Below are 57,671 nucleotides of genomic sequence, written 5' to 3'. Positions count from 1 at the left end.
CTTCTCTCTGCATCTTGAGGTGGGAGTCTTACTGCCCGTTAATGCGGGATAAAGTTTCTAACCCTATAAATGGTGAATTTATCGGACTTGGACATTTAATACGAAATGAAAAACAAAACAAAGAAGATGAAATTGGCTATATGATATTACCTACATTCTGGGGGAAAGGATATGGGAGTGCAATTGCTAAACAATTAATTGAATTAGCTAAGCAAACAAACGTGAATGTATTGAAAGCAATTATTGACCCGCAAACCTCCCTTCTAGGAAGATTTTAATCAAATACGGATTTTCATCAGAGAAAATTTGTGAGATTGAAGGGTTGCCTGGAGAGATTTTAAGTAGATGTTTAGAATAAAAAATAACAAATACTAAAACTTTAATCAAGGAGATAACTATGAATAAGCTATTTGATACTTTGAAAAATGCTTTCTTAGATTTATTCTCAATGGGTAAAGGCTTTATATATGAATTTATAATGGCTAGTTTATTTATTGTAATTGGTAGTGCTTTATTATTTGGCATTCTGTTGTTTACAAGCTTAATCTTTTAAACAATTATTACTACGATAGAACAAAAAAAGATCGGTAAGCAAATCATGTTTCTGCTTACCTATCCTTTTTCATTTTAAGTCAATTTTATTTCATGATTATAATGAAATCACTCTACCCGTTCTACTACTTTCCATTGCAGATTCAATTATTCGAATGACTTCCAAACCATCTTCAGCTGTTACAGGTGGATGTTCACCATGTATAATACTATCTCGTATTCCTTTGTAATATTGCTCGTAGCACCCAACTTCTGTTCGAATTCTTTCTGTCTTCTCTTCTGTTTCTAAAATGGCACACTGATTTTCTTGATCTTCTCCATATCCAATATCGCCTGGTTTCATACCAGATTTTAATTGTTTTTCTTGTGAATCCATGCCATATTTCACAATTGAGCCTTTGTCACCATGAACAATGAAATGCGGCCCGGCATGTTTCACATAACTGCTGCTATGTAAACTAATTCGCTTTACTCCATAGTGAAGTACAAGATGGAAATAATCATCAATTTCTGCACCAGGTCGCTGTGTAATGACATCAGCATAAATACGATCTGGCTTACCAAATAATAATAAGGCTTGGTCAATTAAATGCGATCCTAAGTCATATAAAATGCCCGATCCTGGTAAATTTTTTTCTCGCCAGCGATCGCGTACATTGGGACGAAAACGATCAAAATGCGCTTCATATGCATATATATTTCCAATGCGTTTTTCCTCTATTAACTTCTTTATCGTTAAAAAGTCATTATCAAAACGACGATTATGATACACACTAAGAATGACATGATGCTTCTTTGCTAAAGAAATGAGTTCTTCTCCTTCTTCTACTGACACAACAAAAGGTTTTTCTACCACAACATGTTTTCCATGTCGTATTGCCTCTTTCACAAATGGAAAATGTGTTGTATTTGGTGATGTAACGACAACAAGATCGACATCATCTCGTTTAACCAATCCCCCAATTGTAGATTCTACTTGTACATTCGGTAACGCTTCTTTTACGACTTCTTCTTTTGAAGAAACAATCGCTCGAATATCATATTCTTCAATTGTTTGTAGTAATGGGATATGAAATGTTGTACTAGAAAATCCAAATCCTACAATCCCTACACCTATTTTTTTCATTTTGTTCCTCCATCCATGAGAACGATTTCATTTTTAAATTATAGCAAGGTTACTGTTATATGCCTAATACTTTGCTTCATAGTCAAAAAATCCTTGCTATATGGAAACTAGCAAGGATTTTTCCTATTTATTCAGTTCGTTTTTGCGTCCACGTTTCAACCACTTCGCCTGTCTCACTCACATCTAACACAAGACTTCCATTACTGTAGCGGTCTTTATTACGGAAAGCTTTTGGATCAATTTCTTCGACAATTTGTTTTTCTGTTTTCATATATACTAATTCATCATCTCGAATAACTTCAATGCCAACAATACGGTACGGATTCCGTTTTAGTTCTTTAAAAATTACAAGGCCTCGTTTCGCCCTCGTTGATTTTTCAATTTCAGAAGCTTTTAATCGTTTCACTGCACCGCGCTGTGTAACAAGTATTAATTGATCTTTCTCACCATTTAATGGTTTACCAGCAGCCACATAATCATTTTCTTTTAAATTAATTGCCTTAACACCAGCTGCCCTTACGCCAACCGGACTCACTTCTTCCTCATCAAAAATAAGTGCATATGCACCATGTGTCGCAAGAACAATATCACTTGTTCCATCTGTCGCAAAGATATCAACAACTTCATCATCTTTTTTCAAGTTTATCGCTACAAATGCTCGAGAGTAGCGCTGGACTTTATATTGGTTCAGTTCCGTTTTCTTAATCATACCATTTCGTGTAACAAATACGACAAATCGTTTTTCTTCCTCAAAATTCGGTACAACCGTAGCCCATATTAACGTTTCATCGCGATCCAGTGAAACAATATTTGCAACGTGCTGTCCTAAATCTTTCCAACGAATATCCGGCATTTCATATACAGGTAAATAAATGTAATTTCCTTTATTCGTAAATAAGAGAACCGTTTCTGTCGTATTTGTATCAAATCGTTCGAGTAAGACGTCGCCCTCTTTCATACCGAAGTCTTTCCCATTTGATGCATTATGCGAACGCCAGCCAGTTCGCTTCACATACCCTTCTTTCGTTACTGTCACGATAACATCTTCTTGTGGAATCATCACTTCTACATCAATTTTTATTTCTTCAATTTCTTCTTCAATTATAGAACGGCGTTCGTCGCTATATGTTTTCTTCACTCGTTTTAAATCCGCTTTTATGACTTGAAGAAGTTTCTTTTCACTGTTTAAAATGGCTTGTAACGTTGTGATTTTTTGATTCAATTCTTCCGCTTCATTCTCTAGCGCTGTAATATCTGTATTTGTTAAACGATATAATTGCAAGGAAACAATTGCTTCTGCCTGCGCTTCTGTAAAGCTAAATTTGGCAATTAAATTATCTTTCGCATTTCGTTTATCTTTAGATGCTCGAATGGTTTCAATTACTTGATCTAAAATTGATAATGCCTTCATTAAACCTTCTACAATATGTTGACGATTTTCTGCTTTTCTTAATTCATACTGCGAACGTCTTGTCACAACTTCTTTTTGATGTCCAATATAGGCATCTAAAATCTTCGGCAGTGTCATAAGCGTTGGACGACGATTATTAATCGCTACCATATTAAAGTTGTATGTGACTTGTAAATCTGTATTTTTATATAAGTAATTTAAAATTCCTTCCGCATTTGCTTCTTTTTTCAACTCTATAACGATACGAAGGCCTGTACGATCCGTTTCATCACGAACTTCTGCAATTCCATCTAATTTTTTATCAAGACGTAGTTCATCCATTTTTTTTACGAGATTCGCCTTGTTTACTTCGTAAGGAATTTCGGTAATAACGATTTGTTGTTTCCCACCACGAATCGTTTCTACTTCTGCTTTTCCGCGAATAATTATTTTTCCTTTTCCAGTTTCATATGCTTTTTTAATTCCATCAATTCCTTGAATAATACCACCCGTTGGAAAATCCGGACCTTTCATAATTGTTAGTAAATCATCTACCGTACAATTCGGCTTATCAATGCGCATCACTGTCGCATCGATTACTTCACCAAGATGATGCGGAGGAATTTCTGTTGCATATCCAGCCGAAATCCCTGTTGATCCATTTACTAATAAGTTTGGAAACATCGCAGGTAAGACAACCGGTTCTTCACTTGTATCATCAAAGTTCGGAACAAATTCCACTGTTTCTTTATCAATATCACGAAGAAGTTCAGAGGCGATTGGCGATAAGCGCGCTTCTGTATAACGCATAGCCGCTGCTGGGTCGCCGTCTACACTACCATTATTCCCGTGCATTTCAACTAAAACATTTCGAACTTTCCAATCTTGACTTAAACGCACCATCGCTTCATATACAGAAGAATCACCGTGCGGATGATAATTACCAATAACATTACCAACTGTTTTAGCTGATTTACGAAATGGCTTATCATTCACATTTCCTTCTACATACATGGAATATAAAATACGTCTTTGTACTGGTTTTAAACCGTCACGCGCATCTGGAAGCGCGCGATCTTGAATAATATATTTACTGTAACGTGCAAAGCGATCGCCTAGCACATCTTCAAGCGGGAGGTCATGAAACTTCTCTGCTTGCATGTTATTCCACCTCCGTCTCCATAATCATTTCATTTTCTAAAATATTGCCTTCTTCTTGCATACCGAACTGTACATTGCGCTCAATCCATTTACGACGAGGTTCTACTTTATCTCCCATCAACGTTGTAACGCGGCGCTCTGCTCTTGCTGCATCATCAATTTTCACACGAATTAATGTACGCGTCTCTGGATTCATCGTTGTTTCCCATAATTGATCGGCGTTCATTTCACCAAGTCCTTTATAACGCTGCAAGATATAGCCTTTCCCAACTTTTTTCGTTACGCTAGCCAGCTCTTCATCTGACCATGCATATTCAATCACTTCGTTTTTTCCTTTCCCTTTACTTACTTTATATAAAGGTGGAAGTGCGATAAATACTTTGCCAGCTTCAATTAATGGCTTCATATAGCGATAGAAAAATGTAAGTAACAGCACTTGAATATGAGCTCCATCTGTATCCGCATCGGTCATGATAACCACTTTATCATAGTTGATATCTTCAATAGAAAACTCATTGCCAACACCGCCACCAATTGCATAAATGATTGTATTAATCTCTTCATTTTTGAAAATATCAGCAAGTTTTGCCTTTTCCGTATTGATTACTTTACCACGAAGAGGTAATACTGCTTGGAAACGACGATCACGCCCTTGTTTCGCAGATCCACCAGCAGAGTCACCCTCTACTAAATACAATTCATTTTTCTGTGGGTTACGTGATTGTGCAGGTGTTAACTTTCCACTTAAAGTCCCTTCTGAACGCTTTTTCTTCTTGCCAGTACGCGCTTCTTCTCTCGCTTTACGAGCAGCTTCTCGCGCCTGTGCTGCTTTAATCGCTTTTTTCACAAGAAGTGTAGCTACATCAGGAGTTTCTTCTAAAAAGTAAGCTAAGTGCTCCGATACAATCGCATCAATAGAAGAACGAGCCTCACTTGTGCCAAGTTTCCCTTTCGTTTGCCCTTCAAATTGAAGTAACTCTTCTGGTACACGAACAGAAACAATCGCTGCTAATCCTTCCCGAATATCCGTACCTTCTAAATTTTTATCTTTTTCTTTTAATAAAGAAACTTTACGAGCATATTCATTGAAGACACGAGTCATTGCTGTTTTAAATCCAGCTTCATGCGTCCCGCCATCTTTCGTACGTACATTATTTACAAATGAAAGAATGTTTTCTGAATAGCCATCGTTAAACTGAAATGCTAACTCCGCTTCAATTCCATTTTGTTCCCCGGAGAAATAGACAACGGGATGAAGCGTATCTTTCTCCTCATTTAAATATGAAACGAAAGCCTCAATACCTGTTTCATAATGGAAAACATCTTCTAAATCATTTCGCTCATCTTTGATTGAAATTTTCATCCCTTTTAATAAGAATGCCGATTCACGTAATCTTTCACACAATGTTTCATAATTATAATTTGTTGTACTAAAAATAGATGAATCTGGTTTAAAATGCATCGTTGTACCAGATTCTTTCGTTTTTCCAATTTTCTCTAACGTTGTTACAGGAACGCCACCATTTTCAAAGCGTTGCTCATAAATGTTTCCATCGCGCTTAATTGTTACCACTAGCCATTCCGATAGTGCATTTACAACCGATGCCCCAACACCGTGTAAACCGCCGCTCGTTTTATAGCCACCTTGTCCAAACTTACCACCTGCATGTAGTATAGTTAAAATAACTTCAGGCGTTGGTTTCCCAAGTTTATGCATTCCCGTAGGCATTCCTCGCCCTTTATCAATAACACTAATACTATTATCTTTATGTATGATGACAGAAATTTCATCGCCAAACCCTGCTAATGCTTCATCAACAGAGTTATCTACTATTTCGTATACTAAATGATGCAACCCACGGCTGTCCGTGCTCCCGATATACATACCCGGGCGTTTTCGAACGGCTTCAAGGCCTTCCAACACTTGAATTGCATCTTCATTATATTGAAATTGATGCTTTGCCAAACTCCTTGCCCCTTTCCTAGTCAAAATCAGAACATATGTTTTTATTATAGAATAACGCCTTAACCATGTTTTTGGCAAGGTATGTTATGTCTTTTATATACCATTTTCAAAAGAAAAATCCTTGTTTTTGTACAAGGATTCCTCTAGGCTACTATTTCAGAAAAATAATCGTTTGTCAACGAGAAATGGATATGTATTCCAAAACTACACATTCCACCATTTTATCATTACCCAAATGATAAAGATCCAAAACGGGATAACGAGTACCAATCCCCAAAAACAGCCTTTAAAAAATCTCATGATGAACACCTCGTCCATCTACTCAGTCTCTAAATAGAGAACAAAAGTGAAAACCTCTCTTTCATTCTGAGAGCCAATGCTACTTTGTCATTGCATGTTCTACTTTAATACAGCGATCCATAATGACCGTATGGCCCTTTTCTGTGAGAAACTGATAAGTATCTTCATCTTGTACTCCTAATTGTGCCCAAAAAACATCCGCATCAACCTCGACAAATTCTTTGGCAACATCCATTAAAAATTCGGAGCGGCGAAATACGTTCACAATGTCAATATGTTCTTTTATCTCTTTTAAAGAAGAAACTGCTTTTTCTCCTAGCACTTCCGTAATCGCTGGGTTAACTGGAATAATGTGATATCCAGCATCTTGCATTGCTTTTGAAACCATATAGGATGTACGTTCCGGTTTATCAGACAAGCCGACAACCGCGATTGTTTTACTATTTTTTAACATTTCACCAATTTCCGGACGAGTTGGATTTTTAATTGTCATATTAAATCCCTCCTATTCTTTTAGTATAGCCGATAAAGAAAGTCTCTTTCAATATGAAAGAGACTTTCTTTATTAATTCTTAGCCGAAGTGTTATCCGTTAAAGTAGCAGTTTTCGTCATTTTTTCACCATTGCGATAAAATGTCACTTCAATTTTATCTCCTACTTTTTTCTTTTCGTATAAATATTTACGGAATTGCAATGCATTCTCCACTTTTTGATTATCTAATGCAACAACAACGTCATATTGCTCTAGTCCAGCTTTTTCTGCTGGTGAAATTGGATACACTTTTCCTAACACAACTCCACTTGTTATATCTTTTGGTAATTTCAATTGTGAAGCATATCTTTGAACATCTTCTAATGAAACAACTCCAACACCAAGAGCTGGTCGCTTCACTGTTCCATCTTTTTCAAGTGATTCAATCACAGGTTTTGCAATATTAATCGGAATGGCGAACCCGATTCCTTCTACTTCTTGCTGTGCAATTTTACTAGAGTTAATCCCAATTACTTCGCCATTTTGGTTAAATAAAGCACCGCCGCTATTTCCTGGGTTAATCGCTGCATCTGTTTGAATCACTTGCGCATTCCAATCGGGACGTTTATCACCATCGATATCAACTGGAATTTCACGTTCTTTACTACTGATAATTCCTTCTGTTACACTGCCATCAAAGCCTAGTGGATTCCCGATTGCGATGGCTGGTTCGCCTGCACGAATTTTGCTAGAATCCCCTAGCGTAGCAACTTTATTAATATTGGAACCATCGATTTCGACAACAGCTAAATCTAACCAAGGATCTTTCCCAACTAATTTTGCGTCAACCTCTTTACCACTGCTTAATTTAACAGCAAGTTTATTGGCTCCATCCACTACGTGATTATTTGTAACAACATATGCTTTATTCCCAGCTTTTTTATAAATAACGCCCGATCCTGATCCAGCTTCTTGCTCTTGACCGATCGGCTGCATAGCAAATGGATCGATTGTTTTTTGCATATTGATGACACCGACAACAACTTCTTTTGCCCCTTCAATCATGCCAGGTAAATCTGTTTCATTTTTCGATTTATTCACAACTGGGACAACCGTACCTTCTACTTTTGAATTAGAAGATACAGATGAAACAGCTACATCGTTATTTTGTGCCCATGGCATATAAGGTGCTGCAAAACTAATAGAAACTGCTCCGACAACAGCTCCAACTAAACCGGTAAAGAAATATCCTTTTTTGCTACCAGCTTTTCTCATTTCTCTTGTTTCATCATATTCTCCGTTCATATTTGGTCCGTCATAATATCCCATGTTAACTTCCCCTCTCTGCTGAATTCGTATTTTCAGTATAGTCACATTTTGTGTCCTTCTTGTGAACTCATCGTGAAATCCAATTCAAAAAATGCTCTTATTCATTATTCTAGACAAAAAAATGAGAATTTGTACATTCATTTGCAAAAGAAAGTGTCATTTTGTTATATTTTCAAGTTGAGTTACATAGGTTAAAAAGATTACTCTTCAAATTTATACCCAACTCGGATAACGGTTCCAATATGCTTTGCTTTATCACCTAGTTTATTACGTAATTTTTTAATATGCGTATCTACTGTTCGATCATCACCATAATAATCGTATCCCCACAGCTGATCTAATAAATGTTGACGTGATAATACAATTCCTTTGTTTTCCATTAAATACACAAGAAGTTCAAATTCCTTATGCGTTAATATAATTTCCTCTCCATTTACAAAGACTGTTCGCGACAGTCGATTGATATCAATTCCAGCTACAGATAGCATATTGTCTTCAGCAACACCTACCGCCCCATCTGCTCGTTTTAATAATGTTTTCGCACGCGCTACTAACACTTTCGGACTGAATGGTTTTGTTACATACTCATCTGCCCCTAACTCAAATCCTAACAATGTATCATCTTCATCAGAGCGCGCTGTTAGCATAATAATCGGTACCGCTGATTCTTTACGAATACGACGACAAACAGACCATCCATCAATTTCTGGCAACATAATATCTAACATAATTAAATCAATTGTATGTTCAGCAAATAATTCTAACGCTTGTTTCCCGTCCTCTGCTTCGATTACTTCAAAGCCTTCATTGCGAAAATAATCGCTCACAATTTCGCGTAATCTTCTTTCATCTTCAACAAGTAATACCGTTTTATTCATCTGACCTATCCCGCCTTTTTACTCTTTCAATCGAATAATACGTTGATTGGAGCTTCCGCGAAATGGAAGTGTTAAATCCCTTTTATCGAGTTCAAACCTTCCATCGACCAGAACATCCCCATACTGTAACAATTCTATCATATCATTATTTTGAGAGTTCTGTATCTCTTCTAACGTATAACCTGTGTAAATCCATAAATTTTTTCTTAAATCCTTTACCCCTTTTGCTACTTTTTTTACTTCTGCAGCTTGAAGGAATGGATCTCCACCTGAAAATGTTACATCAGTAAGCGGATTTTTGGCAATCTCTTTTATAATTTCTTCTGCGGTCATTTCTGTCCCATTACAAGTATTCCAAGACTGTGGATTATGACAGCCGAAACAACGATGCGGACAGCCCGCAAAAAACACGACTGTCCGCAATCCTTCTCCATCTACTACACTATCATGAATCATATTCATTACTCTCATTTATGCTTCACCCGATCCGCTTCTTCCCTACGTTTTGCGCTATTCCACTTCGACATATCTCCTACTAAATACCCAGTAATACGACGAATCCTTTCGATTTCATGCTCATTTTCGTTCTCACAACTTGGGCACTCATTTTCAATTACACCATGATAACCACAGCACTTACAACGGTCCACAGGATGATTGATTGATCCGTATCCTACTCCATACTGCGACATCGCTTGTACAATTTGTTTTAATGCTTTTATATTATGAACGGCAGCACCATCTAATTCAATGTACGTAATATGTCCCCCGTTGCATAGCGCATGAAAAGGACCTTCTAATCGAATTTTCTTCACAGCTTGAATAGGATAATACACCGGAATATGAAATGAATTTGTATAGTAATTACGATTTGTCACCCCATTTATACGTCCAAATTCTTCTCGATCCTTTTTCACGAATTTTCCAGAAAGTCCTTCGGCTGGCGTTGCAATGAGAGAAAAATTCAAATTGTGTTTCTCTGTTGCCTCGTCCATTTTCTGTCTCATAAACCGAACAATTTCATACCCAAGTTGCCAAGTACCTTCATCTTCTCCATGATGTTTACCAGTTAAAGCAACTAAACATTCCGCAAGGCCAATAAAACCGATGCTAAGCGTACCTTGTTTTAAAATTTCAGCTACAGAATCTTCAGGTTGTAACTTCTCTCCACCACGCCATACTCCTTGTGAATATAAAAACTGAAAATCCCTTGCCTTTTTTGTACATTGGTAAGCGAATCTTTCTAACAGTTGACGAACACCAAGATCTATATAATAATGTAATGCCTCAAAAAATGCTTCTTTTGATCCACTAATCAATGCTAATTTCACTAAATTGATAGATGTAAAAGATAGATTTCCTCTTCCAATTGCATTTTCCTCCCCATGAATGTTAGCCATAACACGAGTTCTACACCCCATATAACATACTTCACTTTCATGACTTCCATCATAATAAGCAGCATTAAACGGTGCATCTAAAAATGAAAAATTCGGGAATAATCGCTCTGCTGTCGTTTCTAATGCTAATTCAAATAAATCATAGTTCGGATCACTCTCTTCAAAATTCACACCTTTTTTCAATTTAAAAATTTGAATAGGAAAAATCGGTGTTTCTCCTGCTCCTAAGCCGGCTTGCGTTGTCCGTAACAATTGTTTAATTAATAGTCTTCCTTCTTTTGATGTTTCTGTTCCGTAATTAATAGAAATAAACGGTACTTGCCCACCACCACGACTATGCATACTATTGGAATTATGAATAAAAGCTTCACATGCTTGGTACGTATCATTTTCTGTTTCTTTCCATGCAAACTCTTCTATTTGTTCCTCTTGTAATGGATATTTCTCTAATCGTTTTTTATTTCTCTCAAATGTTTTTTTTACATACGGCGCTAAATCAACATCAAATAACGCAAACGATTGTCCACCATGCTGCATATTTTGATTAGCCTGAAAAATAATAGAAGCAAGCGCCAATGCACTTTTTATGTCTTGCGGTTCTCTCATATGACCGTGTCCTGTATGAAATCCATTCTTCAACATTTGTGCTAATGGGATTTGTGAACAGGTTGTCGTACCTGTCACATAAAAATCTAAATCATGTGGATATAATATATTTTGCTGAATCGCTTTTCTCACTTGATCCGATAATAATGTTTCTACTGTATAATATTTTGCACTTTCTGAAGCCAATGTTCCCATCATTCCCATTGGAGATCGTCCATCAACATTTGCATTTTCTTGCATTAAATCTTGTTCATGACCGTGGACAATTGTCTCAAAAACCTTCATAAGTTCTTCCTCACGTCTACTTTTTGTCATCATTATTACACCCTCCAACTACATCTTGTTACTCATATAACAAAATGATACAACATATAGTCGTAATGATACTGTGAGAAATGTAACATTCCTGTGAAAGTTTTTTTAAGAAACATTGACTGATCCTTTTATAAAAAAGAAATGTGATCTTTACAAATGTATGGTACAATATACGGGAAAAACTCTTTTTACCCTTTATCAACACATTTGAATAAAGGAGACTGAACTTATGTTTATTACATACCTTTTATTGATCGTTGCCTACTTGCTTGGCTCGATTCCATTTGCACTTGTAGTCGGGAAGATTGGTTATGGAATCGACATTCGCGAACATGGTAGCGGAAATTTAGGAGGAACGAATACATTTCGTACATTGGGGAAAAAAGCCGGCTTTCTCGTTACAATTGCCGACATTTTAAAAGGAACATTAGCAACAGGCTTGCCGCTTATTTTTAGCTTAGATATCCATCCGCTTTGGTTTGGATTAGCCGCAGTTCTCGGGCACGTATATCCGATCTTCGCAAGATTTCGCGGTGGAAAAGCAGTTGCCACTTCTGCTGGGGTACTATTATGTTATGCACCCATTATTTTTGCAATATTAGCTGTTGTCTTTTTCACCCTTCTATTTACCACGAGATATGTATCTCTTTCTTCTATGGTAACAGCAATCGTAGCTGTTATCGCATCAATTGTGAATGGGGATAAGATCTTTATTGTTGCAATGTGTTTATTAGCTGGTATGGTAATTTATAGACATCGTGCAAATATTGGACGAATTATAAATAAAACTGAACCAAAGGCAAATTTTACGAAGAAACAAAAGTAAGATAATGACCCACATAACGCAAAAAGAAAACGCAAAGCATATTAATAGCGTCTTTTTGCGTTATTTTTTATACTAATATAAAAGCCATATTATTTGGAGGAACTATACATGAATCTTTCTGTAACAAAAGAAGCTGCAACTTGGTACAAAGAAGAATTAAACTTACAATCTGGCGATACAATTCGCTTTTTCGTACAATACGGTGGTTGTAGTACAGTACAAAAAGGATTTTCTTTAGGTATGCGTAAAGATGAGCCGGCACAACCTGCTGCTAAAACCCAAGAAGAAGGAATTACATTCTTTATTGAAAGTGATGATGAATGGTACTTTGATGGTCATAATTTATCCGTTACTTTTAACAAAGGCGATGACTTTCCACAATTTAATTACGAGAAATAAAGTGAAACTTTAACCAGTAGGGGTTTTCTTCATCCCCCACTGATTATGAGCCCTCACCAATCGGGCTGTCCTAAAATAGCTGGATAAAAAAAGCGTGGCAAATGCCACGTTTTTTTATTTCTTAATTTCTTCATATTTTGCATACCACTCTGGATATAGTTTCTTAAGGGATACTGGGCGAAAGCCCTCTTTCTTAGCACAAATATTTGTTGTTGTTGCTGTAATGCAAAGATCCCCATCACCATTATAAATTTCATACCCATATATAACACGGAGCGGACTTACAGAATCAACCCATGTTTTTACAATTGCTTTTTCTCCATAACGCATTGCTTTACGATATGAAATTTGTAAATCTAAGACAGGAGAAATAATCCCGTCTTTCTCCATTTCAACATACGAGAATCCTAAATCTTGTATTAATTTCGTACGCCCTAACTCCAGCCATACTAAATAGTTAGAATGATACACAACACCCATTTGATCAGTTTCCGCATAGCGGATCTCAATTTCTTGTTCAGCTACAAACATATCTCTATCTCCTTCTCACTTCTGTTTCCTCACATACATTTAATCATAATACAGGAAAATCAAAAATAAAATAGAAACGATGGATCTTTCACCGAAAGGAGTACGCATATGATTCAAATTGTAACCGTTCGTAGCGGCGATAGCGTATATAGCTTAGCCATGAAATATGGCGCTACACCTGAAGAAATTGTAAAAGATAACGGATTGAATCCTGCCGAAACACTCGTTGTCGGCCAGGCACTTATTGTAAATACGAAAGGAAATAATTATTATGTCCAGCCAGGAGACAGCCTTTATAGAATTTCACAAACGTATAATGTTCCTCTCGCTAGCTTAGCAAAGGTAAATAATCTATCATTAAAATCTATTTTGCATGTCGGACAACAACTCTATGTACCGAAAGGCTCCAAACGAGCAGTGGAATCTATTGCCTATTTACAACCATCAACAATCCCGATTAAAGAAAGCCTAGTGAATGCTGCGCGAGCTATTAACCCTTATTTAACATATTTAGCTTATTTTAGTTTTGAACCACAGAGAGATGGAACCTTAAAAGAACCGACGGAAACGGCTAGAATTTCTGAACTTGCTAGGCAAGGACAAACAATTCCTATGCTCGTCATTACAAATATCGAAAATGGAAATTTCAGTTCGGAATTAGCATCTATCTTTTTAAGAAGTGCTACGATTCAAAATCGCTTTATTACAAATATCCTTCAAACAGCTGAAAAATATGACATGCGCGACATTCACTTTGATTTTGAAAATGTCGCTCCAGAAGACCGGGAAGCATATAATCGCTTTTTACGAAACGTCAAAACACGATTACCTGAAGGATATACGTTAAGTACGACACTTGTCCCAAAAACAAGCTCAGAACAAAAAGGGAAGTTTTTTGAAGCACATGATTATAAGGCACAAGGGGAAATTGTTGATTTTGTTGTCATTATGACCTATGACTGGGGATGGCAAGGAGGACCACCAATGGCTGTTTCTCCTATTGGTCCTGTCAAACAAGTAATCCAATACGCCAAATCACAAATGCCTCCTCATAAAATTATGATGGGACAAAATCTATATGGCTTTGACTGGACACTTCCATTTCAAGAAGGCAATCCTCCCGCTAAAGCAGTGAGTTCCATCGCTGCAGTTTCTCTTGCACGTAAATACAATGTACCGATTCGATATGATTTCACTGCACAAGCACCTCATTTCAATTACTTTGACGAAAACGGTGTGCAACATGAAGTATGGTTCGAGGACGCTCGCTCTGTTCAAAGTAAATTTAATTTGATAAAAGAACAAGGTATACGCGGCATTAGCTATTGGAAAATCGGTCTACCTTTTCCGCAAAATTGGCGCTTATTAGTAGAGAACTTCACCATCACGAAAAAAGGCTGATTTTTGTCAGCCTTTTTCGTGTTTACGATTCGTCTTTTATTTCATTTTTCAAAAATTCTATACTTTCTAGACGTCTCTCATTTTTCGCTTCAATCGCAGCGCGATCCTTTTCATTAGAAAGTTCCGCCGTTTCTTTCGCCTCATTAAAATTATCAATCGTATTTTGCAACGTTTTTTGTAACTTTTCCTCATTATCGCTGCGATCATCTGGATTTGGTTGATATTGATTTGGCATATGTCTTCCCTCCTCATCAAGTATACATACGCTATTAGTTGTTCCTATCTAACATGAAATATATACATAAAGAAAAAGGAGAATGAAAACATCCTCCTTTTTCTTTAACCGTTATCCACAATCGGTTGTTTACCAGTCGTATCCTGCATTTGTTTCCCTTTATTTCCACCAGCTTTTTTCGATTGCGTTCCGATATGATTCGGTACAAAGTCTTTCGAATTCTTTTTTGGATTACCCATAACTATCGCCTCCTTATTACTAGTATCATACGAGTAATAAGAATTATTCAGCCTGCTTAAAAAGTTCCATCTCATAACGCTTTTCAATCTTTTCTTCAATCCGGTCAATTGCATCACGATCGCTTAATAGTTGCCGTTTATTTTCCCTTACAAGTTCTTCAAATGTTTTCCGGCGATTTCTTCTCATGTTGTTCATCCTTTCTCCTACTCATTCTTGCTATTAGTATGAACAAACCGAAATCTCTTTAATCAGACTTGTAAGAAAATTTTTTGTTTTAGTAAAGAAAAGTTTATGATACAAAAAAATCCACTCTCGAAATGGATTTTTTGTATCTACTTATATTTCATTGTACTCTTGTGCAGCTTGTAGTACGAAATCATACCGAGCTAAAATATAACTTTCTAATTTCATGACATCCTCTAAACTTTCAACCATAATTCTCGTTATACCTAATTCATTTTTTAAAGCTGGTTCACATTTTAAATCCGTGCAGATTGCTTGTACTTCTCGTTCTGTTTTTTCTGTTAATACATATTTTTTTCGCCCTTTCACTTTCATTCTCATAACCAACTGAAAAGCTTTAATATCTAAATAATTCCCGGTACTTACATAGCGAATATACTCTACGGTACGATTATTCTTTATTAGCATTTCTTTTATGAACGTATATATCGTATCTTCTTCCATTATTTCTTTTTTCGGACTCTTTCGCCCTTCCCCTTGCATATTTGCACACTTTTGATAAACGGCTGCACATGTTATACAATCATCCAGTGCATTATGGGAACTTAATCGTATACCCAGCATTCTTTTTAATGTTTCCAACTTAAAGTTTGGAGCGTGTTTCATATATTTTTTAGCTAAAGGTACTGTGTCAATCACCTTATTTTTCGGCTCTCCTAATTGAAATCTACTCATATTACTCTTTAAAAAACGCATATCAAAAGAAGCGTTGTGCGCAACAATTGTATCGTTACTTAAAAACGCCAAAAATAAAGGTAACACTTCTTGAATAGTTGGTGCATCCGAAACACGATAGTTCGTAATTCCTGTTAAGCTTGTAATCCGACTCGATATCGGTCTTTCTGGATTTACGAATGAAACAAATTGGTCTACTAATTCATGATTACGATACCGAACTGCGGCTACTTGAATGATCCGATCGTTATATGGGTGGAAACCTGTCGTCTCAAAATCAATTACAACATAATTTGCTGGTAAAGATACATATCCCACAACATACTCCCCTTACTGATTATTTTTATTCCCTTAATCATATCATGAACCAATCTTTTCTTGGAAAAGAAAAAACAGAACTGATATGATATCAATTCTGCCTTTTTCACTATTTTAATTTCGCAACACGTTTCTCCATCTCTTTTTGTGTCATTGGCCCAATAAATTTATCTTGTATGACACCTTTTGTATTTATAAAATAAGAAGTTGGAATCGTGATAACTTTATATCTCGTCGTAACACTTATATCTGTATCCAGTAAAATGGGAAATGTAACACCTTTTTCCTCTGCAAACTGTCTGACCTTTTCCGTCCCATTCGCTCGTTCTGACACTGTATAATTTACTGCGAGAATTTCTACATCTTCCTTATACTTCTTATAAAAAGCTTCCATATCTGGCATCTCCTGCTGACAAGGACCGCACCACGTTGCCCAAAAATTCACAATTACTTTCTTTCCTTTTAAATCTGATAATTTTACCTTCGTACCATCTAACTTCGCCAATTCAAAATGAGGCGCAGCCTTCCCAACTACAATTCCATTTTGAGCGACTATATCTTTCATTGTTGCTTCGCTCTTTACTTGCCCTTTACTTACTTGCTTTTCATTCGGTTTAAACTGCTCATACACTGCATAACTCGCTAAGCAAAGTAATACAGCACCAATAATAATCTTTCGCCACATATACATCATCCTTATCATTCTCTCGTTATAGATCCATTTCAACCAAAGATTGTATTTATATTTAGCTTACACGGACAAACTTGGAAATATTCCCCTTGAAATAAAGTGAAACTTTAATCCGTGGGGGTTTTCTTCATCCCCCACGGATTATGAGCCTTCACCAATCGGGCTGCCCGTTAATGCGGGATAAACGATAATCACAATATCAGTATGAAATTTTTTCCTTTTTATCATATAATAGGAATATATATTTGAAAGAGGGGAATTGTATTTGAAAAAACAACAATCCAATGGATACAATACATTCTTAACCTCTTCATTTTTCACCGACATCCATGACATATATAAATGAAATTTACTATATTGATAAATTATTATACACATTTCGTATTTCACCTTTTATGAGTACATGATGTTTGTTCACGTTCCTATATTTTCTTATTCTCATTCTTTTCTGTTTTTCCTTTTATATAAGACGAAAAACAGTCTTTCAAATAAACGACTGTTTTAAGACGGTGCAACTTTATTCCTTTTCAATGTATTCCAATATATCACCAGGTTGACATTGCAACTCTTTGCAAAGAGCTTCTAATGTGGAAAAGCGAATGGCTTTCGCTTTTTCTGTTTTTAATATGGATAAGTTGCTATTCGTAATTCCGACTCTTTTCGCTAATTCGCCAAGTGTTATTTTTCTTTTTGCCATCATAACATCTAAATTTACTCGTATCATTTTAAAACTCCTAAACCGTTAGTTTGTTTTCTTCTGCAATTTGAACAGCGTATTTAAAAATTTTACTTAACAAAAGAAGCGCAATTCCAGCAAATAACAATCCCATATTAAGATGCAGCGAATACAGTAATTGACCATTTTCTAAGCTTGTTACCCAACTTTCTTTCGGAAAGATAAAATACTGTTTTGTAATAAGTTTATTAATGACTCCTTCCGGTTCTTGCTTAAAAAACAAAAACATCATTTTAGAAATTTCATTATAATGAATATTTTCTAGCACACACAAAATGAGGAAAATAAAACCAACGTTTCTCATATAATGCGCATTTTCTATAATAAAAAATTGATTGCGAACTAAATTACGGAAAAAAGCTCTTATTTGACAAAGTAAGAAAATATTCAACCCCATTATGATTAACATAAAGATAGCCATCCATAAAGGAAGTTGAAAATTTCTCGCTTCAATTGCTAATCCACCTAAACTAGGTGACATTGTAAACCATTTCGGTTTAACAAAAACACCAAACGCCAAAAAGATGCTAATAAAAGTCATATACAGAATTGCTAATGTCGTAAAAAATTGCAATATGCGATAGATTTTTTTACCTTTCATTTCCATCCCTCCCATCTTAAACATAACTAACTTATTATCAATTTTCAATATATTTTTATTGTTTTCCGATAAGAACATAAGAAAGGATGATCTTTATGTACCCTTTAGAAAAAATAGTTTTGTATATTCTCAGCTTTCTCTTTTTTCCTATCGGAATCATCGTATGGATTGCATCTTTTTTAAGTAAAAGCCTTGAAAAACGGAAGGTTGGTCGCATTTGTCTTTATACCGCTTTTGTATCATTTCTTTTATCCACTGCACTTGGTATCATCACTTTTTATACAACGACAATAACCTCTAGTCTATAAAAATAAGAAAGGATAGATATAGTATGGGAGAACATCCAATTAGTAAAGAACTACGCTATATGCGTATTTGTTTCATTTGTCTCATTTTCGTTCTTATATTTTTTGATGGAGAAAAAGAGGTTCCGGTCTCTACAACACATGATGTTCCACTAAATAACATGCCCACCAGTAATATGACGCAAATTGCTGAAAATACTTTTGTTTTACAAGAAAATGATCCTGAGACAGGCGATCGACATACTATTAAAATTTCCAAATACGCCCCTGACGCAAATAAAGTTATATTAGTGAAAGAGATTAACACTGAGAATACATCAACATACGAATATCAGTTAAATCCATTTGAATAAAGCAAAACAGGGGCAAAGTTTATGCCCCTGTTTCACAAATATGAATTCTATTTTTTCTTAGTTTGACACCTTAGATTCTTCTAATTTTTCACGAAGAACCATTTGTAGAATACCACCGTGACGGTAGTAGTCAATTTCAACTTCACTATCAAAGCGTGCTACTACTTCAAATTGTTTTTTATTTCCGTCTAGGTCAACCGCCACTACTTTTACAATGTCACGTGGTTTTACTGTTTTATCAATTTGAATTTCAAATGATTCATTACCAACAAGACCTAAAGTTTCAGCACTTTCGCCATCTTTGAATTGCAGTGGTAGTACACCCATTAAGACTAAGTTACTGCGGTGAATACGTTCGAAGCTTTCTGCAATTACTGCTTTAATACCTAAAAGATTTGTACCTTTCGCAGCCCAGTCACGAGAGCTTCCCATACCATAATCTTTACCAGCAACAACTAAAAGACCTGTTCCGTCTTCTTTATATTTCATCGCAGCATCATAGATAGATGTTACTTCACCAGTTGGCCAATATGTTGTATAACCGCCTTCTGTTCCTGGTGCAATTTGGTTTTTAATACGAATGTTTGCAAATGTACCACGCATCATAACTTCATGGTTACCACGACGAGAACCATAAGAGTTAAAGTCAACTGGCTGTACGCCATTTTCTAATAAATAACGTCCTGCTGGTGTATATTTACCAATTGAACCTGCTGGTGAAATATGGTCTGTTGTTACGGAATCTCCAAATTTACCGATTACACGTAAACCTGATAATGTTTCAACTTCACCCGGTTCTTTAGATAACCCTTCAAAGAATGGCGGGTTTTGAATATATGTTGAATTTTCATCCCAAGTATATAATGCTTCATTTGAAGTTTGAATCTCATTCCAACGTTCATTGCTGTTAAATACTTGTGCATATTCTTTTTTGAACAGTTCAGATGTAACAACACTTTGCACCACTTCTTCAATTTCTTTTGCCGATGGCCAAATATCATTGAAGTAAACAGGATTGCCATTTGCATCTTTACCAATCGCATCCTTCTTCAGGTCAATATCAACTGTACCTGCAAGTGCATATGCCACAACAAGTGGTGGTGATGCTAAATAGTTTGCTTTTACAAGCGGATGAATACGGCCTTCAAAGTTACGGTTACCTGATAAGACAGATGTTACTAATAAGTCATTTGCTGCAATAGCTTCTTCTAATTCTGGTGCCAATGGTCCAGAGTTACCGATACATGTTGTACAACCATAACCAACTGTTTGGAAACCTAATTGATTTAGATAATCTGTTAAACCAGATTTATCTAAATATTCTGTAACAACTTTAGATCCTGGCGCTAATGATGTTTTTACATAACCAGGTACTTTCATACCTTTTTCAACTGCTTTCTTCGCAACTAAACCAGCGCCAACTAATACATATGGGTTAGATGTATTTGTACAGCTTGTAATTGCAGCGATTGCAATCGCACCTGTTTTCATCGTTACTTCTTGATCATTTAATTCAACTTTCACTTCTTTATCAAATTCTTGCTCTGTAAATCCAAGTCCTTGTGTTCCGACTGGCGCTACAACAGCTTTACGGAACTCTTCTCTCATATTTGAAAGCGGAATTAAATCTTGCGGACGCTTTGGACCAGAAAGGTTTGTTTCAATTTTACTTAAATCAATTTCAACAAGGTCTGTATAAATTGGATCTTGGCTGTCCGCTGTATAGAATAAGCCATTTGCTTTACAGTACTCTTCTACAAGACGAACTTGTTCTTCATTTCTTCCTGTTAGACGTAAATAATCTAATGAAATTTCATCGATTGGGAAGAAACCACACGTTGCTCCATATTCCGGTGCCATATTTGAAATTGTTGCACGGTCAGCTAGCGGCATGCTCTTTAATCCGCTACCAAAGAACTCAACAAATTTTCCAACTACACCTTTTTGACGTAACACTTGTGTTACTTTTAACGCGATGTCTGTCGCTGTTGTACCACTTGGAAGTGTTCCAGTTAATTTGACACCGATTACTTCTGGTACTGGGAAGTATGATGGTTGTCCAAGCATTCCTGCTTCCGCTTCAATACCACCAACGCCCCATCCAAGAACACCGATACCATTGATCATTGTTGTATGAGAATCCGTTCCTACTAGTGAATCAGGGTATGCAACTAATTCGCCTTCAGCATTTGTCACCGCGTGCACAACCGGTGCTAAATATTCAAGGTTTACTTGGTGTACAATACCTGTTGCTGGTGGAACAGCACGGTAATTATCGAATGATTTTTGTGCCCAGTTTAAAAATTTATAACGTTCTTCATTACGTTTAAACTCTAAATCCATGTTGAATTCAAGCGCGTCTGCCGTACCCGCTCTATCAACCTGTACTGAGTGGTCAATAACAAGATCTACAGTAATTTCAGGATTAATTTTATCAGGATCCCCACCCATATCTGCCATTGCTTTACGAAGCGAAGCTAAATCTACAACAGCAGGTACACCTGTGAAGTCTTGTAAGATTACGCGAGATGGTTTAAATGGAACATCGATATCTTTCACATCTTTTGTTCCCCATTTCGCTAAGTTTGTAACATGCTCTTCTGTGATAACACGTCCGTCAACTTGACGAAGTACGGATTCAAGCAAAACTTTAATTGAATACGGCAATTGTGATACATTACCCACCCCTGCATTTTCAAGCGCTTTCAATTGATAATAATGATACGTTTTCCCATCTACTTCAAATGTTGCACGAGATTGAAATGGATTATGTTTGACCATTATGTTTCCCCCCTGTTAAACATGACTAAGTTGTCTGAATATAAAATGTAGACGAACTTTTCAATACCTTACGATAATATCTTATTACAACTTTCTAAATAAGTAAATAATAAGAAACTTATAGTTTTTTATAAGTTTTCTTTATCTCATAAAAATTGAATAGTGTTCGTTCTCCTTATGAATACTATAATTACAAAGCAAAGCTTTTTGTTTCATACTTTGCTTTATGACTCATTACTGTATGTACAAATACAATTAGGGGTGAAACAAAATGGGTAAACGAAAAGCCAATCATATTATTCCAGGAATGAACGCCGCTCCTGCTCAAGGACAAGGTACTGGTTATAACGAAGAATTCGCAAATGAACCATTAACAGCTGCTCAGCGTCAAAATAATAAAAAGAGGAAAAAAAATCAGTAACGAAAGCTCCCAAAAGGATTACCTTTTGGGAGCTTTTTTCGATGCTTATAACGCAATAGTTCCGATACTTCCACAAAAAAGCGGTATTATTTGGAACTTCCCATGTTACATAGCCAGTAGGTTCCAACTCTTTTCTTAACAACAGGCTTGCTCATACTTCGTCCACTTGAAATATATGTATACCACCAATGATAAAACAGATCATAATGGAAATTTTTCGTCTGAACATCTGTGTTCCTAATAGAGAGGTTGCTAACACGATAACAACCTCTTCACTTTTCTAACTGATCTACTTCTCGCATAATATTTTGCAAATGACTTTCATATTGTTTAAGTTGTGGACGCTGCGTTTCAGACGCTACTTCGAGTGCGTTTTGAATTTGTTCATATGCTTCTTGTACTTCTTGATGAAGTTGTTTTAAATCATGACCATAATTCGGGTCATTTTTCACAATATTATTGAATATATGTTCCGCTTGTACAACCCCTTGCTGTGCTGCTTGAAAAGCTTGTTGTTTATCCTTATGATAGGGCATAGCTTTTCTCCTTTCTACATATCGTTCGTTTCACTTATCTTTACCCTTTTTCTTAAAAACATTCTCGTATAAATTCTTAAAGTTCTCTCATTCTAAATAGAAAAGGAGGTGAACGGACCGTGGAAAAAAACAATAGTAAGTCTATTCGTCAAAATTCAAAAAAAGGACAACCCTCTGGACAACCTGAACCTTTAAGCGGGTCACATAAAGTAAAAAATCGAAATCACTCAAGACAAAAACATCACGCACATCATGATATGTAACAAATATTTATATAATCGATAATCTTATTGCAGTGAAACTTCTATCAGTGAGGAACTCTCGCCACACTGATGAAAGTTTCACTTTATTTTAAACATGTTGAGAAGACTTCCTTCTCTAAAGAAAAAACAATTTTTTTTGCTTGGACAGAAACATAGAAATTCTTCATTAGAAGTTTATTTGAGACTCCCACCCCTAAAGGGGCAAGTCCTAAACCTTACGGTTTAACGGATGGGATTCTTTGGTGCTTAACCGTTCGCAATTCATTTCTGCTTTGAACAAGCCCAAAGATAAGGGTATCTCATTACCCCTCCTAAGACAGTGCATATAGCATCTTAGGCTGATTGACTGTTACCGTCAATCACAGGTGCATATCGAATATTCATCGCACCGACTAAATCTCTATGTTTTTCGAATCCACATTTACATTTATACTTGCGGTCTTGTGCCTTATTCTTTTCAGAACAATTAGGGCATGTTTGACTTGTGTATGCAGGATTTACATACTCAACCTTGATTCCTTCTAATTTCGCTTTGTATTCAATGAATTGGGATAGACGGTAGAATGACCAGTTGTGCAGGTTCTTTTCGTTTTTACGGCTTGTTCTTGCCGTCTGTCTAATATTCGCTAATTTTTCTAAACGAATGACAGAAATCTTATTTTCTTTAGCAAAATCAACAATCGCACGACTAATCTTATGGTCTTGGTCTTTCATCCATCGTTGTTCCTTATCCTTTGAATTTCGAATGGCATTTAACTTTTTCTTTTTACCTAATGTCTTACGTTCGAGACGGAATTTTCTCTTCACATATTTATTTTGTCTGCCATTACCAAAGAAACGCACCTTTTCATCATCTGTTACAGCGACAGCAGGTACTTTCAAACCTAAGTCTACACCCATGACTTTTAAACCTGTTCCTTGCGCGGTAGGTATAGTGACAGAAATTTGGGCAATCCATTTATTCGCTTTCTTTGTGATACGAAGTGTACCTAATTTGTGTTTAAGCAAATCAAAATTGCGATTATGTTTATCAACCAACAAAGCACGAATAGGTGTTTTAGTTGCTTTCCCATTCATCATAATTGGCATTGAGATGTGGGTGAAATCAAAAGAATAATTTTGGTTGTTCCAAACACAAACTGTTTTTTTGAGTACAGGAATAACTTTGTATTTTTTCTTCTTCACTTTTTTAAATACACTTTTGGCATCTTTAATCGCTTGGTTTTTAACAGCACTTGGCAAAGAAACAGAAATATCCTTGCTTGATTTTTTTGTACTTTTCTTTTCTGCAACCATTTCAGAAACAAGGTCGTTGATTGTAGAGATGTATGATTTACTCATTTCTGACAAAATAGAAGCTTGTTCTTTTGTTGGAAGTAGTTTGACTTTAACTGTTATTGTTTGGAACATTGTTTCACCCCCTTGTTTTTTGTTGTTCAACATAACGCTTAATCGTTTCACTCGATACATTTCCTGCGGTAGATACAAAGTAGGAACGTGTCCAAAGGCTTGGCAAGTGTTGAAGATGAGAAAATTCCTCTCTCAACCTTTTAGAAGTCACTCCTTTGATTTTTGCCATGATATCAGCAGGACTAAATGTTGGCAGTGCGTTTAGAAACATGTGTGTATGGTCTTTGTCACATTCTAAAGCGACAATAACGATTTTTAGTTCTTCACATATTTCTTGGACTAATTCTTTGAATCGCTCCTCTACATCAGTACGAAAGAATATTTTTCTTCTATATCGAGGACAAAAAACGAAATGATAGTTAATTAATGATACGGTTGTGTTTGTTCTTCTGTATTCATTCATACATACATAGATTGTATCAGTTTTATTTCTGAACTGTAACATATATATTCTAAATATAGAGTTAAATTTTCAGATACTTGAAGCACCACAAGACCTTGCGGTTTTTAGTGGTACTCCGTATCTGACCTCACTCTCATCCCACACCTAAAGGAATGGGCTTTCCCGTTCGGGAAAATCTGTAAAGATAGTGGGAAACGTTCCATGTTACCTTTCACCTCTCTTTTATTCATGCATATCATAGTATGAATTGAGACATTATGGAGGGTATTGGTCATGAGCAAGAAAAAGAAGAATTGTCTTTTTCGTGTTGATGGTTTTGAAGAATGGATGGATCAGTTCTGCTCTGGTTCCTACCACAATTGTAACTTTCCAAATTATATTCATATTGATCTTTGTGAAACAGAGCAAGAATACATTTTAGAAACAGATGTGCCAAATGTAACGGAACAAAATGTACTTATAAAAAAGATGGAGACAGGCCTAAACATTTGTATTTTTAAAAGGAATGTCCCCTTACAAAGAACGATTTTTTTACCGGCCAGTATCGTTTACAAAAAAATGATAGCTTGTATAGAAAATGGTTTTCTTTCCATTCATATATCTAAAAATGAAATTGCAAATCCACATGAAAAAAAAGTTCTTTTTTTAAATGAATATTGAACCTTCTTACATCTTTTCATGTAAACTTCTTTGTTATACAAAGTAGTTCTTACAGAGATGTTTTTTCCTATACTATATAATCATGATTTTCCTAGAAAGCATGATAAAAAGGATTCCTAAACCATAAGGAATCCTTTTTTATCTCGCTATTTTTGGGCAAGTAAGGCTATTCGGAGAGAAAAAGAGAAGAGAATTGGACGTAGTACTGTTTGTAGCAATCCCGATTCGTAAAGGCTCATTATCAGCAGGGAATGACGAAAATCCCCACTGATTCAAGACTCACTTTATATTGCACCTTCCGTTACTAACATCGTAGGGTTCTGAAGCTTTTTCGAACGCAAACTATACCCTACTATTTTTTTCTTATATTGTTTAATTACATCAATATGATCATCATAACGATAGATGAAAAATGTAATATTTGTTTTTCCTGTCTTTGTCTGAATCATTAATGGTGTTCCCTCTTCACTTGGAGGAAAATAATACTTCTCTAAAAAGATTGCTTCATTAAATTCCTGAATGATGCACTTCTTCTCTTCTCCTTCTATCTGTTTCCCATCTAGAGTTATACTTGTAACGTCTTCACTAAGTTGCGGATGTAATTCAAACTTACTGATTAAAGACTCCACAACAGATGTTGGAATACTCGCCACTACTACTTTAAAAGCAGCAAACACAACCAACATCACGATAAACCATGTCGTCATATTTTATCATCCCCATCATTTTTAAAATTCTCATTATTATACAATCTATATTATCTCATGAAAACACCTTTTATTTTTTGTACATAATGTGAACTTTTAAAGAAAATATGCTAGTAAATGTTATGAGGACAGGATAGGGAATACATCTTAACAGAAGCTATATAGCAGGGGGCAACTCTAAATAGACGTATTTTTCTATATTCTTATTGGGAGAAATATTGATTGGATGGCTTAAGGGGGATCCGCTAAAACATTTTGATTAAACTTTATTTCAAAGCAACACGAATACCAAAATAACTCTTCTTTTATTGGGAGAAAAAATGAGGAAAGAAACGGCTTTCTCCCCTCATTTTTTTATGATAACTCTCTCTACACTCGAGCTGTTCTCGTTATATCCATATCTACTCCATATGTAAACTGCAATTCTTTACAAACTTCCTGGATAAAAATATTCATATTATATTTTTCATTAAATTCAGTAATAGCATGTTCTACTTCTTCATAAGTATATTTATATTCACCAGTAATCACGCTTTTTAAGTCGAAACATTCATTAATACAAAGCTGGACGAGAAGTCGATCATACATAGTTACTATATCTTCTTTTTTCCACAACAATTCCTTCACATACAATCTATCAAACCTGACACTTCCTCGATTACACTCTGTTAAAGTACGGGTCATTTCATGTAATTCTCTATATAGTTCAGATATATTTGTATTGAGACGAATCAATTTATCTACGCCATCTTCATACAACATGTCATCCACCTCCGTATACTCTTTTTCTTATTATAGCAAGAAAATTCTAAAAAAGGATTTTTTCTTCTGAAATATTAGGAAACTTATTCGGATTGCTTTACAATGAAATTAATGAATACGAAAGGGGTACTACATTGGAACAAAAATTATATTACAGCGATCCTTATCAACAATCTTTCACAGCAAAAATAAGAAAACAAGAGGTGGACCATGAAGGAAATCGCTATGTTACTTTAACCGAAACGGCTTTTTATCCAACTGGCGGCGGGCAACCTCATGATATAGGTACATTAAATAATGTCTCTGTGACAAATGTAGAGGAAATCAACGGAGAAATCCGTCACTTCATATCTGAAGAATTATATGAAGTAGAAGTAATCGGAAAAATTGATTGGAACCGCCGATTCGATCATATGCAACAGCATGCAGCTCAGCACATTTTATCAGCTGCATTTTGGGATCATTTTAATATCCCTACAATCGGATTTCACCTTGGGACAGAAACGGTTACAATTGATTTAGATACGCCAACCCTTTCTGCGGAAACAGCTACTGAAGCGCTCCGTATTGCAAATCAAATTGTCTTAGAAAATCATCCTATCCATATTAAATGGATGAATTTAGAAGAAGCAAAACAATTACCTCTTAGAAAAGAACCATCGCTCTATGAAAATATACGCGTTGTCATCATTGAAAACTTTGACTATAATGGCTGCGGCGGAACACATCCGAAATATACGGGAGAAGTTGGGCCTATTCATATTATTGGATGGGAGCGTAACAAAGGTGGCATTCGCTTAAGCTTTATTGCAGGCTGGCGAGCTATAAAGTTAATGGGATATCATCAACAAATCATAAAAGAGGTTTCCAAACAATTAAACAGTAGTGAAAATGATATTCCAAGTAAAGTACATCAGCTTATTACCTCTCAAAAAGAGAGTGAGAAAGAATTACAAGTGATGCGTGAAAAGCTTCTTGTTATAGAAGCAAATGATCTATTGCAAGAAGCAGCTGATACACATGTTGGCATGCTCATTTCGAAAGCTTTCAGTAACCGTTCTATGCAGGAGATGGTCAAATTATCAGCCATCATTACAGAACAAAACGAACATACAATTACATACTTTGTCACTGAAAATGAGGATAAATTACAATGTATCCTTGCTTGCGGGAAATCTATCAATATAAATATGAACAATATTTTAAAAGACGCACTCCCTATCATTGAAGGAAAAGGTGGCGGAAACCCGAAAAGTGCTCGCGGTGGCGGAAAAGCCATCATTTCAGGCGAACAATTTTTACACCAACTTGTTCAAGCATTGAAGGAAACCATTTAAAAAGGATAGTACATTGCTATCCTTTTCTGTTTATGTTTTTTCTAGTCTTCTATTTTTTAAAATGAATTGTTATACCCGTTATCTCACATCGAAGGCCCAGTTCAAGTACAGATAACATACCCTAATATCACAGCATCTATTTCTTGCTCAATTCTTTTCGCAATGCTTGTTTTAAAAATTTCCCTACTGATGTTTTCGGAATTTCTTCCATAAATACAATATCATCAGGTAACCACCACTTCGCAAACTGCGGTTGTAAAAATTCATATAATTCTTCTTTCGTTACGACACGATTTGGTTTTCGTACGACACAAGCAACAGGTCGCTCTTGCCACTTAGGATGGGGAACCGCAACAACTGCTGCTTCAAACACTGCTTCATGCGCCATAAGTGCATTCTCTAAATCTACAGATGAGATCCATTCACCCCCGCTTTTAATCACATCTTTTGTACGATCTACTATTTTTACGCATCCTTCTTCATCTACAGTCACTACATCCCCCGTATATAACCACCCATCACGAAATCCTTCCGCTGTACGCTCATCTTTATAGTAACTTGCAGCAATCCACGGTGCACGTAAGCAAAGTTCTCCCATCTCACTCCCGTCCCATTTCACTTCTCCATTTCCTCCAACTATTTTCATCTCAACTCCCGGCACAAGATATCCTTGTTTTGATCTTATTTCAAGTTGCTCTTCATATGATAAATCTTTTTCATAACTTTTTAACCTTGCAAGTGTTACAAGTGGGCTTGTTTCTGTCATACCATACGCGTGAACAAAAGGAACATGATATTTCTGTTCAAATGCTGCGATTACACTTTTGGGTGCCGCAGCTCCTCCGCATAAAATCCGGCTCATACTCGATAAGTCATAGTCATGTTTCTCTAATTCTTGCAAAACACCAAGCCAAATTGTAGGTACTCCAGCTGCTACTGTCACTTTCTCTTTTTGAATCATTTCCAGTAAAATTTCCGGTGTAAACATCGGACCAGGCAAAACTTGTTTCGTTCCAAACCACGTTGCCGCAAACGGTAATCCCCATGCGTTCACATGAAACATCGGCACAATTGCCATTGCCACATCGCTTTCCGATAGCGCTGCTGTATCAGCTAATCCAAGCGCCATACAATGAAGCACTGTACTACGATGCGTGTATACAACACCTTTTGGATTTCCTGTTGTTGCCGAAGTATAGCACATACCAGCCGGCATATTTTCATCGATTTCTTTTAAAAATTGATAATTCGGATTTCCTTCAGTAAGAAGTTGCTCATAATGATATACAGGCGTCAATGAAGTCTCTAGTATTTCCTCTTTATCCGTCATAATGATATATGCTTGTACGGTCGATAATTCTCCTTGTATCTTTTCCACAAGCGGGACAAGATCTTCATCAATAAGTAAAATTCGATCTTCGGCATGGTTGATTATATAAGAAATATGCTGGGGAGATAAACGAATATTAATTGTGTGCAATACAGAACCAATACTAGGAATAGCAAAATATGCTTCAACATGTCGATGATGATTCCATGCCAACGTTCCAATTCGTTCTCCTTCCTTTACTCCCAATTTCTTTAATACACTAGAAAGCCGTCTCGTTCGTTCTCCAATTTGTTTATACGTTAACGTGGTAACCCTATCATGTGTACGAGAAACAATCTCTTTCTTTGGAAATAATGTTTCTGCCCTTTCCATCATCGAATGAATTGTTAATGGTACATTCATCATACGCATCTCACCCTCCATTAAAACGCTTTCATTTTTGTTCATTATATCAAATTCAACCAAATAAAAGTTGTTTTTTACTAAATTTTCTGAAATTATTACCTTGGAAATAAAGCGAAACTTTAATTAGTGGGGTTTTCTTCATCCCCCACTGATTATGAGCCCTTACCAATCGGGCTGTTACGGGCAGTTTCTCTCTCCCACCTACCTTCCTTGCTTCTTTCTACATTTTGAGGCGAGAGTCTTACTGCCCTAAAATAGTGGGATAAATAAAAAAGAGAGCTCTTCCACACCCTCTTTTAACAATATGTATCTTGTGAATTTCTTATCATTTCATATTTTTATAAATCATTTGAAGTGAAAACATTCTATCAAGAAATGCTACATATTACCCTCTTCTATTTATCATAATGGCTTTTGTTTAAACTTTTGATAGTTTCGCACTTTTAATAGCAATACGCTTCCGCAATCTGTACAAATATAGGCGTCTACTGGAGAGGAGGTGAACATCGTTTCTTTTTTTCTTATTTGAGCATAGCCAACAAACTCACCTTCCCCAATATCATTCGATCCACAATACGAACATGTATGTACCTCTTTCTTCTGCATGAGAGCACCACCTTTGATCTGTTTCTACTCCTTTCGACAGCAATCATTCACTTTCCTTCCCTAAAAATTGTCATTATTTGTTTCGGTAAGAAGGAGATTTCAACATCATTTCGTCTTTACTACATATACGCCATTTTTTATTCATTCAAACGCGTATTCAGGCAGCTTTCGAGTCACCTTGCTTGATTTACTAAAAACAAATATATAGCTTTTTTCCTCTCCCTTCTCTTCCTTGTTTCTTTCTAAATATTGAGGCGGGAGTCTTAAGCGAGACAAAGAAAGGAAATGACAAAGACTTTTTACAGCTCTTGTCATTTCCCTTCTTGCTTTTCTAATACATATAAGTCTTCTTCTATATTTGTTAACTTATCGACAATTAACTTCCTTGCGTCTTCAATCCCTTGATTATACGCATATGGTCCGATTAATTTGACCATTTCCTCGATTAAACGTTCCGCTTGAAAGCGCCCAATTTCTTCTAAATCTTCTTCTTCAAAAAACCGCTGAATGTTTGCTACAAGTTGATCTTTTCTTTCATTTGATATTTTTACATTCATCACCTATAAATCGCTCCTCTATTTTTGCGATAACCCTTTTCTTAACTGTACCATAGAAAACCTTGTTCCCGGGCAAGATTTTGTAACACCTTCTAATTCACGATGACCAAGTATGTGTTTTTCGCTTAATTCAAACTGCTTCATAAATGTTCGACATAATGTATATAACGATTGTATTTGCGCAGGTGTTGGGTCATATTTATCAAAATTCCCCGACATACATATACCAATCGTTTCACTATTATGTCCTTTTGCATGCGCTCCTACATACAACCCTCGCCCTTCCAATACTGTTCCATCTTCTTCGATAAAATAGTTATATCCAATACCGCTCCATCCTCTTTCTTTTTGATGAAATTCATGCGTTTTATATATGTCCCATCCATCTTCAGCAGTATGGTGAATAATCAAACTGTTGACATTTTTTAGTGGCTGTAATTCATCACGAAATGTTAACTGCGTTTTCTTCACGTTCATTTTAACTCTTCTCATCCCTTTCTAAGCGATAAAGAACGCGTTCTATATTTTCTACATGTGAGACAGATCAATGCTCACTATCGTTTTATCATCGGGACGTACTCGATCTTGTTTCTCTAATTCTTCTAGTATAGATATATATGCTTGTATACCATTCGCTCTTATATATTGCACCGTTTGCTCAAGCGACCAATTCGGATGAAATATCCCATCTGAACAAATAAAGATTTCCTTTATTTGTTCTACCAATATCTCCCCTTTTTGAATCCATTGCATCGCTTCTGGCATTCCATTGGCTACAGAATAACCATTTGGCATATTTGCTAAATAACGATTATATTTTAGCTGTTCTCGAATATTTTGGAACACATGCTCATCCGGTACTGGTAAGCCTTTCTTTCGATCGTCTTCGCGCTTTCTTTTTGCACGTACACTAATTCCTTTTACTGTATCCTTCGTTAATACTTTCACTGTTTCATCATGAAATGTAATCGCAATCATACAATCGCCAAGCTGTGCATATTGAACACTTGTTTCTCCTATTCGTACCACAGCAATACATGTACACCAAAGATGATCTTTTTTTAATGTATCGATCTTATATCGCTTCATTTCTTTTTGTAACGCCTTATTCGCTTCTAATATTTCCTTTTCTAGAGATGTGATTTCTTTTTGTGCTTTAAAATGATTGGCAAATAAATTTGATGCTAAATATGCCCCATTATGCCCGTTCTCATCTTGAAATGCAATAAGCGGCGTTGCCCCATCACATACACCATACATCTTTACATCCTCATTACAAAAAAAGGTATCTTCACATTCTATTTTCAAAGGGCTTATCTTTTGCCATGTTTTGATTCTCACAACTTCCCCTTCCTTTACCATTAAATAATTTATTTTTTCAAATTAATCTAATTTACCAAAATAAACTGTTTTCCCCTAAAACTTCCTCTTTCGTATATAATTTTGAAATAATATGATTTTTTAGTGAAGGACGGGAAAAAGATGGTCAGATTTCTTGGAGTTATTATCGGTTCTATTATTATTGCAATTGCCTTTAATCTTTTCCTTATCCCCCACAAAATTTTAAGTAGTGGAATTGGTGGAATTGCTATTATCTTAGGAATTGTAACACCTGTAAATACAGGTATTATTAATTTTGTCTTAAACGTACCCATTCTCATTTTAGGATACATAGGCCTTGGAAAAAAAGTTATTTTTAATACAATTGTTTCTGTAATTGTATTATCTGTTTCTTTATATTATGTTCCAGTGCAAATTGTCGCAAAAGATCCTCTTCTCTCTTCCATATTTGGAGGCGTCATTGCTGGAGCAGGTGTCGGTCTAGTTTTTAATTGTCAAGGCTCAACTGGCGGCTTCGATATTATCGGAATGTTATTATCTCGTAAAAAAGATATTAATCTTGGTGGGTTTCTCATTCTCTTAAATGGAATCGTTATCATCATTGCGGGATTTTTCTTTGACTGGGATGTAGCATTAACAAGTTTACTTTCTATCTATGTAACGGGTAAAGTAATTGATGCAATCTATACGAAACATCGTAAAGTTACACTTATGATTGTAACAAATCAAGCTGAAGAAATGAAGCAAAAACTTCTTTCCACTGTTGTACGTGGCATTACACTTCTTGATGGTGAAGGTGCCTATTCTAGTGAGAAAAAACGTGTATTGATGACAGTCGTTTCAAAAGAAGAACTCGCTAGTATGAAACTAGCTATCTCCGAAATCGATCCTAAAGCATTTGTGAATATTACGGAAACAGTAGAAGTGCTAGGGTTGTTTAGAAAAGCTTAAAAAGCTAGGTGCAGCACCTAGCTTTTTATTCTATTCTCCATGCATTCAATTCTATTACCAAATGGATCAAAAATATAAAAGCGAATTACATCTGGACGAGCATCATCATCAATGACTTGAATTTCTTGCTCTATTAACCTTTCTTTCAATTCATCGATTCGTTGAATGAAAAAAGCTGGATGTGCTTTTTTTGCCGGCAAAAACGCTTCTTCAACTCCAATATGAATTTCTTGATTCCCGCACCGAAACCAACACCCGCCATGATTCCCTTCCCCCTTTACATGTTTATTGTACGGCACTGCGTTAAGAAATAAACTTATTTCATTGTTATACGACTCGATAGCATTTACTTATCGATATTTTCATGCAATTCTGAGCAAAAATATAAAACACACTTCTGTAACTTTGTTTTATGTAGAAATACATATTATTTTTCATATATGATATATTATAAGTTATTGAATCTGTCTTACATGATTGTTGTACGGAGGAAAAGTTATGATTCGTAAAAAGTTCTTATCTATTTATAAAAAGCGTCAATCCATGAAACCGCGACGTTTTCGCAATACTATAAAACAACATTCCTTGACAGAAATGTACGCATCCCTTTTTCAGCATAATCCCGATGGTATTATTTCTTTAAATTTGCAAGGAACTATATTACATATTAACCCATCTGCAGAAAAAATATTAGGATATGCCTCACATGAATTAGAGCAAACAGTGATTACTGCTATTGTTGAAAAACATATTTCCGATCACGTATTGCGATATATTAAAAACACGACGTCTGATAATCAAACAGAATATAGAATTTCTATTTATCATAAGAACGGTTCTAAAATAGATGTTATCACAAAATTAGTCCCAATTTTTATTCACAGGCAACTGACTGGCGTATATGCAATTATCAAACCACTTGAAAAATCTGAGAGAATTGCACAAATATTAAAAGAGAGCGAAAAACGTCTGCGAACGTTAATGAATGCAATGCCTGCTTTTGTTATTTTTAAAGATCATGAAGGGCGCTGGATGGAAGCAAATGATTATGCACTTTCTTGCTTTGACTTCCACGATGTTCCTTATCATGGAAAAAAAGATAGTGAACTGATTCAATATAATGAGGCATATCGAGAAGCTTTTCTACATTGTGAAGAAATCGATGAAATCGCTTGGCAAAAGGGAGAAATTATTCACGGAGAGGAATTTATTATACATAAAGGTACTTCTAATCTAATTCTAAGCCTTTCTAAAGTTCCTCTTTTCCATTCCGATGGTTCTAGAAAAGGACTCATTGTTATGGGAAGAGATGTAACGGAGTTAAAGGAGACTGAAAAGCTATTAAGAAAGTCTGAAAAACTAGCAGTAGTCGGACAACTGACAGCTGGAATTGCTCATGAAATTAGAAATCCACTTACATCATTGAAAGGATTTTTAACTTTATTAAAACCGGAAATCTCCGAACAAAACAAATGGTATATAGATGTAATGTTAAGTGAAATTTCACAAATGGAATCTATTACAAGTCAATTTATGGCTATGTCTAAACCACAAGTATTATCAATTGATTCCCATCAAATCCAAACATTAATTGAAGAAGTTGTTACATTTATTTTACCTACCGCAATTATGCATCGTGTCCATATTATTATGGATCATACTGCGGCCGTACCTGAAATTCAATGTGACGGTAACCAATTAAAACAAGTTTTTATTAATATTTTAAAAAACGCCATTGAAGCAATGCTAGATGGAGGAAATATTTTCATTCAAACTGAAGCATGGAGTAGTGAATTTATTTGTATTCGAATAATCGATGAAGGATGCGGCATTCCAGAAAATCGTATTTCTCGTCTCGGGGAACCTTTTTATAGTTTAAAAGAAAAAGGGACTGGCCTTGGATTGATGATATGTTACAAAATAATCGAAGAACACCAAGGGAAATTACAAATTTTAAGTGAAGTCAATAATGGAACGACTGTTGAAATATATTTACCTACTTCGACATCTACAAAATAATATTGCCATCAAAAAAGGTAAATGGAAAAACCATTTACCTTTTTCTCTGAATCTATTTCTTTCAAACTACTACAATCTCTACTCTGTCGCTTGTTCCAAAACTGTTTCCATCTCATGAAACTCTCGATGTACAGATTTTGAAGGTTCTTTTGTTAAAATACTAACAATAACAACAGCTAATAAACTAAAAGTAAAACCTGGTACCATTTCATACAGCATTTCTTTTAAAAACGGAATCTGTACCCATGTAATGACTGTAACGGCACCAACAATCATACCCGCAAGCACACCCCATTTTGTCGTTCGTTTCCAATACAGACTAAGTAAAATAGCTGGTCCAAACGCTGAACCAAATCCTGCCCATGCATAACCAACAAGAGTTAAAATCGTATCACTTGGATGATACGCTAAAGCAACGGCGATCATTGCGACGACTAAAACAGCAAGCCTTCCGATACATACAAGTTCTTTGTCTGATGCGTTACGACGGAAAAATGTTTTATAGAAATCTTCCGTTACCGCACTAGAGATAACAAGTAATTGTGAGGAAATACTACTCATAATAGAAGCTAAAATAGCTGATAGCAAGAAGCCTGTAATATACGGGTGGAATAAAATATTCGAGAATGCTACAAAGACCATCTCTGGATCTGCTAATGTGCTATCACTTTGAGAGTAGTAAGCAATACCAACGAGTCCTGTGAGCATCGCACCGAGTATAGAAATACTCATCCAACCGATACCAATTCTTCGCGAAGTTTTTAAATCTTGAATAGAGGTAATTGCCATAAAGCGGACAATAATATGAGGTTGACCAAAATATCCAAGTCCCCAAGCTAAAAATGAAATAATCCCTAGTATCGTAGTTCCTTTAAATAGATCCAGACGAGCTGGGTCAACAGCCCTGATTCCATTGAACGTTTCTGCTACCCCACCCATATCTGTGAAAGCAACAATTGGAACTAAAACAAGAGCTATAAACATAATGCATCCTTGGACAAAGTCCGTCCAACTAACTGCTAAAAACCCACCAAATAGTGTATATGCAACAACAACACCAACTGTTACAAATAAACCAATTTTATAATCTAAATTAAAAGAACTTTCAAATAGTCGGCCACCTGAAACTAAACCAGCTGACGCATAAAATGTAAAAAAGACTAAAATAACAATAGCGGAGACAAAACGAAGTATTTTTGTACGATCTTGAAATCGATTTTCTAAAAAGTCTGGTATAGTAATAGAATCATTTGCTACTTCCGTATACGTACGCAAGCGCGGTGCTAATAATAAATAGTTCGCATATGCACCAAGCAAGAGACCAATAGCGATCCACATACTGGACAACCCTGTTGCATACATTGCACCAGGCAATCCCATTAGCATCCAACCACTCATATCAGAGGCACCAGCCGATAAGGCCGTAACTGCTGGACCAAGTCCACGCCCCCCCAACATGTAATCTGATAAATCGGACGTCTTTTTATAAGACCAATATCCGATATACAACATACCTGCCATATAAATAGCAAGCGAAATAATAATTTCAACCTTCACCAAATCTCTCCTTTTTCGTTTCCATAAGCCACTTAACATTTCGAAAAATGACTTTTTCTATTTTGTTTTCGCTTATGGTTTCCTACCTTAACAAAGATTTTTCATTCCTTCAAGTGAAAATGACGTTTTCCGATGTTACAAAAAACGCGATAAACGCTTTTATCCCAGTGGATTACCCGGCTTTTCAAAAAAATAAAGTAAAAATATTCAGAAAAACAAACAAGCCTTTTCAGAACATGTTTCAAGTGAAATTTCTATTAACAAATCGTTAAGCGAAACCAATCAAATTTTTACAGACAACTATTATCTTCTTCGTTTCTCTCCGAATCTTGAAATAAGAAGCTTTTTCATAAGAAAAAGAGAACACGTAAAGCATTCTCTTTTTATCCTTATTCGTACTCATGTAGCAAACTACTTTTTCATATCATCTTCCGCTCCACTTTTCCAAATTGGAAACTTATACGCTAACTTGCTTACTCATCGTTTCCCTTGCTAGTAAAAAGTTCATAATGACTTGAGCAGCTATCCGGCTCGTCATATCACGAAAATCTAACGTTGGATCAATCTCTACAATATCCATACCTTGGACAAGTGGTTCTTGACCAAGGTATGTGATCGCATCAAGCAATGTCATACTATCCATTCCGCCCGGTCCAATTGCTGGACAACCTGGTGCAAATGCTTGATCTAATACATCCATATCGACAGAAACATAAATAGCTGTAACCCCTTGTCTACGCAAAATTTCGACACTCTCTGTAATTATATCTTTTATAGATCGCTCACGTACATGTTTCATTGTGTATATCGTTATATCATTCTCTTTTGCATACTCATGGTACGTACGAGCATTGGAAAAATTACGTATCCCAATTTGTACGAGTTGCTTTCCTACAATCACATCATGCTCTAGCAAACTACGAAATGGTGTTCCATTCGATGGTCCCCCATCTTCTAAATTACGTAAATCATGATGCGCATCAAATTGAATAATGCCAACTTTCCCTTTACTACTTGCAAAACCACTTATACTCGGAAAGCTAATAGAATGATCACCGCCAAGAACGATTGGTACCATTTGCGGATTTACTTTTGTCAAATACTGAAGCGTCTTCGCAATACGAGCATGACTTTCTTTTATATTTGTTACATGCATCGTAATATCACCGCAGTCATATAAGACACTTTCTTTCATGTCATATTCTTCAGTAATCGCGTATGTGCTATATGCATCTAACATCGTACGAATCGTTTTTGGTGCAAAGCATGCCCCAGAATGGCTAATAGACGGCTTAGAAAGAGGCGCACCGATTAACGCCGCGCCAAATATTTCTTCCCCATCCCATCCTTTTATCATATCACTCCATTTTGTTACTTCACGATCGATAAACTTTGCATTTTTCTTTAAATAGTGGCTTTGCTCCACGCTTTGTCACCTCTTGTATATGCAAGATTTCCATTCTTCCATACTGTATTTACATGACTCACTCCGTAATGATATGGTACATACGCATAATGATGTGCGTCCCATAAAACTACGTCTGCCTTACGCCCAACGCGAATTTTACCTGCGACATCACCGCGATTAATCGCATACGCTGAATTGACTGTTACAGCATTCCAAACTTCTTCTGGTGTCATTTTCAGTTTCAGCATCGCAATGCTCATAACTAGCTGAATGTTTTCAGTTGGACAGCTACCTGGATTAAAATCTGTCGCTAATGCAACAGCTACACCTTCGTCAATCATTTTACGCCCGCGTGCAAAGCTTTCTTTATTTAAATAGAAAGTCGTTCCTGGAAGGAGCGTAGCAACTGTATTTGAATTTGCAAGCATTTCAATTCCTTTATCGGATGCACCTACTAAATGATCAGCTGAAGCAGCCCCAATCTCTGCCGCCGCTTCAGCCCCCCCAAGCGGATCAATTTCATCTGCATGGATTTTCACATCAAACCCAAGTTCTTTCGCTTTTAATAAAAATTCTTTCGACTCTTCAACAGAGAATACACCTGTTTCACAGAAAATATCAACGAATTCAGCCAACTCTTTTTCTTTTATTGCTGGTAATAAATCTAGCATCCATTGTAAAAACTCTTTTGACTTGCCTTTATATTCTTTCGGAACTGCATGTGCTCCCAAAAATGTCGAAACTAAATCAATTGGATGCTCTTTTTGAAGCTGCGCTGCTACTTCTAATTGCTTCCACTCTGTTTCATCATCCAAACCGTAGCCACTCTTCGCTTCCGCCGTTGTCACGCCAAATGATAACATGCGGTCTAAATGAAATTTCGCCTTCTTTACAAGTTCTTCTTTTGATGCTTTCTTCGTTGCATTTACAGTTGAAAGAATACCGCCGCCTTGCTCTAAAATGTCTAAATACGGTACTCCTTGCAATTTAAGAGCAATTTCATTTTCACGAGATCCACCAAATACAAGGTGTGTATGAGGATCAACTAAGCCTGGAGAAACAATTTTCCCTTCGCAATCAATGATTTCTCGTGCTTGTAACCCTTTTGCTTCTTCCGCTGTGCCAACGAACGTAATCACACCGTCCTTTATCCCAACTGCACCATTTTCGATAACAGGAAGCGTCTTCATTGCTTCCTGTCTTAATACGCCATCTTCTTGATCCATTGTTAATAATTGACCGATATTCGTTAGTAAAATGTCCAGCATGTTGTTTTCCTCCTTATTTCATCATTGGAATGTTAACGCCTTTTTCCTTCGCTGTTTGCACTGCTAAGTCATATCCTGCATCCACGTGGCGAACAACACCCATTCCAGGATCGGAAGTTAAGACGCGTTCAATTCGTTTTGCTGCTGCTTCTGTTCCGTCTGCAACAATAACCATTCCAGCGTGAAGCGAGTATCCCATACCAACTCCACCGCCGTGATGAACAGATACCCAGCTTGCACCGTTCACACTATTGATTAATGCATTCAAAATTGGCCAGTCTGCCACTGCATCACTACCATCTTTCATTCCTTCTGTTTCACGGTTTGGCGATGCTACAGATCCACAGTCTAGATGGTCACGACCAATCACGATTGGTGCTGATAATTCCCCGCTTGCAACCATTTCATTGATGATGCGTCCGAACTTTGCACGTTCCCCATAACCAAGCCAGCAAATACGAGATGGTAATCCTTGAAATTCAACTTGCTGACGTGCCATACGAATCCAATTACATAAATGCTCGTTATGAGCAAACTCGCGTAAAATCACTTCATCTGTTTTATAAATATCTTCTGGATCACCAGAAAGTGCGACCCAGCGGAATGGGCCTTTTCCTTCACAGAATAATGGGCGGATAAACGCTGGAACGAATCCTGGGAAGTCAAATGCATGTTCTAATCCTTCATCGAATGCAACTTGACGAATATTATTGCCATAATCAAACGCAATGGCACCTTTTTCTTGCATCGCAAGCATTGCTTCTACATGTTTTTTCATGCTTTCTTTTGATAATTGTACGTAACGCTCTGGATCTTCTGCACGAAGTTTGGCAGCTTCTTCTAACGAATATCCAGCTGGAACATATCCATTTAACGGGTCATGTGCAGATGTTTGATCCGTTACTAAATCTGGCGTAATACCGCGACTTACTAACTCAGGCAAAATTTCCGCAGCATTTCCTAATAGTCCGATTGAAATAGGTTCTTTCTTTTCTTTATATTCTGTCGCAACAGCTAATGCTTCTTCTAACGATTCTGTATACATATCGCAATATCTTTTTTCAATGCGGCGATCGATGCTACGTTTATCTACATCAATTGCAATGACCACACCGCCATTCATCGTAACAGCAAGAGGTTGCGCTCCCCCCATACCGCCTAAACCAGCAGTAAGCGTTAATGTCCCTTGTAATGAACCACCAAAATGTTGACGCGCTGCTTCCCCAAATGTTTCATATGTTCCTTGTAAAATGCCTTGTGTACCGATATAAATCCAGCTACCTGCTGTCATTTGCCCGTACATCATAAGCCCTTTTTGTTCTAACTCACGAAAGTGCTCCCAATTCGCCCACTTCGGCACTAAATTGGAGTTAGCTAACAGAACACGTGGTGCATCTTCATGTGATTTAAAAATGGCAACAGGCTTTCCTGATTGAACAAGTAACGTTTCATCACTTTCTAATGTTGTTAACGAATCAACAATCGCATGATAGCTCTCCCAGTTGCGAGCAGCACGACCAATGCCGCCATAAACAACTAACTCTTCTGGCTTTTCCGCTACTTCTGGGTCTAAGTTATTCATCAGCATACGAAGTGCAGCTTCTTGAATCCAGCCTTTTGTTTGCAACTCTGTTCCTCTTGGCGCGCGAATTGTTTGTTTTACGTTTTCCATATTCAATCTCTCCCTTTTCCTTTTTATAATGTTGCATTTACATTTAATCGTTCCAATGTGAACTGACTTGTTTTCAACCAATGTGCAATATTTTCAATGTCTGTTGAAAATATGCGATCATTTGTAATAGAAGGTACTTGCTGTCGTCCTTGATGATAAAATGCTTTTGTTGCTGTACTCATTTCTTCAATACCACGGTATTCCGCCGCTTGCATTGCACAGATCATTTCAATCGCAAGTACACGTCTTACATTTTGAATAATTTGATGCGCATGACGTGAAGCGATTGTTCCCATACTTACGTGATCTTCTTGGTTTGCTGATGACGGAATAGAGTCAACACTTGCTGGGTGCGCCAATGTTTTATTTTCTGATACAAGTGAAGCAGCTGCATATTGCATAATCATTGCACCAGACTGAAGGCCTGGCTTAGGACTTAAAAATGGCGGTAAATCATTTAACTGCGGGTTCACAAGACGCTCAATGCGGCGCTCTGAAATATTCGCAATTTCAGCCATCCCTACCTTTAAAAAATCCATTGCAAAGGCAATTGGTTGCCCATGGAAATTCCCGCCAGAAATTACTTTTTCCCCTCCATCAAAAATAAGGGGATTATCGGTTGCTGCGTTCATTTCAATCTCTAATTTTTCTTTTACATAATGCAATACTTGCCAAGAAGCGCCATGAACTTGAGGGATGCAGCGTAATGAATAGGCATCTTGTACGCGCAGTTCTCCCTGTTTTGTTACAAGCTTGCTATCTTGAAGAATGTTACGAATACGCTGTGCTACTTCTATCTGTTCTTTATACCCTCGCGCTTTATGAACATTTTCATCAAACGCATCAATAATGCCGCGCAAGCCTTCAATTGTCATAGATGCAATTAGTTCTGACTGATAAGCAAGTGTTTCCGCTTCGATATAAGAAAGAATTCCTTGGGCTGTCATTGCTTGTGTACCATTAATTAATGCAAGACCTTCTTTCGCCTCTAATTCAATTGGTTCCAGACCTTCTTCAGTAAGAGCTACCATTGCATGAACGCGCTTTCCTTTATAAAACACTTCCCCTTCTCCTAATAAAACAAGGGCAAGATGCGATAATGGCGCTAAATCACCACTTGCACCTAGTGAACCTTGCTGCGGGATAACGGGATGAATGTTTCGATTCACAAGCTCTAATAACATGTTCACAACAAGTGGACGAACACCGGATACTCCTTTTAACATCGTATTAGCACGTAAAATTAACATACCTCGCGATACTTCTTCTGGAAATGGATCACCCACACCACAAGCATGCGATTGAATTAAATTATGCTGAAGTTCTTTCACATCATCTTTTTGAATAAGCACATCGCTAAACTTACCAAATCCAGTTGTAATACCATACACAACTTTTCCATCTTCTACAATTTTTTCAACAGCTTCACGGCACTCCGCTACTTTCTGCATGCTACCAGGGCAAGCTGTTACCCCTTCCCCCTCAAATAGCAATCGCTTCATTTCTTCAACTGTCAATGAATGTCCTGTTAACGTAATCATTCTTATTTCCCTCCTAAAAAAGCAAAAGGGGGCCTTACCTTTTCAAGACAGACTTCTGTCCTAAAAAGCAAGGCCCCCTTTTCACTAATAAACTATGGGCAAATCATATGTGATTAATTCCTAAACCAATCGCCTCATGCTCAGATCCTTTTACAGGCGCACCTATCGTTCCGTAAAGCGCAACAGCCACCCATTCGCCTTCTTTTTTTCCGTCGTATGGTGTACCGCGCACGATTGCAAACCGAAGACCTACCGTACGAAGAACGTCTGCTAACTGAATTTGACCTCTCGTTACCCCGTACAACGCTTCCATAATTGCATGATAAAGTGCATGAGTTTCCCTATAAACATCCGTTTCAATCACTTGGTTGCTTTTAGCCGCTGTTTCCATTGCTGCAACAACTTTTTGCGAGTTCATAGATCCAACTTTTCCAGTACAATATTTCCATCCTTTTGGAATCGATAATACTGATCTTTCACTCTCATCCGCAAGTGCAAGCAACATCGCCATACGACCAATTCGATGTGTTCCTTGAAGAAGCATGTGACTCTCTCATTTCTTAATAATTATTTGAATATTTCTTAATTTAAGAATATACAAAAATAGTTTTATCGTCAATAGTTTATACAATATTTTAAACAAATTTTCTAGAAAATCCGTCATCATGCATAGAAAACCCTTGCATATGCTACAGTCTCTTTAACTAATAATCATAAATGATCAACAAAATACTTCGAGCCTTGTTTCCTATTTCTATCTAGCTTATAATAAAGACAGAGACGATTATGGACGCCTTTTATGTAAGCTTGGAAAGCCAAGCTTACATTATTTTTTGCTTTCCCTTTCATTCGAAAAGGGGTATACTAGTTTAGAACATATGTTCTTAATGATTACATATAGTAAGGAGATAGAACAAATGGTATATGATACAAAAGTAATTTCTTGGAACGAATCTTTAAAACAATTACAACGCCGCTACACAAATCAACCGGTAGATCGCAAACAGTTTGAGGATGTTGAACTTATGGAGTTTTTCCGTGATAACGACTACATTTCCCTTCCTACACATATTAGCGGCTTATCCACAGAACGTTTTACTTCTTACTCTATTTTCACAACTGAGGATAAAGATCGTAAAGTAGGCACACTTATCATTGAATATTTAGAAGACGATCATCATATATTACGCATTGAACAACTATACTTTGTTTAATTCAGAACGCTTGGTCAAAATTGACCAAGCGTTCTTGCTTTCTAATAAACTCACTGCTTATAATACTAGTAAAAGCTATCATAAAGGAGGTATATACTTGCTGGAAGGATGGTTTAGTTGGTTTATTGTTGCTTGGACTGTCATTTTATTAGGGCTCATGTCTATCGGTGGATATTTTATGTTCCGAAAATTCTTAAAAAGACTTCCGAAAGAAGATGGTATGTCTATTTTAGATTGGGAAGCATATTACATTGAACAAACGAGACATTTATGGGACGAAGAACAAAAACAACTATTAGAAGAACTTGTCAGCCCAGTTCCTGAACTGTTCCGAGATGTTGCACGTTCTAAAATTGCTGGAAAAATTGGTGAGTTAGCATTAGAAGCAAAGACATCAAAAATAACGGAAGATTTAATTATTAAAGGGTATATTATTGCAACACCAAAGAGAGATCATAAATTTTTAATTAAAAAATTACAAGAAAAAGAAATTGATTATTCTTCTTATCAATCTCTTTTAGCAAAATAAAAAACCTCAAGTTCCCCTGAGGTTTTTTACGTTAATTTCATATCTTTTTCATTATAAAATCCATCTTCTTTTTCCATTTCCTTTTGTAACTTCGTAAAGGAGCGATACATTGCAATTCTCCATGATACAATCATTGCGAAAGCAAGTAAGAAGAACATTCCACTCAGTTGTCCTAAATCAAGCGATTGACTTAAATATGTTTTAAAAACAATCCGTACAACAAGCAGACCGATTAAAATAAATACGAATGCTTTTGAACGTTTTAAGTAAATGTCTTGTCCTCGTACTTCAAACTTGGAAGTTTTAATTAGAAAAATGGAGAAAAACAACCCAACACCAATTGCTTCTAACATTTCCGCTGGTGTTAGCCGAAATTCCGGAAAAATGTACATGAGTGCCCCCGTACTCATAAAAAACGGTGGAAGAATAATTTTTTTTAATGTTGCCGGTTTCTTCGCTGCTTTTAGACGAATAAACATCGCGCCAACGGCCATACATACCGCAACAATACTTGATAAAACAACTATGTTCATACGTTCTCATCCTTTTTTTTGGCAATGTAAAAAATATAGTTTCATTATATGCTTTTCTATTAGTATTTCCAACAATTTCACGGAATCATACTAAAAGCCTGTGAAACCGCCAAATAAACTTGAGAAATACACAATGATTTTTGTCATCCAATTAAAGTATAAAACAACCCCCATGACAATCATAATGTAACCGCCGACCTTTACAAATGTTCCACTATGGCGCTTTATCCAAGACATTTTTGTAATAAAGAATGACAGGATAAAAAATGGAATAGCAAACCCGAGTATGTATGCAATCATATATAACATTGCAGACTCTGGATTTGTCGTAGCAAGCCCAATAACCGCTACTAAAATAGGGCCTGTACACGGAGTCCACCCAGCAGCAAACGCTAATCCAATTAAAATAGAGCCGATATAGCCGCTTGGCCGACTTTTAAATGTAAATTTACGGTCTTGCATTAAAAACTTTGGTTGAAATACTCCTACAATGATTAGACCAAACACAATAATAAAAAGTGCTCCTAGTTGTCGAATTAAATCTTTATAGTCCTTGAAAAATGATCCAAGAAAACTTGTACTAAAACCAATTGCAATAAATACAATCGAAAATCCAAGTAAGAAAAATGCTGTATGAAGCATACTTCTTTTACGAAGCATCGCATTTTCTTCTTTTAGCTCAGAAACAGACATTCCTGTTATGTAAGATAAAAACGCTGGGTACAGCGGTAAGCAACAAGGGGAAATAAATGATAAAAATCCCGCACCAAACGCTAAGAAAATATTAATATCTTGCATCGTTTCACTCCTCTCTTCTTCAATATTGTAGCAAAAACAAACAAAAATACTATGGATAATTGATGAATTCACACTTTCCAGCATGTTAATATGAAAAACGTGATTATTCTTACGCACAATCACTTTTCTATAAAACGTTTTCATTTTCCTTCTATTATTATGATGCTAGTTACCCATAACATAACAAAGCTTTCTACGTTTCACAAACTATTCGCATTCATACACTCATTTCTTACAAAAAATTTTTTTCAAATGCTAGTTTTATGCATCTCTCTACTTATTTTACAATACTTTTATTATTATAAATTTCAAGATTTTGCATAAATATCATACTTTTATTATTATTCTATAAAATGTCGAACTTTTCTTTCATTTGACCCTTCATTTTTAATTTTGTATACTTCCATCTAGTTATATATGTCCGTTTAGGAACAATTTCATATAGATGGGAGGAGTTGTTTATGCTTCGTTATTCACTTTTCGTTTTATTAGGAGCATGTAGCTATGGAGTTTTAGCAATCTTTGTTAAATTCGCCTACGCGGAAGGCTTTTCACTTGGGGAAGTAATCGGTAGTCAATATTTGTTCGGCTGGCTTATTTTACTTAGCATTACACTTTTATTTGCGAGACATCGCGTCCCGTTAAAACAAATGTTCATTTTATTTATCGCTGGCACTTCAGCTAGCTTTACAGGGATTTTTTATTACGCTTCATTACAGACCGTACCGGCATCCATCGCCATTATCCTTTTATTCCAATTCGTTTGGGTCGGCATTATTATTGAGGCAATCGCAACAAAAACATTGCCATCAAGAGAAAAAGTTATTTCGGTTATCTTTTTACTAGCTGGTACATTCTTATCGAGCGGATTAGTCGAAAAATCAGTAGGCGATTTTGACATGACAGGAATTCTATTAGGATTATTATCTGCAGTTGCATTTGCAACGTACATCTTTGTAAGTGGGAAAGTGGCTGTTGAAGTACCATCATTACCACGCGGTGTTCTATTAATGGCCGGTGCATTAACTTTAGTCATGATTGTATTCCCACCAACATTCCTTTTTAACGGTGCGATTTCACAAGGTCTTTGGAAATATGGATTAGGCCTAGGAACGTTTAGTATTGTCATTCCGTCTATTGCCTTTACAATTGGCATTCCTAAAATTGGATCTGGGTTAGCTACAATTCTTGGAGCAGCTGAGCTTCCCGTTACAACCATTATGTCCGTGTTCGTTTTAAAAGAGGCGGTGCTTGCTTCTCAATGGTGTGGTGTAGCATTTATTTTAATTGGCATCGCAATCCCACAAATCGCATACACAATGCGCGGAAAATCTCGCAAACATCATACACATAAAAAAGTTGCTGCATAATTTAGTAAAAAGGGGTTTCTCAAAATGAGAAATCCCTTTTTACTGTTCTAATCTTTTCTCGAATTATATATATATTTATGCTACATTTTGTAGTATATCTTTTGTTTATACGGAACAAAATGCAAAAGTTACATATTGTGAGAAAGAGGGCAAACGAAATGAACGCTATTACAAATCAATTAACAGAGAAATTAATCTCGATTCGTCGTCACTTACATCAATATCCAGAACTATCTTATGAGGAGTTTGAAACAACAAAATTCATTAAAAATTTATTACAGGAAGCGAATATCACAATAAAGGATACAAATTTAAAAACTGGAGTCATCGCAGAAGTTTCCGGTAATAGAGGCGGCCCAACCATTGCGCTTCGTGCCGATATCGATGCGCTCCCGATTCAAGAAGAAACCGCCTTACCTTATGCATCAAAAATTCCTAATAAAATGCATGCGTGCGGACACGATTTTCACACCGCAGCGATCCTTGGTGCTGCCTACTTATTAAAAGAAAAAGAATCTTCATTACGCGGAACCGTTCGCTTTATATTCCAAGCAGCCGAAGAAAGTGGAAACGGCGCATGTAAAGTAATCGAAGCGGGTCATTTACAAAACGTACAAGCTATTTTTGGCATGCACAACAAGCCCGACTTACCAGTTGGTACAATTGGTATTAAAGAAGGTCCACTTATGGCGGGAGTAGATCGATTTCAAATTACAATTAAAGGCGTCGGAACACATGCCGCTGTACCTGATGCAGGAGTAGATCCTATCGTAGCTTCCTCTCAAATCGTCATGGCACTGCAAACAATTGTAAGCCGAAATATTAGTTCTTTTCATAATGCTGTTGTAAGTGTAACAAACATTCACTCAGGAAATACGTGGAACGTTATCCCTGAAAAAGCAACGTTAGAAGGTACTGTTCGCACGTTTCAAGCTGATACGCGTCAAAAAATCCCACAGCGCATGGAACGTATCGTGAAAGGCATTGCTGATGCACTTGGAGTTGAAGTGGAACTACATTGGTATCCTGGCCCCCCTGCCGTTCAAAATGATGGATACCTTACCGAACTATCTACTCATGTAGCTCAAACAATGGGGCTGCAAATTATTTCACCAAAGCCTTCTATGGCAGGAGAAGATTTCTCATTTTATCAACAAGAAATTCCTGGTTCATTCGTCTTTATGGGGACAAATGGAACACACGAATGGCACCACCCTTCCTTTACTTTAGATGAAAAAGCATTACCGATTAGCGCACAGTATTTTGCTTTACTAGCTGAAGAAGCACTAGACAAACTTATAATGAAAAGGCGTTAAGTATGCACTTAACGCCTTTAGACTGATTTACTAGAAATTCAAAGCTGTCTCATTGTCAGAAATTCGACTTACGAAACAGCTCCATTTCCTTTTATAAAGTGAAACTTTAATCAGCAGTTTTTTGCGGGCAATTCATTTTCAACTTCAATTCGCTTTTTATCTCTTGCAATTTTTAAAAACTCTAATAGTTCAGGGCTACTATTCGTTTTTCTGTAAGCAACTGACATCTCAGCTACAAAATTAGAATCATATAGATCTTTATATACAACTTCTGTTTTGTATAGCTTATTAGCCGAAACGGGAATCACAGTGATTCCAATTCCTGCCGCTACTAATCCCATTACTGTTTGGTATTCTGCTGCCTCTTGAACAATGCGCGGACTAAAACCAACTCCGCGGCATAATGACAAGATAGTGTCATAGAGTGCAGGCCATACTGGTCTTGTGATAAAGACAAATGACTCATCTCTCAAATCTTCAATGTGAATTTCTTCTTTCTCCGCAAGTGGATGTGCTTTTGGTAAACATAGTGTACAAGATAGTTTTTGAATCGGTTCAAGTTCTAATAATTGCGTTGAAATCGGCGGACGTAAAAAACCGACATCAATTCGATTTTCATGAAGTGCATGCACTTGCTCCGGTGTAGATAATTCATGAAGCGCAACCGATACCCTTGGAAATTTCTTTCGATATTCTCTTACAATTGAAGGTAAAATATCGTATATAGCGGCTCCCACAAATCCAATTGAAAGAGATCCCACTTCCCCTCTTTGTGCGCTTTGCGCCACTTCTACCGCCTTTTCAATTTGATCAAAAGCTTTCTTTACTTCTTTTAAAAACATCTCTCCCGCTTCTGTAAGCTCAACTTTCCGCTTCGTTCTTGCAAATAACATAACTCCCATTTCTTGCTCCAACTGCTGGATTTGTTGACTAAGTGGTGGCTGTGTCATTTGTAAACGAGCCGCTGCTCGTCCAAAGTGTAGCTCTTCTGCCACAACAATAAAATATTGCAAATGCCGTAATTCCATCTTGGACACCCTTTTCAATTAATATGTATAATAAATTAATAACATATAATTTATATATTAGACAAACTTTTTGAAAGAACGTATAGTAGAAATTGCTAATTCTTATTTATAATTGTTATGCAAAAAAAAATGAAAGAGGTGTTACTGTATGAAATGGTGGAAATTAAGCGGACAAATTTTATTATTATTTTGTTTCGCTTGGACAGGTGAATGGATTACAAAGCAGGTACACCTCCCAATCCCAGGAAGTATTATCGGCATTTTTCTATTATTAATTTCATTAAAATTTAACCTAGTGAAAAAAGAGTGGATTCAAGATGGCGCAGACTTTTTATTAAAAGAACTCATTTTATTTTTTATTCCTTCTGCTGTCGCTGTGATCCGCTACAAAGATACATTATCACAATATGGTATCGATCTCATTTTTATTATTATGATTAGTACTCTTTGTGTAACACTTGTTACAGGAATTTTGACAGAATTGCTATTGAAGCGGAAAGGATCTGTACAATGATTGGCTTTTTTTGTTTACTATTAACACTATTCACATATTGGATTTCTAAAAAAATGTATCAACGTTGGAATTGGAGTTTACTTTCTCCTTTACTTGTTTGTCCAATCATTTTAATTGCTTTATTACTAGGATTCGATACATCTTATGAAACATATAATTCTGGAAGTCATTGGTTAACTGAACTATTAAAACCAGCAACTGTAGCTTTTGCATGGCCAATTTATAAATATTTTGATTTATTAAAGAAACATGCAAGTGCTATTTTAATTAATGTAGTTGTAGGTTCCTTTTTATCAGTTATTACTTCTGCATTGTTAGCAAATGCTTTTAAGATCGATGCATCACTAGAACATAGTTTAGCGCCACACATTGTAACAACACCGATTGCGATGGCCATTTCAGAAATGATTGGCGGCATGTCCCAATTAACAGCTGTATTCGTAGTATTGACGGCATTGACAGGGGCTCTGTTAGGCCCTTCTCTTATTAGATTATGCCGCATTAAAACAGCAATTGCCAAAGGAATTATGTTAGGAACGAGCGCAAATGGTACAGGAACATCGAAAGCATTTGAAATCGGTCCTGTTGAAGGTACCATTGCAAGTTTATCTATGCTCTTAACCGCTGGAGCTAGTTTAGTCATTGTACCGCTTTTCTTAGCTTGGATACATTAAAAAATGATAAAAAAGCTGGAAATTGTGTTGCAATTTCTAGCTTTTTCTGCTTTTCCACTACACTTGTGACATTTGATTCCTAGCAAGTAATCTATCAATACATATCGGTAACATATCCAATAATGTTTCAAACGCATAATCTACATCTAAACGCTCAGTCCACTGGTGCGCATCTTTTCCTACCGGTCCAACATTTAATACAGGAACATTAAACTCTGCTAATTCTTGTAGTGGAATCGAATATCCTTTATTCCATAAAGGCATATTTTCTACAAGTGACGTCATTGCTTCAACTGGATATTGTAATCCTACATAACTTAAATCAGAAATTCCGCCAAAATAATTTTGAGTTTTAAATGTAACTCCATGTTGATTATGTCCATAACTTTCTAGTTCTGCTACTACGCTTTGAATGAATGGATTATTACGAGAACTTACAGCCGGATAGTAAGGTGGCGCAAAGAAGAGTATGATCATTGGCCCTTTTTCTTTACATAAAATGGCTAATCTATCCACGAGTTCAATCGTAATTGCACGGTCATCTTTTCCCCCGCGATTTTCCAAAACAATCGCTTGTATTTTATCAATTGCTTCTTTTCCATGTTGTTCAATGGCATAAGCAACCAATTCCTCATAAGTGAGTACATTCACTTTTAGACTTGGCGGGATAAACGGATTATATTTAGAAAAATGATATGCCTGTTTCGCATACGCTTCCTCAATTTTCTCCGCTACTCCTATCGCCTTTTTATATAGCAACGAAGCAACATCTGGCATCGTTTTTTCTAATAAAAATAAATTAAACAATGTCACTGCACGATGAGGAATTTGTACCGAATAATCTTCTTTTAAATCCCTTTGCAATAAATTTGTCGGAGGTGGACTTGCTTCGCCTTCTACAATATCACAAAGTTCCGTATTTAATTCCAATTCCGCAGTTAATAATGAAGCCATATAATTCGCATTTAATCCCGCGAATGGTTCTCCTACATGCGTTTCCTTTCCATAACAAAGAAAACCAGGTAATACTTTTCCAATAGATCCTGTATAAATATATTTATTTTGATCTCCTGGATAACATGTAAACATTGGTTCAGAATTGAGGACTGCTTTATACTGAAGATCGTGTTCTTTTGCAAGCTCTAATAATTTTGGAACAGCGGTTCTCATTCCTACAGAGTTCACCTCTTCATCTGGGACAGTTAATAAAAGAATATTCCCATCAAAACTCCCTTCACAAGCTTGTTCAACCATTGCCATATGCAAAGTTAAACCGCATTTCATATCCATTATCCCTCTACCAAATAGCCAATCACCTTGTTCTATATCTTGCTGAACAGGATGTGGCACTTCATCTTTATGTGAATAAAACATAGATGTGAGTTTTTGAGGTTGAAATGCATATTCTTTCCACACACCATAGTCCTCTACATCTACAACATCAAAGTGACTCACTAAAACAATTGTATTTTTCAAATGTTTCTCTTTCTTTACTAAAGCTGTAATAAAATAGCGTCCATCCCCCGTTGGATGTTTTTCTAAATGACTAGGATTCTCCTTGAAGTACGATAAACTAGATAATTGTTCAACAACAAAGTCTGGTAATACCGTTTCAGCTTTTGATCCAGTAATACTAGGAATTTCAACAAGATTACTCAATAATTGTACTAACTCTTCTTTTGTCTGCCATTTTGCCATATATATCCCCCTGTTTTCCGTATTATGAAAATCAATTCCAATATATGAATAAAAAACGACAGAATATTCTTCTATTCCTTTCCTGTTCCGCCGATTTTTATTGATATTTCATTTGCAGCATTTATAACCTGATCAACAAGAAAAGCCAATCGCTCCTCATTAATCCGTTCACTAATTAATCCAATACTGATTGCTCCTACCACTTTATGATTAAAACCTATAATGGGTGCAGCAATTGATGCTGTTCCTTCTGTCTTCTCACCATAACTTACCGCATATCCTTCTCTTCTTATCACAGTAAGCTGATCAAATAGCCGTTGTTTTTGCTCTGGTATAGAAGACAATAGCTGATCGACAATATGTTCTACCTCATTTGTTTTCATATTCGCAAGTATCGTTTTATTAGCAGCACCGATGGAAAGTGGAATTTGTTCTCCTAAATTATCGATAACACGAATCTTTAAAGGACTGTCTATTCTTTCAATAATAATAGAATGTGTCCCATTTGGAATATTTAAGTATACGCTTTCTTCCACTTCATATGCTAATCGTTTCATTACTTCTCTTGCGACAGATCGATAGTCTACTTTTTCTAATTGCCGTAGACCTACTTCCATCCACATCGGTCCGATTGTATAATGCTTCGTTTCCGGAATCTGTGTAACTAATCCGTGTTCCATTAAAGAATTTAATATTCTATGCACTGTACTAACTGGCAGATGTGTTCTATCAGCTATATCAGAAATAGCCCAATGTTCCTTATCATTTTCTGAATACAATAGTTTTATAATACTGATTGCTCGATCAATAGATTGCACAGGCATGCTCCTCAACTTCACTCATAATATCTAAATAACCTTAATTATCTATCAATTTAACAAAATCTTCCCAAGAAATCAAATAAATTATTCAATTTTCAAAAAATAAAAAGATTGACTTTTTATTGTAATTATCTGAAAATTAAAACTATATTCCGTATGATGAAATATATTCCACTATACAGAAAATTGTATTTGAATCTATTACATGGGGAAGTGAGGAAAAACATGACAGAACTCAATAAACAAAATCATGAATTAAAACGCACGATGAAAAGCCGACATCTATTTATGATTGCACTTGGAGGTGTAATTGGAACCGGATTATTTAATGGATCTGGCTTTATTATTAGTCAAGCTGGACCTGGGGGGTCTGTGCTTGCTTTTATTGCAGGCGGATTGTTAATGTACTTTGTTATGCTATGTCTCGGTGAACTTGCTGTAGCAATGCCCGTTTCTGGATCTTTTCAAGAATATGCAACAAAATTTATAAACCCAGCCACCGGCTTTACAATTGGTTGGCTGTATTGGTTAAGCTGGGCAAATACGACTGGACTCGAATTTACAACTGCAGGTATTACAATGCAACGCTGGCTTCCAGGTATTCCTGTATGGGTATGGTGCCTCATATTTGGTGTCACAATCTTTACGATAAATGCCCTATCTGCTCGTAGTTATGCTGAAACTGAATTTTGGTTTTCAAGTATTAAAGTATCCGCTATTGTAGCTTTTATTATTCTTGGAGGCGCAGCTATGTTGGGCATTATTGAGTTGAAAGGAAATGAACCTGCCCCGCTGCTTTCTAACTTTATCGAGCATGGCGGACTATTTCCAAATGGTATTGGTGCCATTTTATTAACAATGGTTACTGTAAATTATTCTTTTCAAGGTACAGAACTTGTTGGGATTGCAGCTGGTGAAAGTGAAAATCCTGCAAAAACATTACCGCGTTCTATTAGAAATATTATATGGCGGACAATGTTTTTCTTTGTTTTAGCAATTTTCGTTCTAGTCGCTTTAATCCCTTGGCAAGAAGCTGGATTAACGAAAAGTCCTTTTGTTGCTGTGTTTGATCGTATAGGTATTCCATATGCAGCTGATATAATGAATTTCGTTATCCTTACTGCGGTTCTTTCTGTTGCAAATTCAGGTCTGTATGCCGCAACTCGAATGCTTTGGTCCCTATCAAAAAATGATATGGCCCCGGCATTTTTACAAAAATTATCATCGAGAGGTATCCCACTATATGCCCTCATCATGACAATATCTATTTCCGGATTATCTTTACTTACAAGTGTTGTAGCTGCTGAAACAGTGTACTTATGGTTAATTTCCATTTCTGGAGTCATAACTATTATTGTTTGGATGTCTATCTGTGCTTCCCAGCTTCTTTTCCGTAAACAATATGTAGCAAATGGCGGAAAATTAACAGATTTGAAATTTAAAACTCCACTGTATCCCGCTATACCGATTCTAGGGTTCGGACTGTATGGAATGATATTAGTTAGCTTACTCTTCATCCCGAATCAAAGATTAGGAATCTACTGTACAATCCCATTTATTATCTTTTGTTACACATACTATTACATGAAAATAAGAAAGAATAATAGCTTCGAAAGCGAAAACACTCAAAAAGTTTATAACGTAATAGAAAAATAATAGATCTCAGCCCATTATGAAACTGTAATGGGCTGGGAGTATTCTCCCCTTACGCTTCTCCATTTTAGGGAAATATCAGCCCAATTGGTGAAGACTCATAATCAAGCGAGGGATGGAGTCCCCACTGATTAAAATTTCTCTTTGTCCGATCTCAATATTCAGAGCAATATAAGAAAAATAGAGGGAAAATACAGTTTACATCGAAAGGTTATATCAACTTCCAAGACAACTCATTCCTAATCATTCATAAGAAAGGATGAAAATATGATTTCTAAATATGTTGTGGAATGTGTCTTTTGTGAACAAAATCGAACATCGAGAAGGACAACGGTTACGGTATCTGCTACTTCTCATACTCTCGCCATTGAGAAAGTAACAGATGAATGTAAACGCCGCTTTGGGAAATCCCTTCTATTACAAACGGAAATTACTGGGGAATATCGTGCATACCAAAAAGAAAGCTGACCTAAATGGGTCAGCTTTCTACTTCCGATCATATTTTCACATGAAGATTAGGGGCATCCTCTTTAAGGATCGGGATTTCACCATTATGTACGTTCCATAATGGTCATCGAACAATAAATTTCTATTCATTGAGAAATGAAATAGAATAGGGCAAAACTTGTTCGCATTTTTAGAAAAGGGATAGGGATATAATACTAGTAATACGTCGAATACTCGAACGTTACACTCATTATATTATAGTAAATCCCTTTATATTGGAAATATGAATTACTTACATAATTCATATGTAAAACATATTAATAGCTTGTTATATATGTTTCACAATTTCTTATCTCTTTTATGTAGAAGCAATAAGCACCGAATCCTATTCTACTAACAGCAGACATCCTGCTGCAATCGGTGTCATAATCATAGAAAGTTTCAAAACAATACGTGGGGCAAAGTTAGTAAACTTCGCTCCTAAATAAGCTCCTAACATCGTTCCTATTAAAACTTGTACCAATAATACATAATTTAAATATCCGGCTGAACTATAACCAATCCCTCCTCCAATCGCAATTGGAAGAATAATGAGCATTGTCGTTCCAACCGATTGCTGAATTGTTAAACCTAATAATACCATTAATCCTAGTTGAATAAATGGTGCTGATCCTATCCCAAAAGCACCCGCTAAACTTCCAGTTACTAAACCTAGTAACATACTTTTCACTAATATAGTGGTAGATAACCCTTTTTCATGATTCATTTTCGATTGATTGTGAAAATAGAGTAATCGAATACACATGCATATAGCTGATAAAAATAGCATACTAGCAGTAAACCAATGAAGAAGCTGCGCTGGAATTACTGTCCCAAACTGTGAACCAACATACGATCCAATCGCCCCAAATATTCCTACAATCCCTCCTATTTTTAAAGAAACATTCCCCTCTCTATAATGACTTACTACACCTGAAAGTGTTGTAAATGCCATTGCTGTTAGCGAAGTTGCAAGAGCTATATGAATGGGCACTTGGAATATAAGAGTTAAAACTCCAATTATAAACCCTGCTCCACCAGCTCCAACAAACCCTAATAAAATTCCCATTGCAAACATTGTAAGAATAATAGCCACTTTTTTTCCCTCCAGTAGCTCTATTATCTAATAAAATTCTTTTCCTGCAAACGAAAAAGCATCCTATACGGATGCTTTTACTCATAATATGTACAGCTAGTCTTGATTAATTAAGATAAGAGCTGGCCCAGATACGACAACCCCTGCTACCTCGATTTTTTCAAATTCCCTTACTGTAATAGATATAATCCCATCTCTTTCCATCAATTCTTTACTCAGGACTTCAGTCGGTATTTTCCCCACCGTCTTACCTCCTTTTCATTCTTGCTCTAAGATCCATTGTGATTTTCATGAAAAGTAGAACAAATCATCTAAATATATTAGATTCACTCCACTTTTATTCCTTATTCCATACAAAATATGCAATTCCTGTTTCAGATATATTGAAAAAGAAAAAGTACCCACAAACGTGAGTACTTTTTGCTTATTATCCTTCTATTACATGTAACATTCTATTTATAAATGCTGCTGATTCGCCGCGATTTGTACTAAACAAAAAGGAGTATATGATGTTGACACGTTCCTAGAAAAATAAAAATCTATTGTAGTACCATTGAAGAGCTAGGCAATATTTTTTGTAACGAAAAAGCATATACATAAATTTGTCCCGAAAGTTAAAAATATTATAGAGGCTTATTATATAACAAATAATATAGAAAAAAATCATCTTTTTAAATCGGCGCTTGAGAAAATGATTTATTTCCGGAAAAAGAATTGGATTAAACTGATTCATTTACAATCGAATGATACACAGAACACCTACCAACAGTACTAATTTTAGTTATAAAAACTCACTCTGATTTTTTAACCCACAACTTAACTTTCTCTAAGTCCTCTACCGAATACTTGGAGTTAGTATAGTCATATGGACACAACTTAGTTAAGTCCTTACAATGGATTTCAAGGAGGAAGTGTCCGTATGGCAAACAAGAAATTTAATGCAGAATTTAAAAAGAT

At 36.2% G+C, this 57,671-nt stretch carries 60 protein-coding genes and 2 pseudogenes; 20 read left to right on the top strand and 42 right to left on the bottom strand.

Annotated features, from left to right (window positions below; translation table 11 throughout):
* Positions 1–71 precede the first annotated feature (71 nt).
* Positions 72–358, top strand: a pseudogene (locus tag MR063_RS11875) (GNAT family N-acetyltransferase); the annotation flags it as partial.
* Between the two features lie 39 nt (positions 359–397).
* Entirely contained in the window at positions 398–553 is a 156-nt protein-coding gene (locus MR063_RS11870) for a hypothetical protein (protein ID WP_242197939.1), read from the top strand.
* Positions 554–649: 96 nt separating this feature from the next.
* Here MR063_RS11870 and MR063_RS11865 read toward each other — a convergent pair whose 3' ends face one another.
* The 8 genes from MR063_RS11865 to MR063_RS11830 all read right to left on the bottom strand — a co-directional run bounded on the left by MR063_RS11865 (position 650) and on the right by MR063_RS11830 (position 11,498).
* Positions 650–1,678, bottom strand: coding sequence for an oxidoreductase (locus MR063_RS11865; protein ID WP_242197938.1), 1,029 nt, complete (start codon positions 1,676–1,678; stop codon positions 650–652).
* A gap of 127 nt (positions 1,679–1,805) precedes the next feature.
* Positions 1,806–4,229, bottom strand: coding sequence for a DNA topoisomerase IV subunit A (parC, locus tag MR063_RS11860; RefSeq protein ID WP_242197937.1), 2,424 nt, complete (start codon positions 4,227–4,229; stop codon positions 1,806–1,808).
* A 1-nt stretch (position 4,230) separates the two neighbouring features.
* Positions 4,231–6,195, bottom strand: a complete 1,965-nt coding sequence (gene parE, locus MR063_RS11855) for a DNA topoisomerase IV subunit B (RefSeq protein WP_242143408.1) — start codon at positions 6,193–6,195, stop codon at positions 4,231–4,233.
* A gap of 379 nt (positions 6,196–6,574) precedes the next feature.
* On the bottom strand, positions 6,575–6,988 hold the full coding sequence (locus tag MR063_RS11850) for a CoA-binding protein (RefSeq protein WP_242197934.1): 414 nt from the start codon (positions 6,986–6,988) through the stop codon (positions 6,575–6,577).
* Positions 6,989–7,060: 72 nt separating this feature from the next.
* Entirely contained in the window at positions 7,061–8,296 is a 1,236-nt protein-coding gene (locus tag MR063_RS11845) for a S1C family serine protease (protein ID WP_242197932.1), read from the bottom strand.
* A gap of 200 nt (positions 8,297–8,496) precedes the next feature.
* Positions 8,497–9,174, bottom strand: coding sequence for a response regulator transcription factor (locus tag MR063_RS11840; RefSeq protein WP_242143412.1), 678 nt, complete (start codon positions 9,172–9,174; stop codon positions 8,497–8,499).
* Between the two features lie 18 nt (positions 9,175–9,192).
* On the bottom strand, positions 9,193–9,645 hold the full coding sequence (gene nrdG, locus MR063_RS11835) for an anaerobic ribonucleoside-triphosphate reductase activating protein (protein ID WP_242197931.1): 453 nt from the start codon (positions 9,643–9,645) through the stop codon (positions 9,193–9,195).
* Positions 9,642–11,498, bottom strand: coding sequence for an anaerobic ribonucleoside triphosphate reductase (locus MR063_RS11830; protein ID WP_242197928.1), 1,857 nt, complete (start codon positions 11,496–11,498; stop codon positions 9,642–9,644). The genes nrdG and MR063_RS11830 overlap by 4 nt, the downstream gene beginning before the upstream one ends.
* Positions 11,499–11,724: 226 nt before the next feature.
* On the opposite strand from MR063_RS11830, the gene plsY reads away from it, so the two are divergent.
* Positions 11,725–12,321 carry a glycerol-3-phosphate 1-O-acyltransferase PlsY gene (plsY, locus tag MR063_RS11825; RefSeq protein WP_242143415.1) on the top strand — a complete coding sequence of 199 codons (597 nt, stop codon included), beginning with the start codon at positions 11,725–11,727 and terminating at the stop codon, positions 12,319–12,321.
* A gap of 108 nt (positions 12,322–12,429) precedes the next feature.
* Positions 12,430–12,720 carry a HesB/YadR/YfhF family protein gene (locus MR063_RS11820; RefSeq protein ID WP_242143417.1) on the top strand — a complete coding sequence of 97 codons (291 nt, stop codon included), beginning with the start codon at positions 12,430–12,432 and terminating at the stop codon, positions 12,718–12,720.
* 114 nt (positions 12,721–12,834) lie between these two features.
* Here the strand turns inward: MR063_RS11820 and MR063_RS11815 are convergent, their stop codons facing one another.
* Positions 12,835–13,251, bottom strand: coding sequence for an acyl-CoA thioesterase (locus MR063_RS11815; protein ID WP_242197926.1), 417 nt, complete (start codon positions 13,249–13,251; stop codon positions 12,835–12,837).
* A gap of 108 nt (positions 13,252–13,359) precedes the next feature.
* Between MR063_RS11815 and MR063_RS11810 the strand changes: the two genes are divergently transcribed.
* Positions 13,360–14,652: a glycoside hydrolase family 18 protein gene (locus MR063_RS11810; protein WP_242197923.1), complete on the top strand. Its 1,293-nt coding sequence runs from the start codon at positions 13,360–13,362 to the stop codon at positions 14,650–14,652.
* Positions 14,653–14,674: 22 nt separating this feature from the next.
* Here MR063_RS11810 and tlp read toward each other — a convergent pair whose 3' ends face one another.
* The 7 genes from tlp to MR063_RS11775 form a co-directional block, all read right to left on the bottom strand.
* A complete protein-coding gene (tlp, locus tag MR063_RS11805; RefSeq protein ID WP_242143420.1) occupies positions 14,675–14,887 on the bottom strand; it encodes a small acid-soluble spore protein Tlp in 213 nt (70 codons plus the stop codon).
* Between the two features lie 104 nt (positions 14,888–14,991).
* The gene (gene sspN / locus MR063_RS11800; RefSeq protein WP_012094701.1) at positions 14,992–15,126 is read right to left on the bottom strand and encodes an acid-soluble spore protein SspN; all 135 of its coding nucleotides are present in this window, start codon (positions 15,124–15,126) and stop codon (positions 14,992–14,994) included.
* 43 nt (positions 15,127–15,169) lie between these two features.
* Positions 15,170–15,313 carry an FbpB family small basic protein gene (locus MR063_RS11795; RefSeq protein ID WP_081428436.1) on the bottom strand — a complete coding sequence of 48 codons (144 nt, stop codon included), beginning with the start codon at positions 15,311–15,313 and terminating at the stop codon, positions 15,170–15,172.
* 150 nt (positions 15,314–15,463) lie between these two features.
* A complete protein-coding gene (locus MR063_RS11790) occupies positions 15,464–16,363 on the bottom strand; it encodes a 3'-5' exonuclease (RefSeq protein ID WP_242197921.1) in 900 nt (299 codons plus the stop codon).
* A 109-nt stretch (positions 16,364–16,472) separates the two neighbouring features.
* On the bottom strand, positions 16,473–17,048 hold the full coding sequence (locus tag MR063_RS11785) for a TlpA family protein disulfide reductase (RefSeq protein WP_242197919.1): 576 nt from the start codon (positions 17,046–17,048) through the stop codon (positions 16,473–16,475).
* A gap of 523 nt (positions 17,049–17,571) precedes the next feature.
* Positions 17,572–17,778, bottom strand: coding sequence for a helix-turn-helix domain-containing protein (locus MR063_RS11780; RefSeq protein ID WP_242143424.1), 207 nt, complete (start codon positions 17,776–17,778; stop codon positions 17,572–17,574).
* Between the two features lie 10 nt (positions 17,779–17,788).
* Positions 17,789–18,391 carry a DUF2975 domain-containing protein gene (locus MR063_RS11775; RefSeq protein ID WP_242197917.1) on the bottom strand — a complete coding sequence of 201 codons (603 nt, stop codon included), beginning with the start codon at positions 18,389–18,391 and terminating at the stop codon, positions 17,789–17,791.
* A 331-nt stretch (positions 18,392–18,722) separates the two neighbouring features.
* On the opposite strand from MR063_RS11775, the gene MR063_RS11765 reads away from it, so the two are divergent.
* Entirely contained in the window at positions 18,723–19,049 is a 327-nt protein-coding gene (locus MR063_RS11765; protein ID WP_242197915.1) for a hypothetical protein, read from the top strand.
* A 57-nt stretch (positions 19,050–19,106) separates the two neighbouring features.
* Here MR063_RS11765 and acnA read toward each other — a convergent pair whose 3' ends face one another.
* Positions 19,107–21,830, bottom strand: a complete 2,724-nt coding sequence (gene acnA, locus MR063_RS11760; protein ID WP_242197913.1) for an aconitate hydratase AcnA — start codon at positions 21,828–21,830, stop codon at positions 19,107–19,109.
* Between the two features lie 271 nt (positions 21,831–22,101).
* Here acnA and sspO point away from each other — a divergent pair, with 271 nt between their 5' ends.
* Entirely contained in the window at positions 22,102–22,251 is a 150-nt protein-coding gene (sspO, locus tag MR063_RS11755; protein WP_242197910.1) for a small acid-soluble spore protein O, read from the top strand.
* An 85-nt stretch (positions 22,252–22,336) separates the two neighbouring features.
* Here the strand turns inward: sspO and MR063_RS21970 are convergent.
* Positions 22,337–22,480: pseudogene (locus tag MR063_RS21970) on the bottom strand (chitooligosaccharide deacetylase); the annotation flags it as partial.
* A 43-nt stretch (positions 22,481–22,523) separates the two neighbouring features.
* The gene (locus MR063_RS11750) at positions 22,524–22,787 is read right to left on the bottom strand and encodes a hypothetical protein (RefSeq protein ID WP_012094710.1); all 264 of its coding nucleotides are present in this window, start codon (positions 22,785–22,787) and stop codon (positions 22,524–22,526) included.
* A 119-nt stretch (positions 22,788–22,906) separates the two neighbouring features.
* Between MR063_RS11750 and MR063_RS11745 the strand changes: the two genes are divergently transcribed.
* Positions 22,907–23,050 carry a small acid-soluble spore protein P gene (locus MR063_RS11745; protein ID WP_012094711.1) on the top strand — a complete coding sequence of 48 codons (144 nt, stop codon included), beginning with the start codon at positions 22,907–22,909 and terminating at the stop codon, positions 23,048–23,050.
* Between the two features lie 333 nt (positions 23,051–23,383).
* Here the strand turns inward: MR063_RS11745 and MR063_RS11740 are convergent, their stop codons facing one another.
* Together MR063_RS11740 and tnpA are read right to left on the bottom strand one after the other, a co-directional pair.
* Positions 23,384–24,460: a transposase gene (locus MR063_RS11740; RefSeq protein WP_242197908.1), complete on the bottom strand. Its 1,077-nt coding sequence runs from the start codon at positions 24,458–24,460 to the stop codon at positions 23,384–23,386.
* 4 nt (positions 24,461–24,464) lie between these two features.
* Positions 24,465–24,863, bottom strand: coding sequence for an IS200/IS605 family transposase (gene tnpA / locus MR063_RS11735; RefSeq protein WP_242197905.1), 399 nt, complete (start codon positions 24,861–24,863; stop codon positions 24,465–24,467).
* A 273-nt stretch (positions 24,864–25,136) separates the two neighbouring features.
* On the opposite strand from tnpA, the gene MR063_RS11730 reads away from it, so the two are divergent.
* Positions 25,137–25,523, top strand: a complete 387-nt coding sequence (locus MR063_RS11730) for an Hsp20/alpha crystallin family protein (protein ID WP_242197903.1) — start codon at positions 25,137–25,139, stop codon at positions 25,521–25,523.
* Positions 25,524–25,807: 284 nt separating this feature from the next.
* On the opposite strand, the gene MR063_RS11725 is transcribed toward MR063_RS11730, so the two are convergent.
* Together MR063_RS11725 and MR063_RS11720 are read right to left on the bottom strand one after the other, a co-directional pair.
* Positions 25,808–26,230 (bottom strand): YfmQ family protein, encoded by a 423-nt coding sequence (locus MR063_RS11725; protein ID WP_242143431.1) that lies wholly within the window; start codon positions 26,228–26,230, stop codon positions 25,808–25,810.
* 369 nt (positions 26,231–26,599) lie between these two features.
* Positions 26,600–26,992 carry a hypothetical protein gene (locus tag MR063_RS11720; RefSeq protein ID WP_242197902.1) on the bottom strand — a complete coding sequence of 131 codons (393 nt, stop codon included), beginning with the start codon at positions 26,990–26,992 and terminating at the stop codon, positions 26,600–26,602.
* A gap of 134 nt (positions 26,993–27,126) precedes the next feature.
* Here MR063_RS11720 and MR063_RS11715 point away from each other — a divergent pair, with 134 nt between their 5' ends.
* Complete coding sequence (locus tag MR063_RS11715; RefSeq protein ID WP_242197900.1) at positions 27,127–28,329, top strand: alanyl-tRNA editing protein; 1,203 nt, start codon at positions 27,127–27,129, stop codon at positions 28,327–28,329.
* 136 nt (positions 28,330–28,465) lie between these two features.
* Here the strand turns inward: MR063_RS11715 and MR063_RS11710 are convergent, their stop codons facing one another.
* From MR063_RS11710 to MR063_RS11690, 5 genes are all read right to left on the bottom strand, one after another.
* Positions 28,466–30,064 (bottom strand): long-chain fatty acid--CoA ligase, encoded by a 1,599-nt coding sequence (locus MR063_RS11710; protein WP_242198185.1) that lies wholly within the window; start codon positions 30,062–30,064, stop codon positions 28,466–28,468.
* A 402-nt stretch (positions 30,065–30,466) separates the two neighbouring features.
* Entirely contained in the window at positions 30,467–30,670 is a 204-nt protein-coding gene (locus MR063_RS11705; RefSeq protein WP_012094717.1) for a hypothetical protein, read from the bottom strand.
* A gap of 311 nt (positions 30,671–30,981) precedes the next feature.
* Positions 30,982–31,230: a DUF2164 domain-containing protein gene (locus MR063_RS11700; RefSeq protein ID WP_242197898.1), complete on the bottom strand. Its 249-nt coding sequence runs from the start codon at positions 31,228–31,230 to the stop codon at positions 30,982–30,984.
* A 15-nt stretch (positions 31,231–31,245) separates the two neighbouring features.
* The gene (locus tag MR063_RS11695) at positions 31,246–31,704 is read right to left on the bottom strand and encodes a peptidoglycan recognition protein family protein (protein ID WP_242197896.1); all 459 of its coding nucleotides are present in this window, start codon (positions 31,702–31,704) and stop codon (positions 31,246–31,248) included.
* A 51-nt stretch (positions 31,705–31,755) separates the two neighbouring features.
* Entirely contained in the window at positions 31,756–32,568 is an 813-nt protein-coding gene (locus MR063_RS11690) for a protein phosphatase 2C domain-containing protein (RefSeq protein WP_242197894.1), read from the bottom strand.
* 141 nt (positions 32,569–32,709) lie between these two features.
* Here MR063_RS11690 and MR063_RS11685 point away from each other — a divergent pair, with 141 nt between their 5' ends.
* Positions 32,710–33,519: a YitT family protein gene (locus tag MR063_RS11685; RefSeq protein WP_242197892.1), complete on the top strand. Its 810-nt coding sequence runs from the start codon at positions 32,710–32,712 to the stop codon at positions 33,517–33,519.
* A 17-nt stretch (positions 33,520–33,536) separates the two neighbouring features.
* On the opposite strand, the gene MR063_RS11680 is transcribed toward MR063_RS11685, so the two are convergent.
* Positions 33,537–33,860, bottom strand: coding sequence for a VOC family protein (locus MR063_RS11680; RefSeq protein ID WP_396021835.1), 324 nt, complete (start codon positions 33,858–33,860; stop codon positions 33,537–33,539).
* Positions 33,861–34,017: 157 nt separating this feature from the next.
* Between MR063_RS11680 and MR063_RS11675 the strand changes: the two genes are divergently transcribed.
* Positions 34,018–35,538, top strand: coding sequence for a BA3702 family sensor histidine kinase (locus MR063_RS11675; protein ID WP_242197890.1), 1,521 nt, complete (start codon positions 34,018–34,020; stop codon positions 35,536–35,538).
* Between the two features lie 78 nt (positions 35,539–35,616).
* Here MR063_RS11675 and putP read toward each other — a convergent pair whose 3' ends face one another.
* The 6 genes from putP to hutP form a co-directional block, all read right to left on the bottom strand.
* Positions 35,617–37,095, bottom strand: a complete 1,479-nt coding sequence (gene putP / locus MR063_RS11670; protein ID WP_242197887.1) for a sodium/proline symporter PutP — start codon at positions 37,093–37,095, stop codon at positions 35,617–35,619.
* Between the two features lie 457 nt (positions 37,096–37,552).
* Positions 37,553–38,521 carry a formimidoylglutamase gene (gene hutG / locus MR063_RS11665; RefSeq protein ID WP_242197884.1) on the bottom strand — a complete coding sequence of 323 codons (969 nt, stop codon included), beginning with the start codon at positions 38,519–38,521 and terminating at the stop codon, positions 37,553–37,555.
* Positions 38,500–39,771 (bottom strand): imidazolonepropionase, encoded by a 1,272-nt coding sequence (hutI, locus tag MR063_RS11660; protein ID WP_242197882.1) that lies wholly within the window; start codon positions 39,769–39,771, stop codon positions 38,500–38,502. Before hutI ends, hutG begins: the two co-directional genes overlap by 22 nt.
* A 13-nt stretch (positions 39,772–39,784) precedes the next feature.
* Positions 39,785–41,443: a urocanate hydratase gene (hutU, locus tag MR063_RS11655; protein ID WP_242197877.1), complete on the bottom strand. Its 1,659-nt coding sequence runs from the start codon at positions 41,441–41,443 to the stop codon at positions 39,785–39,787.
* 23 nt (positions 41,444–41,466) lie between these two features.
* Positions 41,467–42,984 (bottom strand): histidine ammonia-lyase, encoded by a 1,518-nt coding sequence (gene hutH / locus MR063_RS11650; RefSeq protein WP_242197874.1) that lies wholly within the window; start codon positions 42,982–42,984, stop codon positions 41,467–41,469.
* Between the two features lie 103 nt (positions 42,985–43,087).
* Complete coding sequence (hutP, locus tag MR063_RS11645; RefSeq protein ID WP_242197870.1) at positions 43,088–43,528, bottom strand: hut operon transcriptional regulator HutP; 441 nt, start codon at positions 43,526–43,528, stop codon at positions 43,088–43,090.
* Between the two features lie 373 nt (positions 43,529–43,901).
* Between hutP and MR063_RS11640 the strand changes: the two genes are divergently transcribed.
* The gene (locus MR063_RS11640; protein WP_242198183.1) at positions 43,902–44,198 is read left to right on the top strand and encodes a hypothetical protein; all 297 of its coding nucleotides are present in this window, start codon (positions 43,902–43,904) and stop codon (positions 44,196–44,198) included.
* 97 nt (positions 44,199–44,295) lie between these two features.
* Entirely contained in the window at positions 44,296–44,727 is a 432-nt protein-coding gene (locus MR063_RS11635) for a DUF2621 domain-containing protein (RefSeq protein ID WP_242143450.1), read from the top strand.
* 26 nt (positions 44,728–44,753) lie between these two features.
* On the opposite strand, the gene MR063_RS11630 is transcribed toward MR063_RS11635, so the two are convergent.
* On the bottom strand, positions 44,754–45,260 hold the full coding sequence (locus tag MR063_RS11630; protein ID WP_012094758.1) for a CcdC family protein: 507 nt from the start codon (positions 45,258–45,260) through the stop codon (positions 44,754–44,756).
* 90 nt (positions 45,261–45,350) lie between these two features.
* The gene (locus MR063_RS11625) at positions 45,351–46,058 is read right to left on the bottom strand and encodes a cytochrome c biogenesis CcdA family protein (protein ID WP_242197868.1); all 708 of its coding nucleotides are present in this window, start codon (positions 46,056–46,058) and stop codon (positions 45,351–45,353) included.
* A gap of 461 nt (positions 46,059–46,519) precedes the next feature.
* Here MR063_RS11625 and MR063_RS11620 point away from each other — a divergent pair, with 461 nt between their 5' ends.
* Together MR063_RS11620 and MR063_RS11615 are read left to right on the top strand one after the other, a co-directional pair.
* Positions 46,520–47,428, top strand: a complete 909-nt coding sequence (locus MR063_RS11620; protein ID WP_242197865.1) for an EamA family transporter — start codon at positions 46,520–46,522, stop codon at positions 47,426–47,428.
* A gap of 158 nt (positions 47,429–47,586) precedes the next feature.
* Positions 47,587–48,744 (top strand): M20 peptidase aminoacylase family protein, encoded by a 1,158-nt coding sequence (locus MR063_RS11615; protein WP_242197862.1) that lies wholly within the window; start codon positions 47,587–47,589, stop codon positions 48,742–48,744.
* A gap of 110 nt (positions 48,745–48,854) precedes the next feature.
* Here the strand turns inward: MR063_RS11615 and alsR are convergent, their stop codons facing one another.
* Positions 48,855–49,772 (bottom strand): acetoin biosynthesis transcriptional regulator AlsR, encoded by a 918-nt coding sequence (gene alsR, locus MR063_RS11610; protein WP_242197859.1) that lies wholly within the window; start codon positions 49,770–49,772, stop codon positions 48,855–48,857.
* Positions 49,773–49,920: 148 nt separating this feature from the next.
* On the opposite strand from alsR, the gene MR063_RS11605 reads away from it, so the two are divergent.
* Together MR063_RS11605 and MR063_RS11600 are read left to right on the top strand one after the other, a co-directional pair.
* The gene (locus MR063_RS11605; RefSeq protein ID WP_242197857.1) at positions 49,921–50,286 is read left to right on the top strand and encodes a CidA/LrgA family holin-like protein; all 366 of its coding nucleotides are present in this window, start codon (positions 49,921–49,923) and stop codon (positions 50,284–50,286) included.
* Positions 50,283–50,960 carry an LrgB family protein gene (locus MR063_RS11600; RefSeq protein WP_012094764.1) on the top strand — a complete coding sequence of 226 codons (678 nt, stop codon included), beginning with the start codon at positions 50,283–50,285 and terminating at the stop codon, positions 50,958–50,960. The genes MR063_RS11605 and MR063_RS11600 overlap by 4 nt, the downstream gene beginning before the upstream one ends.
* Positions 50,961–51,017: 57 nt before the next feature.
* Here the strand turns inward: MR063_RS11600 and MR063_RS11595 are convergent, their stop codons facing one another.
* Together MR063_RS11595 and MR063_RS11590 are read right to left on the bottom strand one after the other, a co-directional pair.
* Positions 51,018–52,658 (bottom strand): M20/M25/M40 family metallo-hydrolase, encoded by a 1,641-nt coding sequence (locus MR063_RS11595; protein WP_242197854.1) that lies wholly within the window; start codon positions 52,656–52,658, stop codon positions 51,018–51,020.
* Positions 52,659–52,729: 71 nt separating this feature from the next.
* Positions 52,730–53,482, bottom strand: a complete 753-nt coding sequence (locus MR063_RS11590) for an IclR family transcriptional regulator (protein WP_242197851.1) — start codon at positions 53,480–53,482, stop codon at positions 52,730–52,732.
* A gap of 222 nt (positions 53,483–53,704) precedes the next feature.
* Between MR063_RS11590 and MR063_RS11585 the strand changes: the two genes are divergently transcribed.
* Together MR063_RS11585 and MR063_RS11580 are read left to right on the top strand one after the other, a co-directional pair.
* Positions 53,705–55,135 (top strand): amino acid permease, encoded by a 1,431-nt coding sequence (locus tag MR063_RS11585; protein ID WP_242197848.1) that lies wholly within the window; start codon positions 53,705–53,707, stop codon positions 55,133–55,135.
* 264 nt (positions 55,136–55,399) lie between these two features.
* A complete protein-coding gene (locus MR063_RS11580) occupies positions 55,400–55,600 on the top strand; it encodes a DUF3903 domain-containing protein (RefSeq protein ID WP_242197845.1) in 201 nt (66 codons plus the stop codon).
* 364 nt (positions 55,601–55,964) lie between these two features.
* Here the strand turns inward: MR063_RS11580 and MR063_RS11575 are convergent, their stop codons facing one another.
* Entirely contained in the window at positions 55,965–56,714 is a 750-nt protein-coding gene (locus MR063_RS11575; RefSeq protein WP_242197843.1) for a sulfite exporter TauE/SafE family protein, read from the bottom strand.
* A gap of 96 nt (positions 56,715–56,810) precedes the next feature.
* Entirely contained in the window at positions 56,811–56,957 is a 147-nt protein-coding gene (locus MR063_RS11570; protein WP_242197841.1) for a BC1881 family protein, read from the bottom strand.
* Positions 56,958–57,671: the final 714 nt, after the last annotated feature.

It is taken from the genome of Bacillus cereus group sp. BfR-BA-01492 (assembly GCF_022662815.1).
GTDB lineage: Bacteria > Bacillota > Bacilli > Bacillales > Bacillaceae_G > Bacillus_A > Bacillus_A cereus_BD.
Note: the sequence above shows the minus strand (reverse complement) of the source record. Positions and strands in the feature narration are given on the sequence as shown.

Bases quoted from the DNA above. Each gene is read 5' to 3' on its own strand.
- MR063_RS11580 (WP_242197845.1), top strand. From the start codon at position 55,400: ATGATTTCTAAATATGTTGTGGAATGTGTCTTTTGTGAACAAAATCGA.
- MR063_RS11590 (WP_242197851.1), bottom strand. From the start codon at position 53,482: ATGCCTGTGCAATCTATTGATCGAGCAATCAGTATTATAAAACTATTG.
- MR063_RS11640 (WP_242198183.1), top strand. From the start codon at position 43,902: ATGGTATATGATACAAAAGTAATTTCTTGGAACGAATCTTTAAAACAA.
- alsR (WP_242197859.1), bottom strand. From the start codon at position 49,772: ATGGAATTACGGCATTTGCAATATTTTATTGTTGTGGCAGAAGAGCTA.
- acnA (WP_242197913.1), bottom strand. From the start codon at position 21,830: ATGGTCAAACATAATCCATTTCAATCTCGTGCAACATTTGAAGTAGAT.
- parC (WP_242197937.1), bottom strand. From the start codon at position 4,229: ATGCAAGCAGAGAAGTTTCATGACCTCCCGCTTGAAGATGTGCTAGGC.
- MR063_RS11845 (WP_242197932.1), bottom strand. From the start codon at position 8,296: ATGGGATATTATGACGGACCAAATATGAACGGAGAATATGATGAAACA.
- sspN (WP_012094701.1), bottom strand. From the start codon at position 15,126: ATGGGTAATCCAAAAAAGAATTCGAAAGACTTTGTACCGAATCATATC.
- MR063_RS11710 (WP_242198185.1), bottom strand. From the start codon at position 30,064: ATGATGAATGTACCATTAACAATTCATTCGATGATGGAAAGGGCAGAA.
- nrdG (WP_242197931.1), bottom strand. From the start codon at position 9,645: ATGAGAGTAATGAATATGATTCATGATAGTGTAGTAGATGGAGAAGGA.
- MR063_RS11840 (WP_242143412.1), bottom strand. From the start codon at position 9,174: ATGAATAAAACGGTATTACTTGTTGAAGATGAAAGAAGATTACGCGAA.
- MR063_RS11695 (WP_242197896.1), bottom strand. From the start codon at position 31,704: ATGAACGTGAAGAAAACGCAGTTAACATTTCGTGATGAATTACAGCCA.
- hutH (WP_242197874.1), bottom strand. From the start codon at position 42,984: ATGATTACGTTAACAGGACATTCATTGACAGTTGAAGAAATGAAGCGA.
- MR063_RS11820 (WP_242143417.1), top strand. From the start codon at position 12,430: ATGAATCTTTCTGTAACAAAAGAAGCTGCAACTTGGTACAAAGAAGAA.
- tnpA (WP_242197905.1), bottom strand. From the start codon at position 24,863: ATGAATGAATACAGAAGAACAAACACAACCGTATCATTAATTAACTAT.
- MR063_RS11865 (WP_242197938.1), bottom strand. From the start codon at position 1,678: ATGAAAAAAATAGGTGTAGGGATTGTAGGATTTGGATTTTCTAGTACA.
- MR063_RS11850 (WP_242197934.1), bottom strand. From the start codon at position 6,988: ATGACAATTAAAAATCCAACTCGTCCGGAAATTGGTGAAATGTTAAAA.
- MR063_RS11585 (WP_242197848.1), top strand. From the start codon at position 53,705: ATGACAGAACTCAATAAACAAAATCATGAATTAAAACGCACGATGAAA.
- MR063_RS11765 (WP_242197915.1), top strand. From the start codon at position 18,723: ATGGGAGAACATCCAATTAGTAAAGAACTACGCTATATGCGTATTTGT.
- MR063_RS11705 (WP_012094717.1), bottom strand. From the start codon at position 30,670: ATGCAGAAGAAAGAGGTACATACATGTTCGTATTGTGGATCGAATGAT.
- MR063_RS11785 (WP_242197919.1), bottom strand. From the start codon at position 17,048: ATGTGGCGAAAGATTATTATTGGTGCTGTATTACTTTGCTTAGCGAGT.
- sspO (WP_242197910.1), top strand. From the start codon at position 22,102: ATGGGTAAACGAAAAGCCAATCATATTATTCCAGGAATGAACGCCGCT.
- MR063_RS11600 (WP_012094764.1), top strand. From the start codon at position 50,283: ATGATTGGCTTTTTTTGTTTACTATTAACACTATTCACATATTGGATT.
- MR063_RS11730 (WP_242197903.1), top strand. From the start codon at position 25,137: ATGAGCAAGAAAAAGAAGAATTGTCTTTTTCGTGTTGATGGTTTTGAA.
- MR063_RS11675 (WP_242197890.1), top strand. From the start codon at position 34,018: ATGATTCGTAAAAAGTTCTTATCTATTTATAAAAAGCGTCAATCCATG.
- MR063_RS11605 (WP_242197857.1), top strand. From the start codon at position 49,921: ATGAAATGGTGGAAATTAAGCGGACAAATTTTATTATTATTTTGTTTC.
- hutI (WP_242197882.1), bottom strand. From the start codon at position 39,771: ATGCTGGACATTTTACTAACGAATATCGGTCAATTATTAACAATGGAT.
- MR063_RS11795 (WP_081428436.1), bottom strand. From the start codon at position 15,313: ATGAGAAGAAATCGCCGGAAAACATTTGAAGAACTTGTAAGGGAAAAT.
- MR063_RS11620 (WP_242197865.1), top strand. From the start codon at position 46,520: ATGCTTCGTTATTCACTTTTCGTTTTATTAGGAGCATGTAGCTATGGA.
- MR063_RS11870 (WP_242197939.1), top strand. From the start codon at position 398: ATGAATAAGCTATTTGATACTTTGAAAAATGCTTTCTTAGATTTATTC.
- MR063_RS11720 (WP_242197902.1), bottom strand. From the start codon at position 26,992: ATGTTGTATGAAGATGGCGTAGATAAATTGATTCGTCTCAATACAAAT.
- MR063_RS11725 (WP_242143431.1), bottom strand. From the start codon at position 26,230: ATGACGACATGGTTTATCGTGATGTTGGTTGTGTTTGCTGCTTTTAAA.
- MR063_RS11830 (WP_242197928.1), bottom strand. From the start codon at position 11,498: ATGATGACAAAAAGTAGACGTGAGGAAGAACTTATGAAGGTTTTTGAG.
- MR063_RS11625 (WP_242197868.1), bottom strand. From the start codon at position 46,058: ATGCAAGATATTAATATTTTCTTAGCGTTTGGTGCGGGATTTTTATCA.
- MR063_RS11750 (WP_012094710.1), bottom strand. From the start codon at position 22,787: ATGCCCTATCATAAGGATAAACAACAAGCTTTTCAAGCAGCACAGCAA.
- MR063_RS11595 (WP_242197854.1), bottom strand. From the start codon at position 52,658: ATGGCAAAATGGCAGACAAAAGAAGAGTTAGTACAATTATTGAGTAAT.
- hutU (WP_242197877.1), bottom strand. From the start codon at position 41,443: ATGGAAAACGTAAAACAAACAATTCGCGCGCCAAGAGGAACAGAGTTG.
- MR063_RS11775 (WP_242197917.1), bottom strand. From the start codon at position 18,391: ATGAAAGGTAAAAAAATCTATCGCATATTGCAATTTTTTACGACATTA.
- MR063_RS11685 (WP_242197892.1), top strand. From the start codon at position 32,710: ATGGTCAGATTTCTTGGAGTTATTATCGGTTCTATTATTATTGCAATT.
- MR063_RS11810 (WP_242197923.1), top strand. From the start codon at position 13,360: ATGATTCAAATTGTAACCGTTCGTAGCGGCGATAGCGTATATAGCTTA.
- MR063_RS11815 (WP_242197926.1), bottom strand. From the start codon at position 13,251: ATGTTTGTAGCTGAACAAGAAATTGAGATCCGCTATGCGGAAACTGAT.
- MR063_RS11780 (WP_242143424.1), bottom strand. From the start codon at position 17,778: ATGATACGAGTAAATTTAGATGTTATGATGGCAAAAAGAAAAATAACA.
- hutP (WP_242197870.1), bottom strand. From the start codon at position 43,528: ATGCTTCTTCAAGGAACACATCGAATTGGTCGTATGGCGATGTTGCTT.
- MR063_RS11615 (WP_242197862.1), top strand. From the start codon at position 47,587: ATGAACGCTATTACAAATCAATTAACAGAGAAATTAATCTCGATTCGT.
- MR063_RS11630 (WP_012094758.1), bottom strand. From the start codon at position 45,260: ATGAACATAGTTGTTTTATCAAGTATTGTTGCGGTATGTATGGCCGTT.
- plsY (WP_242143415.1), top strand. From the start codon at position 11,725: ATGTTTATTACATACCTTTTATTGATCGTTGCCTACTTGCTTGGCTCG.
- MR063_RS11740 (WP_242197908.1), bottom strand. From the start codon at position 24,460: ATGTTCCAAACAATAACAGTTAAAGTCAAACTACTTCCAACAAAAGAA.
- tlp (WP_242143420.1), bottom strand. From the start codon at position 14,887: ATGCCAAATCAATATCAACCAAATCCAGATGATCGCAGCGATAATGAG.